Genomic DNA, 49,530 nt, shown 5'->3' on the forward strand with positions numbered 1-49,530 from the left:
GCTCGAGCACCTACGCGGGTCAGCGCTCGGGTTCCGCAACCTCATCCACTACATCGCCAGATCCCTACTCGAAGCCGGCGGATTCAGACCCCAACTACACCGTCAACTGTGAAGAGCCGCATTGGGGGCGGCTCCAGCGGAACCGCACCGCCGCGCCGTAGCCGACCAGGCGGACCCCATCGAGGTGCTGCTCGCGGTGCTGGCCGCCGCCGATTGACCGGTGCGTGCGTGATAGCGGAAGATCGGCCACCGACTACGGTGCACGATCTTCCGCCAACTGACGCCGGTGGAAACCGATCAAACACCAGAAGCAGCACCGCACCGGCGATGAATTGAAGCGGGCGACGGTGGTCTGATCGCCGATCCTGTTGCGGAACTGGGCATTTCGGCGGAACTTGCCGACGATCTCGCGGCCTGGCAGGAGTGGTGGGAGCAGCACTTTCACTACGACCGCGGGTGGGATTCAGCCGCGGCGCGCACCGCCTATCTGCGCGAGGCAACGCCGCTCGCGAACAGGCTCCAGCGGGAGCTGCCGGGCGTCGAGGTCGTCAACGCCGTCACCGGCTGATCCGTGGCGAACGGGCTCAGGCCCGGTTGCTGGTCTTGCGCTTGAGCCAGCCCCAGGCTGCGGTGGCCACGAACAGGACGATGCCGATGATCGCCAGCCAGAGCAGCCCCTTGATCACGAAGCCGAGCACCGCAAGGACGAGCCAGATCAGCAGCAGGATTCCGATGAACGCAAGCATTCGTCAATTCTGCCTCGCCCGATCCGAGGCCGGTCGTGCGGGGCGCAACCCCGTTTCGCCAGTCACCTGTGAAGAGTGCACAGTGACTGCGGCTGAAGTCGACACTTTGCCCATTGAACGGTCCTCTCTCCGGCTCTAACGTGCCAACAACGGCGGAGCCGCTCGGCGCCGCCGTCCGGGCTACCGGCAGCACGTTCGACAGGGAGTGACGAGATGAGCGGTCACGGACACGTCGGGGTCGATGATTACGCGCTTGCCCGGGTACCACGCAGCGCCAGGTACTCGTGGTGGTCGGTGGCGGTGCAACGCTTCGGGCAGGTCTCGGCGCTGAGCCAGTTCCTGCTCGGCTCCACCATCGGATTCGGGATGACGTTCTGGGGAGCATTCTGGGCGTTCACGCTCGGGGCGATCATCCTCGAGCTGGTGTCGATCCTGGTGGGGATCATCGGTGCCAAAGAAGGACTGCAGACGTCGCTGTTGGCCAGGTGGACCGGGTTCGGCTACGGCGGCAGCTCGGTCGTCGGCGTTGCCATCAGCATCAGCCTGATCGGCTGGTTCGGTATCCAATCCGGCGTCTCAGCCGAAGGTTTGCTGTCGTTGATCGGAGTGTTGCCGCTGTGGGCTTGGTCGCTGGTGTTCGGACTGGCGGTCACGCTGGTGGTGATGGGCGGGTTCGGCTCGATGAAATGGGTCGCCTACATCACCGTGCCGGCGTTCCTGATTCTGGTCGGCTGGTCTGTCGGCAAAGAGCTCACCGGACACAACCTCGGTGATCTGGTGCGCTCGGCACCGGCCGGGCCGCAGATCAGCTTGCTCACCGGGACCACCTTGGTGGCAGGGGGTTTCATCGTCGGCGCGGTGATCACCGCCGACATGACGAGGTTCAACCGCAGCAGCGCCGACGTCGTCAAGCAAACCGTCGTCGGATTCACCATCGGTGAATACCTGATCGGGATGTCCGGGGTGCTGCTGGCCCATGCGGTCCGGTCGGACAACATCATCACCATCGTCACCTCGTCGGTCGGCTGGGTAGGCACCCTGGTGATCATCCTGGGGACGCTGAAGATCAACGACTGGAACCTCTACTCGGCCAGCCTCGGCACCGTGAACTTCCTCGGCGTTGTGTTGCGGCGCCGCGTCAATCGTGGGTTGCTGACGCTGATCATCGGCGTCATCGGCAGCGTGTTGGCCGCAGCCGGCATCCTCGACAAGTTCATGGATTTCCTCATCATTCTCGGCGTCGCCTTCCCGCCCATCGTCGGCATCATGGTGGCCGAGTACTTCGTGGTGAAGCTCTGGCGCGGTCAGCTCGACAGCACCAGAGCGGACGGAACGCTGCCGGCCAGCTCGCCGACCTGGGTGCCGGTCACCCTACTGATCTGGCTTGCCGCGGCGTTGATCGGACACTTCGTCCACTGGGGGTTGCCCAGCATCAACTCGCTGGTGGTCGCCTTCGTGCTGTATGTGGTGATCGGAAAGCTCGGCGGTATCAAAGGCTATGGCGTCAGCCGGACCGAAACGGCAGGTGCGGCAACCGGAATCGGCGGCGCATCGAACGCAACTACCAACCCGAAGGTGCAGGCATGAGAATTGGGATCGACGTCGGCGGCACCAACACCGATGCGGTGCTGCTGAACGGCAATACGGTGGTCGCGGCGGTCAAGGCCGCCACCTCGGAGGACGTCACCAGCGGCATCGTCACTGCGCTGGGCCAGCTTCGCCAGCAGCACGATTTCGCGCCGGACCACATCGACGCGGTCATGATCGGCACCACCCACTTCATCAACGCATTGGTGGAGGCTTCCCGGCTGGCACCGACGGCCGCGCTGCGGCTGGGGCTTCCCGCGACTGCGGCGCTGCCGCCGCTGGTGGGCTGGCCGGAGCGGCTGGTGCAGGCCATCAACGGCCGCGGTTTCCTGGCCCACGGCGGGCATGAGTTCGACGGGCGGGAGATCTCGCCGCTTGACCCGGACGAAATCCGGCGCATTGCAGGAGAAATGGCGGCGGCCGGCGTCACCTCGGTAGCGGTGTCTTCGGTGTTCTCCCCGGTCAACTCCGACTTCGAGCGAGCCGCCGCGGAGATCCTCACCGCCGAACTCGGTGACGACGTACCGATCTCGCTGTCACACCAGATCGGCCGGATCGGGCTGTTGGAACGGGAGAACGCGACCATCATCAATGCCGCCCTGCGGCACCTGGCGGAGGGCATCGTGACCGGTCTGTCGGCATCGATTGCCGGCGAGGGCATTGCGGCCCCGCTGTTCCTCTCGCAAAACGACGGCACCCTGATGGACGTTGAGTTCGCCCGCCGCTACCCGGTGGCGACGTTTGCGTCAGGACCGACCAACTCGATGCGGGGAGCGGCCGTGCTCTCCGGCGAAACCACTTGCGCCGTCGTTGATGTCGGTGGCACCACGTCTGACGTCGGAGTGCTCACCGCCGGGTTCCCACGGGAGGCGACGGTGGAGGTCAGCGTTGCCGGGGTGCGGACCAACTTCCGGATGCCGGATGTGCTCAGCGTCGGCATCGGCGGTGGCTCAAGGGTTCGCGGTCACGACGGGCGCGCACCGACCGTCGGGCCGGACTCCGTCGGCTACCGGCTCACCCAACAAGCCAGGGTATTCGGCGGAGACGAGCTGACCGCGACCGACCTCGCGGTGGCGGCCGGCCGCGCCGACATCGGCGATCGCTCGCAGGTGGCCGGCCTCGAGAAGTCTTTCGTCACCGCCGTTCTCGACCGTATCTCCACCGACGTCGCCGATGCGGTCGATCGCATGCGTATGTCGGACGAGCCACTGCCAGTGGTCGCCGTCGGCGGTGGCTCGATCCTGCTGCCCGACGAGTTCCCCGGACTCGGACCGGTGCTGCGGCCGGAGAACTTCTCCGTCGCCAACGCCATCGGCGCCGCGATCGCTCAGGTGGGCGGCGAGGTCGACCGGGTCTTCGCGATCGCACCGGGCCAACGCGACGCGGTGGTGGACGAGGCACGGCAGGACGCGGTTGACCGCGCGGTGGCCGCCGGCGCCGACCCCCGGACCGTCAGCATTGTCGACTTCGACGAAGTGCCGATCCCTTACCTACCAGGCAATGCCACCCGAATCCGCTGCAAGGCAGTCGGCGATCTGCAGATCGATCGCGCCGACACCCGGGCGCTGGCAGGCAACGGACCCGGCGTCGGCGGTGGGGTTGGTCGATGAGTCACAACGAGACGACCGAAGACAAGATCATCGAAGACGAGATCACCGAAGACGAGGTGACCGAAGATGATGTCGAGCTGATCGCCAAGGGCGCAGCAGTTCTCGGCGCCGGCGGAGGCGGCGACCCGTACATCGGGATGTTGATGGCGCAGCAGACCCTGCGTGCCCGCGGCCCGGTCCCGCTGGTGCATCCCAGAGATCTGTCCGACGATGCCGTCGTGTTCCCGGTGGCGATGATGGGTGCGCCGACCGTGATGGTCGAGAAGCTGCCGACCACCGAACAATTCGCCGAAGCGATCACTGCCCTGTCCAGGTATGTCGGCAAGCGGGTGACCCACGTGGCCTGCGCTGAGGCCGGCGGCATCAACTCGACCATTCCCGTCATCGCCGCGGCAGAACTCGGATTGCCTTTGGTGGACGGCGATCTGATGGGCAGGGCGTTCCCGGAGCTGCAGATGGTGCTACCCACCCTCGCCGGCATCGCGGGAACGCCGATGTCCATCGCCGACGAGAAGGGCAACACCGGCATCCTGTCGAGCGTCGACAACCCGTGGTCGGAGCGGATGGCACGGGCACTGACCATCGAGATGGGCTGCTCGGCGATCATCAGCAACTTCGTCATGGACGGCGCCACCTTCCGAGCCGCGTCGGTGCCGGGCACCCTAGGGGTCTGCCGACAGCTCGGACGCGCCATCGTGCAGGCGCGGTCGGCGCACCGCAGCGCGGTGGATGCGGTGGTGGACGTCCTGAACGGCCGGCTGGTCTACACGGGCAAGGTCACCGACGTGGCAAGACGCACCGCGACCGGTTTCGCCCGCGGCACGGCCACTGTTGCACCGCTGACCGGCCAGGGTGACACCCTCACCCTTGAGTTCCAGAACGAGCACCTGCTGGCGGCGCGCCAGCACAGCGGCGGGCAGCACATCGAGGTCAGCACACCGGATCTCATCATCGTGCTCGACGCCGAGACCGGCGATCCCATCACCACCGAGGCACTGCGCTTCGGCCAGCGGGTGAGCGTTCTCGGCGCCCCTTGCGACGAACGCTGGCACACCGAGGCGGGGGTCGCACTGGTCGGTCCGCGGTACTTCGGATACGACTCCGATCCGGTTCGGGCGGTGCGGCAACAGCAGGAGATGGTGGGATGAGCGAGCGCGGTTGGACGCTGGGAACCGAGCAGCTCACCGACCTGGCGCGCGGGGCCGCGCTGCTGGGCACCGGCGGCGGTGGCGATCCCTACATCGGGCGCCTGATGGTTGAGGCGGCCATCGCCGAATACGGCCCCATCACGGTGATTTCCCCTGACGAGCTCGCCGACGACGAGTTCGTGATCTCCACCGCGATGATGGGTGCGCCGAGCGTCATGGTGGAGAAGATTCCCAAGGGCGACGAAGCGGTGCGGGCGCTGCGCGCGTTGGAACGGCACCTTGGCCGCAGCGCCGACGCCACCATCCCCATGGAGTGCGGTGGAATCAACTCGATGATCCCGCTGGTGGTGGCTGCCGTCACCGGGCTTCCGGTGGTGGACGCCGACGGCATGGGGCGGGCGTTTCCTGAGCTGCAGATGGAAACCTTTGGCGTGTACGGGATTCCGGCCTCTCCCATGGTGGTTGCCGGCGACCACGACGAGTGGGTGCTCATCGACTGCGGTGCCGACAACTCCAGAGTGGAGTGGCTGGCTCGCGGGGCCTGCATCCGGATGGGCGGTGCCGCGCTCATCGCCGAGTACCCGATGACAGGGGCCGACGTGAAACGCACCGCCATCCCCGGCACGCTGTCGCTCGGTGTCGAGCTCGGCGCCGCGATCCGCCAGGCCCGTGCGGGCCATCGTGATCCGGTCGCGGCGCTGCGCGAGCGCCTGGGGGGCAGCATCTATCGGCAGTTGCGGGTGCTGCACGAGGGCAAGGTGACCGATGTCGAACGCCGCGTGGTGGACGGCTTCACCCGTGGCACCGTGCGTATCACTGGATTCAACAAGCCCGGCGATGCTGCGAGGGCCGGCGACCTGGTGATCTCCTTCCAGAACGAGAACGTCATCGCACTGCGCGAGGGGCAGCTGCTCGCGGTGGTGCCTGACCTGATCTGTGTGCTGGAAGCCGACTCCGCCGAACCGATCACCTCGGAGACGCTGCGCTACGGGCAGCGGGTGCGGGTGATCGGGATCTCCACTCCCGATCTGATGCGCACACCCGAAGCGCTGGCCGTCTTCGGCCCGCGGTGTTTCGGGCTCGACCGCGATTTCACCCCACTGGAGCAGCTGCACCCGACCGCTGACTGAGCCGGCGACCCGAGGCATCACCTGCCCGGCGCCTGGCCAGTGCGGAGCAGCGGCGGAGGATGATGGGTGAGCGTGAGCACCGTTGGGAGCAGTCGGTTGTATCCGGCAGACCTTGACAGGTTTCTGCGTGGCGCCGCGCTGCTGGGTTCCGGTGGCGGTGGTGAGGCGGCGTTGTTCGGCGCACGGCTGGTCGACCAGCTGCCGAGCGACGGCCTCGAGCTGGTCTCCATGGCCGAGGCCGTTGCCGCCGGGTTGGGCACGGTGGCTGCGGTCGGCATGATCGGCGCGACCTCGGTACTGACCGAGAAACTGCCCAACGGCAACGAGATCGCCGGCTCGGTTGTGGCAGCCGAACGCTGGTGTGGCCGGCGGATCGACGCCGTCATGCCGGTGGAGGCGGCGGGTGTCAATGCGATCCTCCCAGTGTTGACGGCGGCGCAACTCGGACTTCCCCTGGTGGATGCCGACTTCACCGGACGAGCGCTTCCCCGGTTCGATCAGCTGAGCCTGGTGGTGGCGCGGCCACAGCTGCTGCGGTCGGCAACGCTGGCGCAGCCGGGGGGACAGTTGCTGGTGCTCGACAAGTGCTCGCCCGCCGAGCTGGAACGAGCGGTTCGGGCCTATGTCGGGCACTCCGGCGGGTGGGCAGGTGCAACGTTTGGGCCGTTCCCGCTCGGGGAGCTGGCCGGCGCTGCCTGCGAGGGCACCCTGGCCAGGGCACTCGCCCTTGGCGGTTGGCTCACCGCCGAGGCCCTGGAGCGGCTGGACGAGTTGGCTGGAGCTGTCTTGGCCCGCGGCCGGGTGATCGAGGTAGTGCGCAGCCAGGGGCAACAGTTCACCAGGTCCAGCTTTGCCGTCGCCGCTGCCGACGGCGCGCTGCTGCGGATCGAGGCGGAGAACGAGTACGTCGCGGCCATCCGCGACGGTCTACCGGTGGCCACGTCCCCCGAGCTGATCTGTGTGCTGGACCGGCGGACCGCTGAACCCATTGCGGTTGAACGGTTGCGGTTCGGCGACGATGTACAGGTGGTCGCCCTGACTGGTCCGCCGTGGTGGCGGGCCGAGGCCCGCAGGCTGGCGGCGGTCGGCCCTCGGGCGTTCGGTGTCGATCTCGACCCGGTGCTGCTGTCGCAACCCGGCCGCGAGCGGGACGCTGTCGACCCCGTCGCCAGTACAGGCGAGCGCCGGTGACGACCTTGCGGCAGGCGCTGGCCCTGCGTTCGTGGCGAGCGGTGCGCTTGTTGGCCGGTCCGGCCGGTGAGGCGGCAACCGCAGCGCTGCGACGGGTCGAGCTGATCGCCGACGTCCGCGCCCCGGTACCGACCGACTTGCAGGGTGCGTTGTTGGCCGTTGCCGGCGAGATCGACCGCGACGATTGGCATCTCGACGTGCTGATCCGCAGGACGGCCGCCGGTGGCGCTGCCGGGTTGCTCATCGCCGGGACCGGCCCGATCGGCACGGCCGCCACCGTCGTCGCCGACCGGCTCGCGGTGACCATCTTGGGCACCGACGATCCGATCGCCGGTGCCGTTGCGCTGCGGGTGCACCTGGCCCAACCCGAACTGGAACGCGCCCGCTGGGTGACTGCCGTCGCCGATGCCGTCGAGGGTGCAGGCGACACCGTCGACGCGGTGGTGACCGGCGCGGCAGCCGTCCTCGATCGTTCCATCTGGCTGGTTGACTCCGGCGGGAACGTGGTCGTCGGGCCGACGTCCCACCCGCCCGATCCGCCGGAGAGTGCGGAGTTGGCTGCGGTGCTGGCGGCTCCGGAGTCGGCGACGGTCGGCTGGGTGTTGCACGAGGTCGCCACCGACCACCCGCGCGGTGCCTACCTGATGCTCCGCCGACGCGAGCACGACGAGCTTGCACCGGCCCGCGCCGCACTCTCGGTGCTTGCGGTGGCGATCGCGGGACGGCTTGCGGTGCAACGACTGTCCTCCGAACGCGACGCCAGGCAGCGCATGTCGCTGCTGGCGGAGTTGCTGCAGCCCGGCGGGCCGGTTGATCCGCAATTGCCGCGCCGCATGCTGGAGCAGGGCTGGCGCCTGGACGGGTACCACGAGGGCATCCGCATCGACGTCCCGGCCGCGGCCGACCCGGTGGCGCTGCGCCCCGAGGTGCTGCGCGCCTTTGCCGATGCCGGCGTCCCGGCGCAGGTGGTGGAGCAGGGCGCCGGCTGGGCGGCGTGGTGCACCTTCGCCGACTTGCCGGCGCCGAAGCAGCGCGAGGCGCACGCGTCCGCGGTCCGCCGGGTGCAGTGGCTGCTGCGGGCGCGGCTGCCGACCGTGATGGGCGTCGGCAGTCTGCAACCGGGGGCCGAGGGCCTGGTGCGCAGTCTCGGAGAGGCGGGTGATGCCGCCAAGATCGCGGCAACCCGAACCGCAGGCGGCCATCTGGTGCAGGTGGACCGGCTGGGCCTGAGCCAATTGCTGTTGGCGTGGACCCGTACCGAGACCTTCGGTCCGGCCGCGTCGTCGCTGCTGACCCCGCTGCAGGACGAGCCGGCGCTGCTGGCAACGCTGTCGGCCTACCTGGAAGCCCAGTCATCGATTGCCGAAACCGCTGCGATCTTGGGGGTTCACCGCAATACCGTCACCGCCCGGATCTCCAAGGCAGTGGAACTGCTGGGAATCGACCTCGGCGACCCGGACGAACGCCTCGCTGTTCAACTCGCCTGCCGCAGTGTGCTGGCCCAGCGTTGAGGTCGCTCACCCGCACGCTCGGGCGGGCAGCACTGTCCAGGTCCGATTACCGCCAGCGGGCCGGCGTCGAGCCGGGACATGCTGGACGGCATGACGAACCTCCGCGGCCGCTTTCGTGATCTGCACAGCTCCGGCACCTTCCTGATGCCCAACCCCTGGGACGTCGGGTCGGCGAAAATGCTGATCGCGCAGGGCTTTCCCGCGTTGGCGACCACCAGCAGCGGCTTCGCCGGCTCGCTGGGCCGCACCGACCAGCGCGTCACCCGAGACGAGCTGCTCAGGCATGCCGAGGCGATGGCGGGCGCTGCCGGCGAGGCCGGCGTACCGGTGAACGTCGACGCCGAGAACGGGTTCGGCGACGAGCCGGAACAGGTGGCAACCACCGCGCGACTGCTGGCTGCCACCACCGCCGCCGGGTTCTCCATCGAGGACTGGGATCCGGTGGGCCGCAGGATCTATCCGCTGGAGCTGGCGGTGGAAAGGGTGGTGGCCGCCAAGGCGGAGGCCGCCGACCTGGTCTTCACCGCCCGCGCCGAGAATCAGCTGCGCCAGGTCGCCGACCTTGACGACACCATTGCCCGGCTGCAGGCGTACTCGGCTGCCGGCGCCGACGTGCTGTACGCGCCCGGCCTCACCGCGGTGGCGGACATTCAGCGGGTGCTGGCCGCGGTGGACAAACCGCTGAACGTCCTTGTGATCCCGTCGGCGCCTTCCGTCCAGGAGCTGACGGCGTTGGGTGTCCGCCGGATCTCCACCGGGCAGGGCCTTGCGGTCGCCGGCTACGCAGCGCTGCTGCGAGCCGCCGACCAACTGCGCGCCGGCGACTACAGCTACGCGGCTGCCGACCCGAATCCCTTGTCGCTGCTCGACTAATACCTCCGCCCCGCGCCCCGCCCCGCTCCGCACCCCGCCACTCCCCACCTCGACCCGCACCCGCACCCGCACCCGCTCCGCACCCGCACCCGCTCCGCACTCGCGCCCAGGCCGGACGCCCGTGCCGGCCCGCGCGCCGCCGCCGATGCCGGCAAGCCTGTTGAACCAAGCCGTTGAACATTGCCACCCTCAGCAGAGCCCATTACGGTGCTGGCAACGTTGCCAGGGTAGGAGTGCGCCGATGTACTTTCCTCTCACCGTCAAGGATTTCCTTGACCGCGCGGAACAGGTGTATCCGCAGCGGATCGGGGTGATGGACGAGCCCGATCAACCGGCGCCGTCGCTCGGCGAGCTGAGCTACGCCAGGGTCGCAGAGCTGGCGCGTGCGCAGGCGGCCAAGCTGGACCAGCTCGGGGTGCCGGCCGGTGGGCGGGTCGCGGTGATCAGCCACAACTCGGCGCGGTTGCTCGGCAGCTTCTTCGGGGTCAGTGCCTGGGGACGCATCCTGGTACCGATCAACTTCCGGCTCAGCAAGGACGAGATCGACTACATCGTCGAGCATTCCGGTGCCGACGTGGTGTACGTCGATCCGTTGTTGGAGCATCTGCTCGACGGTCTGCCGGCGACCCACAGGTTCGTCCTGGGCGACGACGACAACCTCTACGCGCCCGACGCCGATCCTCGGCCGTGGGCCGACCCCGACGAATCCGCCACCGCAACCATCAACTACACCTCCGGCACCACCGCCCGCCCGAAAGGGGTCCAGCTCACCCACCGCAGCTTGTGGCTGAACGCCGTGGTGTTCGGCGCGCACCTGCAGGTGAGCGACGACGACACCCTGATCCATACCCTGCCAATGTTCCATGTCAACGGCTGGGGAATGCCGTTCACCATGGCTGGTTTCGGCGGAACCCAGGTGGTGCTCCGGCAGGTGGACGGCCCCGAGATCCTTCGGCGGGTGGAACGGCACGGCGTCACATTGGCCTGCGGTGCGCCCGCGGTGATGAACACCGTCATCGCCGCGGCAAGGCAGTGGCATGGGCCGATTCCCGGCAGCGGCCGCACCAGGGTGGTGGTGGCCGGCGCCGCTCCACCGACGGCCACCATCGAGCAGGTGGAATCGGTGCTCGGTTGGCAGTTCAACCAGTTGTACGGCCTCACCGAGACCTCGCCGCTGCTGACCATCAACCGGCCGCGCCGGGAACACGCCGACCTGCCGCCGACGGAGCGGGCCCGCAAACTCGGTCGGCAGGGGGCGCCGGCGCTCGGCGTGCGGTTGGCCGTCGCCGACGACTCCGAGGTGTTGGCCCGCAGCAACCACAACCTGGAGGGCTACTGGAATCAGCCGGATGCCACCGCAGAAGCCCAGCGGGACAACTGGTTCCACACCGGCGACCGCGGGCAGTTGGACGACGAGGGCTACCTGGTGATCTCCGACCGGAAGAAGGACGTGATCATCACCGGCGGCGAGAACGTCTCGTCCATCCAGGTGGAAGATGCCCTGCTGTCGCATCCGCAGATCGCCGAGGCTGCGGTGATCGGCACCCCGGACGAGCGCTGGGGCGAGCTCGTCACCGCGCTGGTGGTACTGGCCGACCCGCCATCAGGCACCGAACCGGACGACACCGAGCCGGACGACGCCGGGCTGGACGAGGCCGCCGTGATCGCGCACTGCCGCGGGTTGCTCGCCGGTTACCAGTGCCCGAAACGGGTGGTGTTCGTCGACGAACTGCCGCGCACGGCGACCGGAAAACTGCAGAAATTCAAACTGCGCCAACAGTTCTGACCATGCACGCCAGCTCAGGAATCCGACCAGATCACGGTGTTGTCGCTGTTCGCCGGATCGCCAAGCGCGACCGTGACGACGCCGCCGGTACGCATCTTGTAGCCCTGCACGAAGGCCACCCGCCGGCCCGGCGGCAGCCACCCGCCAGCGCTGTCGCCGATGCCGGCGGAGGGGTCTTTGAACGGTGTTGCCTTGGCTCCGGTGTTCTCCACCTCGGGCTGCAGCGACACCTGCTGCCCTACCGTCGACAGGTTGGTCACCACCACCGTCACCTTCACCCAGCGGTATCCGGTGTCGCCGGCCGCCGCGCCCACCGGCTGCGCCGGCTCGGCGTTCACCGCCAGCCGCAGACCATCGGCGGCGACGAAGCTTTGGCCGAAGCAGCGCCGCGCCACCTTGTCCTCGGGAACGGCGCTGGGGCGGAAAGCCTCCTGCTTGGGCGGCGCACCGGCGGAGAAGGTCAGCGGCTGAAAGCTGTACCCGGGCGACACCACGACGAACACGTCGTTCCGGTCGACCACCCGGAACCCGAGCCGCAGCTGCTGACGCTTGCCGGGAGCCAGGTTGATCAGGGCGTTGTCCAACTCGGCGTCGGTCAACGCGGTGGCCGGCCGGCCGGCGCTGATCACCGTGACGTCCAGCGCCCCGGAGACTTCATCGTCGCTGCCGTTGGTCAGGTCGGCGGTGATCACCACCGGTTCCCCGCGCCCGGCGTCGCCGGCCGGCTGGCTCGGGGTGTAGGTGACCGGCTTCGAAACCGCCAGCCGCAGACCGTTTTTCCAGGAACCCTCGGTGCCGAAGGCGATTTCGGTGTTCGACTGCGGCAGCACCGTCTCGGTGCCGGGAGTCGCCGGTGCGCTGGTGGCCGTGTTGGCGCCGGACAGTTGTTCCGGTGTGGCAGAACTGCACGGCTTGGTCGGTTGCTTGCCGGTGGTGCCCGGGCCGCCGGGCCCGGCGCCCTGCGGGGTGGATACACCGGAGCTGGCATCGCGCGCCTGCTGCTCGGCTTGGCCGCCCACCGACGTGGTGCACGCGGCAGTCGTCACCGCGGCGACAGCTGCCATCAGCAACGCCGGCAGCCGGAGCCGCCCGCGAGCTGACGAGCTGCGGTTGCCGGACCGGACCTTCCCACGCACGCCGAGAAGGTATCCCACTACCGTGAAACACATGGGCGAGTTGGCAACAGAACTGGCGGCGGCAGTGCGGAGTTGGCCCGTCGGGTCGGCGTCCGTCGCGGTGGTCGGGCCCGGCGGCCCGATCGCGGTGCACGACGACGGTGCCGAGCAGAAGTGGGCGTCTGTCACCAAGCTGGTGTCGGCGTTGGCCGTGTTGGACGCCTGGGCCGACGGGCTGCTCAGCCTCGACACCCCCGGCGGACCGCCGGGCGCGACCGTGCGGCACCTGCTGTCGCACAGCTCGGGTATCGCAATGGATTCCGACGACGTGCTGGCCGCGCCCGGCACCAGACGCATCTACTCCAACCGCGGCATCGAGTTGGCCGTTGAGTTGGCCGGCGAGGCTACAGGACAGTCGGCCACCGAGCTGCTGACCGAGCGGGTGCTGGAGCCGCTGGGCATGTCCGGTGCCAGGCTCGACGGGTCGCCCGCGCACGGAATGCGCAGCGGCATCGGCGATCTCGCCGCGCTGGCCACGGAGTTGTTGAACTCGACGGCGTTGCTGCCCGGCGTGGTCACCGGACTCAGCACTACGGTCTTCCCCGGGCTGCCAGGGGTGCTGCCGGGATTCGGCCGGCAGCAGCACAACGACTGGGGTCTCGGCGCCGAGATCAAGGCGGACAAGGCGCCGCATTGGACGTCGCCGCAGAACTCGCCGAGCACCTTCGGGCATTTCGGCCAGTCGGGCAGCTTCCTGTGGGTCGACCCGGAGGCCGGCCTTGCCTGTGTGTCGTTGTCCGACACCGCTTTCGGGGAGTGGGCCGCCAAGGCGTGGCCGGCGGTGTCCAGCGTTGCGCTCGCTGCGGCCCGGCCCAGCTAGCTCCAGGTGCCGAGCTAGCTCCAGGTCACGTCGGGGGCGCGGAGGTCTTCGTCGCGTGGGGGATTGACGGTGACCGTCACCGGCTTGCCCTTGGCGATCTTGAATCCGGACACCGAGGTGATGGTCCACCCAGGGGCCAGCTCGACACTGCCGATGTCCTCGGGGACGCCGGTGCCGGGGCTGCGGAACGATTCAGCCGTCTTGCCGTCGCTCTTCACCCGGACACCACCCGACTTCTGCACCGCCGTGCTGTTGTTGGTCTGGGTGAGTTCGACGGTGATGAAGTCGGTTCCGGTGTCGCCGGCGGTGGTGCCGACCGGGGTGGTGGGTTTGGTCTGCACCGTCATGCTCAGCCCGCTCAGATGCGTAAAGGTCTTGCCGAACGGCAGCTTCACCTCGTCGTCGCTGGTGGTGTCGCCCTTGGTCGGTGTCGGCTTCTTGGGGCCGGTGCTGGAGAAGAACATGGTGTCGTACTTCTGGGCAGGGGCGACCGCGATCTTCATGTCCGCCAGGTCGTACACCCAGAAGCCGACGCTGACCTTCTGGGACGCACCGGGTTGCACCGAAAGTTCGGCGATACCAATGTCGTTGGCGCTGTCGGTGAAGTCCTCGACCGGACGGTCCTTGCTGTAGGCGACGGCTGGGGCGTAACCGGTGAGCGGCTCCTTGCTCTTGTTGGTGACGGTGATGTCGACCTTGGCCGCAGTGGTGCCCTTGAGGTGCGTCGAGAGGGCATCTGTCGTCACCGCAACGGGTTTGCTCACACTGATGCTCACCCCGTTGGCCCACGACACCGATCCGCCGAACGCCGCCTCGACGGGGCCCTTGCGGCGGATCTCGGTGTCGGTCAGCGCGGTGGACGGGGCCCGCGAGGTGCCGGTGGCGCCGGTGCCCGATGCCGCTGTGCCTGATGTTCCTGCGCCGCCGGGAGTCCCTGCGCCGCCGGGGTTTTCGGTACCGCCGCCGGCGTTCACGCCTTCGGCGGGTTCGGTGGTGGAGTAGCTGCCGACCGTCATGTCGGTGAAGATCACCACAAAGCCCTGGGTGGACGGCGCGAACTGCAGCGCGAGCTGGCGGTCGGTGCCGGCGGCGAAGCCGATCTTGAGGGTGGCCTTGCTGCCGGGCGGGAGGCTGCCGTCGGGGTTGTAGCCGATTTTCGCTGCGGGGTCACGGATTTCGCCGGCCGGTACCCCACCGGCGGTGAGCAGCGTCTGCTGGCGGAAGTCGTAGGTCTGCTTGCTGCCGTTGGTGATCTCGACGCTGGCCAGCAGGTACTTCTTGGCCGGCGCCGCCATCGCCGTCTCGGACGGGGCGAACGCCGCGGGTTTGCCGACCTTGACGCTCAAACCGTTGGCGTAGCGGAAGGTTTGCCCGAACTTGGCGACGGCGGCCTGCTGCGGCGGGGCGTCCGTGCCGACCTGTTTGCCGGTGGTGGCGGTGGCGTCGCTGGCGAAGACGATGTCGTCGAACCCGGTGTTGTAGTACAGGTTCATCGTCATCGAAAGGTTGTCGCGACTCTGGACGCCCCAGACGTGCTTGTAGGTCGCCGATTGGCCGGGCATCAACGGGTAGCGAGGCGTGTTGTACCCGTCGCGCACATCCGAGATCGCCTTCGCGGTGCGGCCACCGTCCGTCAAGCCGTTCGCGATGCCGTAGCCGCCGAGCCATGGCTGTTTCGACCCGTTCTTGATGGTGATCTCGAATTCCAGCTTGAGTGGAGTATCCGGAATCTCCAGGTACTTGGCGTCCCTGCTGCCTTTCGCCGGCGCTTTCCAGTCGGCCGGCTTCGACACCGTCACCTGCAAACCGTTGGCGTAGCTGAAGGTGCCACCGAACGCCAACGGTTCCGGCTCTGCCTGCGGGTCTGCAGCCGACCCGCCGGCAGAGCCGGTCCCGGTGGACGCCGTCGGCTCGGTGGCATCGATGCTCGGCTGCGGTCGCGGTGTCGAGGCCGTGGGTGCCGGGACGCCCGGTTTCGGGACGCTCGGCGCCGGCGGTTGCTGGCCGGTCGCTTCCGGGCCGCTGCCCGTCCCGGAAGCGGGCGACGGGTCGGTCGCCGCGGAGCCGGTGAGCCCGGCTCGCGGGTCGGACGCGGCTGTTCCGGTCACCGCGCCGGCGCAACCGGCCAGCGTGAGCAACGCGGCGGTCAGCGACACCGCCAGACGCACCGCCGAGCTGCGGGTGCCGGGACGGAGAGCGCTCATCGGTCGAGCCTTTCTGCAGGTCGGACAATGATCCGTGCCTTCAGCAGAATAGCCAGCCGGTCGCAGCGACGGACCCCGTTTCGCGGCGGCGGCCGGCTGAACGGTCCGCGCGCGGCAACTCACTGGCGGGCGCACTTATCCTGGCTCTGATATGCCCGAGCAGCCTGCTACCGCCAGTCCCGGACGCAAACGCCGGCACCGTGGCGGAGCCGGCCGGGGCGCCCGACCGCGCCGGCCCCGGCCGGACAGCCCGGCCATTGCGCAGCTGCGGAACCGGCTCCCACAGGTGGGCCTGGTCGACGCCAACCGGCTGGGCCGGGCGCTGGACCGGCTGGCCGGCAGCGAAGCACCCGAGCCTAAGCAGCTGGCGAAGCTGACCGCCGACATCGAGCGTGCGGAGCAGGCGCTGCAGCGGCGGCGCGCTGACGTTCCGGTGATCACCTTCCCGCCCGAGCTGCCGGTGGCCGAGCGCGCCGACGAACTGGCCGAGGTGATCGCCGCGCATCAGGTGGTGGTGGTCGCCGGCGAGACCGGATCGGGCAAATCCACCCAGCTGCCCAAGATCTGCCTGCAACTGGGCCGCGGGGTGCGCGGGATGATCGGGCACACCCAACCTCGCCGGATCGCCGCTAGGGCGCTGGCCGAACGGATCGCCGACGAGACCGGCACCGAGCTGGGTGCCCAGGTCGGCTACGCGGTGCGGTTCGGCGACCACACCTCGCCGCGGACGCTGGTCAAACTGATGACCGACGGCATCCTGCTCGCCGAGATCGCCAAGGACAGGCTGCTCAGCCGCTACGACACGATCATCATCGACGAGGCCCACGAGCGGAGCCTGAACATCGACTTCCTGCTCGGCTACCTGCAACAGCTCTTGCCCCGCCGCCCCGACCTGAAGGTGATCATCACCTCGGCGACCATCGACCCGCAGCGGTTCGCCGCCGCCTTCGCCACCGCCGATCGGCCGGTGCCCGTTGTCGAGGTGTCCGGTCGGATGTACCCGGTCGAAATCCGTTACCGCCCTTACGGTGCCGACGCCTCGGACGACTCCGATGACTCGGACGATTCCGGCGATGCGGATTCGGGCCGGGCGGCACCGGACCCGGCGCAGGCGGCCGAACGGCTGTCCCGTGGTGAGCAGCTCGACCAGTCAGAGGCGATCGTGCAGGCCGTCGACGAGCTGATCGCCGAAGACCCGCACGGCGGTGGCGACATTCTGGTCTTCCTGTCCGGCGAGCGCGAGATCACCGACACCGCAGACGTTCTGCGTGCGCACCTGGACAACCGCCCGGCCCGCGGCGGGCCACCGATCGAGGTGCTGCCGCTGTACGGGCGGCTGTCCGCCGCCGAGCAGCACCGGGTGTTCGCGGCGCACTCGAACCGGCGCATCGTGCTGGCCACCAACGTCGCCGAGACCTCGATCACGGTGCCTGGAGTGCGCTATGTGATCGACCCGGGCACCGCGCGCATCTCACGCTATTCGACCCGCACCAAGGTGCAGCGGCTGCCGATCGAGAAGATCTCGCAGGCCTCGGCCGGCCAGCGTGCCGGCCGCTGCGGCCGGGTCGCCGACGGCATCTGCATTCGGCTGTACAGCGAGCAGGACTTCGACGACAGGCCGCGGTACACCGACCCGGAGATTGCCAGAACCTCACTGGCATCGGTGATTCTGCAGATGGCTGCGCTCGACCTCGGTGACATCGCCTCGTTCCCCTTCGTCGACCCGCCGGACAGCCGCAACGTCGCCGACGGCGTCCGGACCCTGGTGGAACTGGGTGCGCTGTCGACCGAACGGGCGGATCGACCGGCTCGGTTGACGGCGACCGGGCGCACCCTGGCAGCGCTCCCGCTCGATCCGCAGCTGGCCAGGATGATCGTCGAGGCCGACGCCAGAGGCTGCCTCGCCGAGGTGTTGGTGATCGTCGCGGCGCTGTCCATCCAGGACGTGCGTGAGTACCCGCTGGAAGAACGTGACAAGGCCACCGCGGCGCACTCCCGCTTCGTCGATCCGCACTCGGATTTCCTGGCGCTGCTGAACCTGTGGCACTACCTGCGCCGGCAGGCCAAAGCTTTGTCGGGCAACGCTTTCCGGCGCATGTGCCGCGCCGAGTACCTGCACTATCTGCGCATCAGGGAGTGGCAGGACCTGCACGCCCAACTGCGGCAACTGGCCAGGGGTCTCGGCATGGACACCACCGCCAGCGCGGCCGCTGGGGAACAGGAGCGGGCCGCCGGCAAACGGTCCGCCGCCGGCACCGGGGCCGGCCAGCAGGGCAAGAGCAGCGAGGCGGTCGCGGTCAACGCCGACGCCGTGCATACCGCGCTGCTGGCCGGGTTGCTCTCGCACGTCGGCAGCAAGCTGGAGCCCGGGCGCGAGTACCAGGGCACCAGGGGTACCAGGTTTGTGCTCTGGCCAGGGTCGGCGCTGGCCAAGCGCCCACCGGCCTTCGTGATGGCGGCCGAACTGGTCGAGACCTCCCGGCTGTGGGGCAGGATGGCGGCTCGCATCGACCCGGTGTGGGCCGAGCAGGTCGGCGCACATCTGGTGCAGCGCAACTATTCCGAGCCGCGCTGGGACGCCAAGCGGGGCAGCGTGGTGGCCACCGAGAAGGTCACGCTGCTCGGGGTGGTGTTGATACCTGGACGCCGGGTGCAGTTCGACCGAATCGACCGGGCTGCCGCCCGCGAGATCTTCATCCGTTCCGCGCTGGTCGAGGGCGAGCTGCCGGACAGCGACGGCTTTGGCAGCAGGCAACCGTGGTACGCGGCCAATCAGGCAACGCTGCAGCGGGTGATGCAGCGCGAGGACCGGCTGCGCCGGCGCGACCTGCTGGTCGACGACGAAGCGTTGTTCGAGCTGTACGAGCGGCGATTGCCGGCCGACGTGACCTCGGTCCGGCACCTGGAAACCTGGTGGCGCAAGACGTCTCGCCGGCAAGGCGACCTGCTGACCTTCACCGAGGACGAGGTGCTCGCGGCCGGCGCCGACGTTCGGGGCGACTACGCGCAGGCCTACCCCGACCAGCTCACCTCGGGTGGCATCGATCTCGACCTTGACTATGTGTTCGACCCGGCCAGCGCCGACGACGGCGTCACGGTCACCATCCCGCTGGCGGTGCTGGCCAGGGTGCGGCCGGCGGATTTCTCGGCGCACGTGCCTGGGGCAAGGCACGAGCTCGCCGTCGCGCTGTTGCGCACCATGCCGAAGTCGTTGCGCCGTAACTTCGTTCCGGCCCCGGACTTCGCCGCCGCGGCACTGGCACGGCTGGACGGCGCGCAGTCGGGCACCTACGCCGCGTCGACGCAGCCGTCAACGCAGCCATCGACGCTGACGACCAAGCCGGAGGACTCGTTCGTAGAGCAGTTCGCGGCCGCGCTCACCGCGGTATCCGGGATTGCCGTGCACACAACGGATTTCGACACCGACAAGCTGCCAGAGCACCTGCGCATGCGCTTCCGGGTGGTCGACGCCGACGGCGCCGAGGTCGCCACCGGCAAGAACCTGGCCGTCCTGCAGGAGCAACTGCGGGTCAGTACCAGGGACGCGGTTGCCGACGCGGTTTCCGACGCCGGAGCGCGGGTGGAGATCAGCGGCCTCACCACGTTTCCCGCCGACGGAGTCGCCAAAGAACTGGTGCGGGAGGTGGCCGGTCGGCAGGTCCTCGGCTACCCGGCGCTGGTGGACGAGGGCGCTACCGTCGGGGTGCGGGTCTTCACCGAACCGGCCGATCAGCGCAGGGCGATGCGATCCGGCCTGCTCCGGCTGCTGCAGCTCGCCGCGCCCAGCGAGCTCAGCGCCGTCCGCAAGTCCATGACGCCACCGCAGTTGCTCACCCTGGCAACGGCCCCGCAGGGCTCGCCGGCGGCCTACACCGACGACGCCGTCGTCGCTGCGATCGACGCGCTGCTGGACTGGGCGGGCGGAATCGTGTGGAACCACAACGATTTCGAGCGGGTCAGGGACAAGCTACTGCCGCAGCTGGGCAAGGCCACCGTTGACGTCGCCAGGGCGGGGGAGGGCGTCCTTGCGGCCAGGAACGCCGCCGCGGCCGCCGTCGACCGGGCGGCGGCGCGGCTCACCGGTATCGCGGCTGCCGCGGTGATCGACATGCGCCAGCAGCTGACCGAGCTGGTGCCGCAACACTTCCTGACGCAGACCAAGGCCAGACACCTTCCCGACGCGCAGCGCTACCTGCAGGCGCTGGCCACCCGCGCCGACCGGGCCATCGGCAATCCGGAACGGGACAGGGCGCTGCTCAGCCCGATCCTGGAACTGACCGAGCGGTACCAGCAACGGCTTGACCGGTTGCGGCCGGAACGCCGCACCGACGACGACGTCCGCGCCGTCGCCCGGATGCTGCAGGAGTGGCGGATCGCTGAGTTCGCGCAACCGATGCGCACCGCGATGCCGGTGTCGGCCAAGCGCATTCAGGCGGCCATCAGCGCACTGCCGGACTGACCCAGCCGGCGCAACTGCGCACGGCGCGTTCGGTGAACTCGCGCACGTGCGGCAGCGGGTCCGGCCGCCAGACCAACCCGATCTCGCGGTAATCGTCGGAGCCGGCGAGCGGCAGCAGCCGCACCCCCGGCGGGACCGCCGCGACGTCCTCGGCCGGCAGCACCGCGATGCCCAACCCGGCACCCACCAGCGCGGCCACCGTGGTCAGTTCCTGCGACTCCACGGTGATCCGTGGTGTGAAACCAGCTGCAGCGCACAGGTTGTCGAGAATCGACCGCATCCCGAAACCGTGCGGCATGCTCAAGAACGGCTGCTCGCCGACCGTCGCCAGCCGCACCGAGCGCCGACCGTCGAGACCGGCAAGCGGGTGATCGGCCGGTACCGCCAGCCACAGCTGCTGCCGCATCAGCTGCCGCCAGACCAACTCGGTTGTCGGCGGTCGCGGCGACGTCACGGCCACATCGCTGCGACCGCTGCGCAGCTGCTCCACCACCAGATCGGCGGCGCCCTGGCTCAGCTCGATCGGCGCGTCAGGGCCGCCGAGCCCGAGGTCGGTGATCAGCCTCGGCACCAGCCAGGTGCCGAACGAGTGCAGAAATCCCAGCCGCAACGGCACCGGCGGCGCAGCGCGCAGTTCCTGCTCGGCCGCCGCCAGCTCGGCGTCGGCCCTGCGGACGTGGGCGATCAGCCGCGCGCCGGCCGGATTCAGTACCAGGCGGCGTCCCGGTCGGTCGAAGATCCTCTGCCCAAGCCGACTTTCCAGCCGCGACAACATCCTGGAGAGCGTCGGCTGAGCGATGCCCAATTCGGCGGCGGCGACCGTCATGTTCTGCTCCCGCGCCAAGACCAACAGCCAACCGAGGCCGTCACGCAGACCCGACGTCTTCATGCTGCCCAAGCATAACGAGCGTTCGCATCATGCATTTTGCGGCGCAGCGGAACGGGTGCACCATCGGCGCATGCCAGCCGCCGTCCCACCCGACCTGCCTTCGGGTCACCGCGTCGGCTCCGCCGGGTACCGGCGGCTGACGCTGGCCCTGTTCGCCGCCGGAATGGCCAGCTTCGCGCAGATGTACTCGGCGCAGGCGGTATTGCCGCAGCTGGCCGGCGAGTTCGGGATCAGCCCGGCCCGCGCCACGCTCGCCGTCAGCGCCACCACGCTGATGATCGCGGTGGCCATCGTGCCGGCGAGCGTGCTGTCCGAGCGCTACGGGCGGATCCGGGTGATGACGGTGTCTGCGGTGGTCAGCACCGGCCTCGGGCTGCTGATCCCCTTGTCGCCGACGTTCGGTGTGCTGGTTGCCGCCAGGGCGGTGCAGGGCGCCGCGGTCGCCGGGGTGCCGGCCGTGGCCATGGCCTACCTCGCCGAGGAGGTGCATCAGCAGGCCATCGGCGCTGCGATGGGACGCTACATCGCCGGCACGACGGTCGGTGGGCTGTTCGGCCGGTTGGTCGCCGCGCTGGCGCTTGACGTCACGTCGTGGCGGTGGGCGCTGGAGATCGCGGCCATCGGGTCGGCCGTGTTCGCCGCCGCGTTCGTGGTGCTGGCGCCGCCGAGCCTGCGCTTCGTGGCTCATTCGGTGCACCCCGCGACCGTCGGCCGCAACCTGGTCGCACACCTGCGGCAACCCGCGCTGCTGGCGCTGTTCGCCCTCGCGATGCTGCTGATGGGCGGGTTCGTCTCGGTCTACAACCTGCTCGGTTTCCGGTTGCTGGCACCGCCTTTCGCGCTGCCGGCCGCGGTGGTGGGCTTGGTGTTCTGCTTCTATCTGGCCGGCACGGTGAGTTCAGCGGTGGCCGGTCGGCTGGCCGATCGCAGCGGACGCGGACCGGTGTTGCTGGCCGCCGTCGGCGTCACCGCGCTCGGGCTGGCGTTGACCGGGCCCGGCTGGCTGCCGACGGTGCTGGCCGGCGTGCTGATCTTCACCGCCGGCTTTTTCGCCGCGCACGCAGTGGCCAGCGGCTGGGTCGGGCGCATCGCGGTGACCCACCGCGCCGAAGCATCGGCGCTGTATCTGTTCGGCTATTACACCGGCAGCGCCGTGGGCGGCACCGGCGCCGGCGTTGCCTACGCGGCCGGCGGGTGGACCGGGTGCCTGCTGTACGTCGGCGGCCTGCTGGCGGTCAGCGCCCTGCTTGCCGGGTACCTGCTGCTCCGCGCCCGCCGGGGCGCACGCAACGGCCCCGTCTCCGCAGCCGGGAAGAGCGATGCGGAAACGGGGCCGTGATGGAGCGTCGGTGTCGGCCGGACCCGGCAGCTACTGCTGGCCCGCCGGCGGGGTCTGCGGGGCCTGGGCCGGCGGGGTCTGAGCCGGTGGGGTCTGCGGCGCCTGCGGGTTCGGAGCGGGCTGGCCGGCGGCGCCACCCTCCTGAGCGGCTTCGTCCCTGCTGATCTTGTCGACCAGCCCGGTCAGCTTCTCCTCGACCCCATCGACCTTGTCGTGGCCGACCTTGTTGCCGACGGCGTCGCCGGCCTTCTTGATGCCGTCCTTGATCTTGTCGGCATTGTCGCCGACGAAATCCTTGGCCTTGTCGGCGAGACCACCGAAGTCAACCATGAGATACATCCCTTTCGTCCGGTGATCCCTGTCGGGACCACGTGCCCCACAACCTAGACCGCCGGTCGGCCGCGGGCAACGACTCCCAGGTGAATCCGCGATGTGAATCCTGCGAGGTGTCGTCGGGCGAGGGGAGCGCTTGCGATGTGACGGCGGCGCTGTGGGGGCTGGTTGTTTGCGTGTTGCCGGTGCCGTTCGGTTTTGCTGAGCTAAGCAATGAACCCCGCCGACCTTGGGACGACGGGGTTCATTGCACGTGCAGGTTCAGCGTGAGCCGCTCACTGCTGCGGCTGCTGCTGGTCTCCCTGGTTGTTCAGGTTGTCGATGGCCTCGTTGGCCTTCTGCTGCACGCCGTCGACCTTGTCCTGGCCGATCTTGTCACCGACGGCGTCGCCGACCTTGTCGACACCCTGCTTGGCCTGATCGGCGTGGTCGCCGACGAAATCCTTGGCCTTGTCGCCCATTGCTCCGAAATCCACCATGGAAATGCTCCTCGTGGTTGGTGCGGTTGGTTGGTACTTATTGCCGACACCGCGCCGCACACCGTAACCGGTGTGCAACCCGGTGCCGTCCCCGACGGTAGCCATGACGGTTGCGCCCCGCAGCCCCCGAGGACCGATTTCCTACCTTTGGGTGGTGACGGTGGTGCGGCTGATCACGAGGCGGTGACAGCGGCCGCGGCGACACCGCCCGATGCGGTGGTTCGGTTGTCGGCGGCAGCGAGCGCGAGCAACCCGCTGCCACCCGTCGTCAGGTGCAGCCGCACGGCGCGTCCGGCGTGCTCGGCGACCACGTCGACCAGTTCGGCGGCGGTCCCGTCGAGATCGTCTGCGGCAGGCAGCCGGCGGTAGTCGACCGTGCCCTGCTGCACGGTCAGCTCGGGAACCGTGACTTCGGTGACGGGCAGCTGCAGCTGGCTGCCGTCGGCCGGCAGGGCGTCAGGGTCGGTGGCCAACCGGCGGGCCAGCGGCAGCGCCAGCATCGCGGCCGAGCCGACCAGCAGCACGTCGGCGTCGTCGGTCAGCGCTGGATCGGTGGGGCCACCGTCGGCGCGTTCGGCCACCCACGGCGAGCCGGGTGCGCTGGTCAGCGTCAGCGACCGTTCGCCCAGCGCGGAGTCGGCCCGCACGGTGAGCCGGCGCAGCGCCGAGGTGCTGTCGGCCATCAGTGAGTACCAGCTGCCGAACTGGTCGGACAGCAGGTAGCCGTTGGCCCGCAGGCCACGGTCGGAAAACACCAGCCGTGCGGTCTCGGCGACCCCAGGGGCGCCGGCCGGCACGGTGAACAAAGAAGCAGATACGGGACGTGTCACCCGGCAACGGTACGTCCGCGGCGGCGGCTTGCGGCGCCGTTGGTTGGCACTGCGACGGCAATCACCGAGATGGTGGCCGGAGACCACCACATCGGGTGCGACCGCTGTCACAAACTTCGCGCGCCGCGTCGGTGCCGGGGCCGCGCTGCTGCCGGACGCACGCTGCTGCCGGATGCACGGTGCTGTCGGCCGGTGCTGGCAGCATGCCGGCCATGACTGCGATGAGCCCCGGCCCCGACGACGATTCAGCTGCTGCGACCCGGTCCGGGCCAGCGCCGGTGCGCGGCGCTGTGCACCACATCGAGCTCTGGGTACCCGACCTGGCGCGCGCCGTCGACGAGTGGGGCTGGCTGCTGTCCACCTTGGGCTACCGCGTGTTCCAGCAGTGGGACGGCGGTACCAGCTGGCAGCTCGGCGGCGACGCCGGCGTTTATCTGGTGGTCGAGCAGTCGCCGGCCATGCTCCCCGGCACCCACGATCGGCTGCGCCCAGGGCTCAACCATCTGGCGCTGCACGCCGGCAGCCGGGAGCAGTTGGACCAGCTGATGGCCGCGGCCGGCGGGCACGGCTGGAAGCCGCTGTTCGCCGAGAAGTACCCGCATGCCGGCGGCGAGCAGACCTACGCGGGGTACCTGGAGAACAGCGACGGGTTCGAGGTCGAGCTGGTCGCCGCGCCCTGATCTCGGGGTTCGGCCGGGCGCCGCTGTTGCTGGCGCCAGGTCGGTTACGGCGCAGGGTTCTCGGGCAGTTCGGCCCGCACCTCGATGGGCGAGCCGCCCTGGCCGAGGCCGACCCCGACAACGTCGCCGCCGGAAGCACCGACGTCAAGGAGCTGATCGACGGTGGGATCGGTCAACGTCAACAGGGTGCCGCCGCTGTCGCGTCGGTCCCGCTGGCGCTCGAACTGCAGCCGGGCCTGGTGACCGAGTGTTGCCGCGGTGGCGATCGAGCGGGTGGACGCCAACGATGCCCGGCCCACCCCGAGCATGGCGAGCGCGTCGTCCAGCGCGTTCACCAACGCCTCGATGTTGTTCTCGCACATCGCCCTGATCAGCTCGGGACGAGTGGCCGCCACCCTGGTGCCGTCGGCGAAGGAGCCGGCGGCCAGCCGCAGTGCCAGCGGTCCGCCCTGCTCGCCCGCTTGCGCCAGCGTCAGCGCCATCAGGTGCGGCAGGTGCGAAATGCGGGCCACCGCGGCGTCGTGCTCGCGGTCGGTGGTGGGCACCACCCTGGCGCCGGTGTCGATGGCCATCGCCGCCACCTCCGCCCAGGCCAGCGGGTCGGTGTGCTCGGCCAGTGTCGTCACCCAGGTGCGTCCGCGGAACAGCTCGGCGGAGCCGGCGCCGAATCCGGACTCCGCGGTGCCAGCCATCGGGTGCCCGCCGACGTACCGGGCCTGCGGGGTGATGGTCGATACCTGTTGGCTCACCATGGTTTTCACACTGCCGACGTCGGTGAGCAGGCTGTGCGGGGCGTACCTGGCGATGCCGCGGAGCAACTCGGTGAAGGCGGTCAGCTCGGCGGCCAGCACAACGATGGCGTCCCGCTCATCCGCCCAGCGCAGCGCACCGGGCAGATCGTCGGCGACCGCAAATCCGGCGGCGGCGGCCAGCCGGCGGCTGTCCTCGCCCGGCGACCAGCCACCCACCTGCCTGGTCGGCAGCAGCGCGCGGCCCAGCGAACCACCGATCAGTCCCAGCCCGAGAATGCAGACGGCTCGCCGCGGCGCCTCGGCGGCAGGCGGCGGCACCGTCATCGGCGCTGTCATCGACTGGTGCGTTGGTGCCGGGGCGGGGCGCCGATGCGCAGGTCGAGGGCGATGCGGTCGGCCCTGAACTCGGTGCGCGCCCACAGATTCAGCCCGACGGCCTCGTCGACCAGCACCGCGTCGATCTTCCAGTAGGGCCGGTCGGCGGCGATGCCGAGCTCCTCCGACAGCTCCGGGCTGCTGTGCGCCAGTGCCACCTGCGCCGATCGGTACACCAGGTGCACCTTGCGGGCGTCGAACATGTTGAGCACCGACTCGTGCTCACGGATGTCACCGAGTACCGACGACCGGTCGATGCCGGTGCCGGCGGCCCAGATCGCCGACCGGCCCACCGGCTGATCGAACGCGGAGATCTTGATGTTGGCGCGCAGCCCCGGTTCGCCGGCCGGCAACCTCATCGCCTGGCAAGCGGCAGTGGGCAACTGTCCCGACCGCAGCGACGGCACCGTTGTCGACCCGACACCCATCCGGATCAGCTGCTCCCAGGCAGTCGAACGACCCTGCTCGACCGTCAGCACCAGCGGGCGCTGCACGAACGTCCCGGCCCCCTGCACGCGGCGCACCAGCCCGCGGCGCTCCAACTCCAGCAACGCGGCCCTGGCCGCGGACCGCCCCACCCCGAACTGGTCGGCGACCTGGTGCTCCGACGGTGCGCGGGTGCCGTTCGGCTGGCCGGACAGCTCGGTGGCGAGCGCGTCGGCGATCTCCAGGTATCGATTGACTGCCATGGCGTCATCCTTGCGCACTTGACGGTGCTGTTCCTAGCTCTGGCCGGACAGTTCTCGCGGTGGCCCGACGCGGTTGGCCGGCGGAAGATTTCTCCGGTGTGGTTGCCCGTGACTCCGGCGCCGCGCAGGCCGTAAGTTTGTCGGCGTGACCACACCAGCGGGTAGCACCGAAGGATTCGCCGTTGCCGTCGTGCGTGAGGACGGCGCCTGGCAGGTTTCGTTGCTGGCGGACGAACTACTGGATGATCTTGACGGCGTCATCTCGGCGGTGCGTCAGGTCTCGGGTGCCGGTGCCGCCTTCGCGATGCTGGCCGTTGACGACGAGTTCTTCGTGATCGTCAGGCCGGTGCCGGGCGGGGCGTCGCTGTTGCTGTCGGACGCCACCGCCGCGCTCGACTACGACATCGCCGCCGACGTGCTCGACCTGCTGCAGGTGCCGGTGCCGGACGACGACGATCTGGACGAAGACCCTTGGCCGGAGGGCGATCTCGCCGTCCTCGCCGACTTCGGGATCCCCGAGGAGCAGATGCAGCTGGTGTGCAGCGAGGACGATCTGTACCCGGACGAGCAGCTGCAGACCATCGCAGAGGCGGCCGGATTCGAGACCGAGTTCGTGGCCGTGGTGGACCCGGCAGACCGGGACTGACCCTGGGTGGCCGAGTTCCACACCGAGCGCGACCGTGAGTTGATGCGGGCCGCGCTGGACCTGGCGGCCGCTGCCTCCGGCCCCGACGTGCCGATCGGGGCGGTGATCGCCGACGCCGACGGCGTGGTGCTGGCCCGCGGCGTCAACCAGCGGGAGGCCACCGGCGACCCGACCGCGCACGCCGAGATCGTCGCGCTGCGCGCCGCCGCGGAGGTGCGGGGCAGCTGGAACCTTTCCGGGCTGACCATGGCGGTCACGGTCGAGCCCTGCACGATGTGCGCCGGCGCCCTGGTGGCGGCGCGCATCCGGACCGTGGTGTTCGGCTGCTGGGAACCCAAGTCCGGCGCCGCGGGCTCGCTGTGGGACGTGCTGCGCGATCCTCGGCTGAACCACCGCGTCGAGGTGCGGCCGGGAGCCCTGGCCGACGAGGCGGCCGAGCTGCTGCGGGAGTTCTTCGCTGCCCGGCGGCGCACCGGTACGCCGTGACGACACCCGTGCGGGGGAGCTGAGAACCGCACCGACCGGCGTCGCAGGTACCTGGTCGTCGCGGCGTGCCCGCTCGGGTAAACTCTTCGCCGGTAGCGTGTCCGAGCGGCCTAAGGAGCACGCCTCGAAAGCGTGTGAGCGTGCAAGCGTTCCGTGGGTTCAAATCCCACCGCTACCGCCATGTGAAAGCGCCTCGTTACCAGCGGATTTCCGCCGCAGCGAGGCGCTTTTGCGTCCCAGTGTGGCGGACGACGTGCGCTGTGACGCCCCCTCGGCATGGATCGCCGGGCGGCTGGCCCGCATTGCTTCGGCTGGGCCCGCATTGCTTCGGCTGGGCACGCATTGCTCCGGCTGGCCCGCATTGCTCCGGCTGACCAGCGGTCGCCGGACTGCCGGACGGCCCGAGGCGGTCGGGATCTCCCGCCGTACCTTCTGTTCGGAAGCGGGTTGCGCGCGGGGCTAAAGTCGTCCGGGTGAGCACTGATCGAGGCGCCGCGCGGCTGCGCGGGCGTGAGGAGGGTGTCGGCGCGATGCGCGCCGGCAGCTAGCCAGCCGTCCTGGGCCCGGCGCCGGCGTGACCACTCCGCCTGCCGGGCCTGACTGTGCGCTACCCACCCGCCGGTACTCGCCAGCAACCTCGTCAGGAGCGCTGATCGGCGTCGGACGGTCCCCACCGGACTTCCCCACCCCGCCATCACAACCGTTCCGGTACATCACAACCCGTCCAGCACGCTGAAACGGTTGTGATGTGCGGAAAGCGTTGTGCTCGCCGCGATTCCGCACAGACGCGATTCCGCACGGAGAGGTCCCGGCGATCCGGACGAGAAGCGCTACCCACCCGCATTCCGCCCACCCTGGCGCGCCGCTGCGCCGCCCACACAGAATCGAATCCTGACATGCATGCCCTCACTCAGAAGGACGTGCTCGCGTCCTTCGTCAACACCACCCTGCGCGAACGCAAGCAGCTGACCTTTCCCGACGACTTCTCCGAAACCCCTTGGCAAGAAAGGGATTTCTACGGTTGTCGGGACGCGAAGCTGCCATTGGTCGGCTATGTGGTGATACCGCTCGGCGATGATCTGGTCGGCGTGATGGTGCGTCGCTCCGAGCAGCCAACCCGTGGCCGCACCCAGTGCGTCTGGTGCAACGACGTCACCCTGCCCAACGACGTCACCTTCTTCAGTGCCAGACGATCCGGCGCGGCCGGCCGCAACGGCGGCACCGTCGGCACCTTGGTGTGCGACGCCTTCCAGTGCTCGGTCAACGTGCGCGCGGTGCCGCCCGCTTCGCTCCGCGGCCTCGACCCCGAGCGGGCCAGGCAGGACCGGATCGAGCGGCTCCGCGAGAACCTCACCGCGTTCGCGCGCAACATCCGCGACGGCAAGGGCACGTAGGTCAGAGCTGATTGGATCGGATCGGATCCATCGGACGCTGCGGCAGGCCACAAGATTCGGACCACCAGATTCCGACCACCAGATCGGACCACAAGATTCGGCCATTGGATAACGGTTCGATGCTTTCTGGCCCTCAGGGAGTGGACTCTGTGTGGTCGAACGCTGCAAGATCACCTCACTCCGTCCACCGCGGGCGTGCGCAGGTCTGCTGTTCCCGTGAAGTAGCCGCCCGTCAGTACCCAGCTCAGGCCGGTGCGCTGGTGATTCCTGGCGACCCGCAGACCGTTGCCTGGTACAGCGGCAGCCCGGCCGTGTCGGCTGCTGCTGGCACCACCCTGCTGGCCGGCCACGTCAACTACGACTCCACGCGGGGCGCGTTGTATCCGTTGAGCACCATCGCTCCTGGTGCGCTCGTCATCGTCACCGACGGATCGGGCAACGCGTCACGATGGACAACGGTGAGCCTGCAGGTTCGCGACAAGGACGACCTGCCTGGTTTCCCGGTCTCGGGACCCCGCCGCCTCGCCATGGTGACATGTGGCGGCGAGCTCCTCGAGACCGATCGCGGACCGTCGTATGCGTCAAACGTGATCGCGGAGGCCATCCCGCTGACAGCATGACGCCGCGCGGGGCAGCGTCCAATGAAGCGTCCACTGAGGCACGGTGGCCACGGCGGCGCTGAACCTTTCACAGGTTCGCCCGGGTAGTACGAGTATGACCAAGCCGATGGCTACTCCGGCGGCGCCGGATCAGGCAGGCGCACGCGCCACGAAGGCGGCCAGCACCGTGATGACGAACGACCAGAACGCCGGGGCCGACGGTGATCCCGGCACCGACAACGTCTCGCGCACCGGCACCGTCGGGTGTGCCGGTGCGTCGAGCTCACCGCTGCAGGACGCCAGCCCGGCCGACTTCCAGGCGTGGCTCGCACCGCATTGGGCTGCTATGCAGCGGCTGGCCGAACGGATGGGTCCGCCGCGCGACGCCGAAGATGTGCTGCAGGAGGCTGTCACTCGGGCGTGGCAGCGCCGCGCCGATTTCGACCCGGCCCGCGGCGCGCCGCGCTCCTGGTTGCTGGCGATCGTGGCCGACCAGTCGGCGAAGGCGACCAGGCGCACCTGGCGGCTGATCCCGGCCGCCGAGCCGGCCGACGGCAACGACGCCGCCGCCCCGACCGCATCGGCCGACCTTGATCTGCGCAGCGCGGTCGGTGCGCTGCCGGACCGGCAACGCACCGCGATCGCGCTGTTCTACTACCTCGATCTTTCACTCGCCGACGCGGCCGCTGCCATGAGCTGCTCGGTCGGCACCGTCAAGTCGACGCTGTGGGCGGCCCGAGCCGCACTGCGTGACCTCCTGGGAGAGACCTCATGACCAACCGCCACACCCCGGACCAGCCGGACGACCGCGCCGCCGACCTGGCCGCCGGCCTCACCCCGGATCAGCTGTCGATCCATCAGCGGCTGCGCGCCGATGCCGCGGCGGCCGCACCGCGGGCCGACCGCGATCTCGCTGCCTTCATCGGGCGGGCCGCCGCTGATCACCCCGATGCCGCGCCAGGGGCCGCCGCCAATGCTGTCGGCCACCCGGGATCGACACCGCAATCCGTTGCGAGGCAACCGGTGCGCAAGATCTCACCGGCCAACCGCTCGACCGCGACGGCGCGGCGCTGGCTGCCCGTCGCCGCTGCCGCTGCGGTCGCGGCCGCGGTGGTCGCCATCGCGGTACCGCTGTCTCAGCACGCACGGCCGGACAGCGCGAACTCCGGCGGGGCTGTCGCGGCGTCGAGCAGCGGGCGCCCAGCAGCCGGCACCGGGGCCGAGAACCAGGCGCCGACAACGCTTCCGGTGAGCCGGTCCGGGCCCGTCGCGCCGAACGCCGACCTGCAGTGCCCGTCCGCGGTTGACGCGCCGAAGCCCACCGACAAGGCCGTGTTGGTGCCGCACCCGCCCACCGTCGACACCGGAGACCGGATGGTGCCAGCGGGCAGCCCGATGGCCGCCGTCGGCTGCGTCTACCGATTCCCGAACGGCAAAGCCACAGGTGCCGTTGCCGCGACCGTTCCGGTGACGATGGACCTCGCGAAACTCGGTGAGGCACTGTGGTGGATGCCGGTGACCGGCAAGGACGACAAGCCACCGGCCCTTGCCAGCAACGAGGGCGACGGGGTGACGGTCGGTCTCATCGGACTGCGGTACCCGCAGGGCACCGTCTGGGTGTCCGAGGCATCGCGCCCGGCCGGGGAGGTGCTGACCACCAACGGTGTCAACACCTCCCGTAGTGGGCTGCCAGCAACGGTTCTCGAGATGCTGTACTCCAGCACGCCGGACTCGCCGGCAGCACCGGATGCGCCCTACGCCACGCCGATGTCGGGTCTGGCATTGCCGTCGGAGGCAGCCCAGTCGGCCGCTGAACCGGTGCAAGCGAGCGGGTCCGCGGAGGCGTCAGCAACAGCATCGGGACAGCCGGGCACCACTGTCGCGGACGAATCGGCACCGTCACCAACACCGCTGACACCGTGCGATCTGGCTTCCGGTCGATTCGGGACGGACCGCGCCGTGGTTCCGGCCGGCGCCACCGCTGTGGCGCTCTGCGGTCCCGGCGGACCGCGGGCCAGCAGCCGCAATGCCGACGCCATTGCGCGGCTCGCTGCTCCGCTGAACGCCGGCAAGCGAGCGCCGGCGAACCCCGCCGGCCTGGTCTGCGCCGACCGCATTTACGAACCGTTCGAACTTCCGATCACCCTGGTGTTCCAGTACCAGCAGGGCCCAACCGTCAGCGTGTACGTCAAGCCGGGGTGCGGCGCCACCAACGGGATGGTGCAGGCGCCGGTCTCCGCCGGCTACACCGCGCTGGTGAACAAGCTCTTGCCGCAGCCGACGATGAAGCTGCCGGACCTGGTCGGCAAGACCGTCGACCAGGCGCGCCAGCTGGTGTTCCCCGATGACGGAACCGCTGTGCCGACCGTGTGCGACGGTCGGCCGCGCGCGAAGGCCGACGAGCGAGTGCTGGGCGACACTCTGAACTCCGGCGCCGCAAGCGCCGACCTGAAACGGCGCGTCACCGCACAACGCCCGGCGGCCGGGACTGCGATCACCTCCGACCAGCGCTGCGACGTCATCGTGACGGTCAAGTGACCCGATGAACTGGTGTGGCCGGTGCGATGGGTGACCGGCGCGAGCAGCCGGCCGCCGCCGGCACCAGCGAGCCTCACGCCGGCCCGCATGGCAGGGTGGAACGCATGAGCGACGACGCCGAGCAGCCCACCGAAACGTCAGGGGAGCCCGCGCCGCACCGGCCGTCCCAGCCGACAGTGCTGGTGATGATGGGGGTGTCGGGTTCGGGCAAGACCACGGTCGCCAAGACCCTGGTTGACGAACTCGACTGGGAGTTCGAGGAGGGCGACAGCCTGCACCCGGCGGCCAACGTGGAGAAGATGCGGGCCGGGCATCCACTCACCGACGAGGACCGCTGGCCGTGGCTGGAACGGATCGCCGAGTGGATCAAGGGCGAACAGGCCAAGGGCGGCTCCGGCATCATCACCTGCTCGGCGCTGCGCAAGGTGTACCGGGACAAGCTGCGCGGGCCGGGGGTGTGGTTCGTCTTCCTGCACGGCAGCCAGGAGCTGATCGCCGACCGGCTGGCCAAGCGCAAGGGCCACTACATGCCGCCGTCGCTGCTGCAGTCCCAGTTCGACACCCTTGAGATCCCCGACGACGAGGCCGACGTGATCACCGTCGAGCTCGGTGGCACCCCGCAAGAAGAAGCCGACCGCACCCTGAAAGCGTTGCGGGACAAGGGGATTCTCGACTAGCCGGCCGCCCCGCTGGCATCGCCCGACTTCCCCGCGGTGCCCGCCGAGGCACCCGCCGGCGCCGTCGACTTGTCGACGGCCTGCGCCACCGGCACCATGGCGGCCAGCCCGGCACCCAGCACCAAGACGATCCCGATGATGCCCCAGCGATCGTTGCCGAAGACGCCGGAGAACAGCGCGAACAGGCCGGGCGCGAGAAACGACACCGCACGTCCCGTTGTGGTGTACAGGCCGAACATCTGTCCCTCGCGTCCGACCGCCGCGATCCTGGTCAGGTAGGTGCGTGCGGCCGACTGCGCCGGCCCGACGAACAGCACCAGGATCAGCCCGAAGATCCAGAACATCAGCTGACCAGACACCATCAGCAGCACCAGCGCGGTCACCACCAGCCCGATCAGCGAGACCACGATGACGCCCTTCGCGCCGATCTTGTCGTCCAGCCGGCCACCGACAAGGGCACCCACCGCCGACACCACGTTCGCGGCGATGCCGAAGATCAGCACGTCGGCCGTCGAGATGCCGTAGACCGTGTTCGCCAGCACCGCGCCGAGGGTGAAGATCGCAGCCAGTCCGTCCCGGAACAGCGCGCTGGCGAGCAGGAAGTAGACGGCGTTGCGGTCGGTGCGCCACAGCCCGGCCAGGTCTTTGAAGAGCACCCGGTAGCTGGCGAAGAAGCCGACCCGTCTGCCCGCCGCCTGCCGCGGCACCTCCGGCACCTTCAGCAGCACCGGCAGCGCGAAGATCGCGAACCAGGCCGCGGCCAGTACCGCCACCAACCGGACGTTGAGGCCCGCCTCGGCGCTGATGCCGAGGAAACCCTTGGTGGCTGAGCCGTCTTCCCCGGCGATGAAGCCGAAGTAGCTGATCACCAGCAGCACGATGCCGCCGAAATAGCCCATGGCCCAACCGAATCCGGAGACTCGGCCGACCGTCGCCGGCGTCGACACCTGCCGCAGCATCGCGAAGTACGACACCTCGGCGAACGAGGCGAACACCGACGCGGCGCCCAACAGCGCCAGCGCCAACCAGAAGTAGCCGGCGCCGTCGTCCCGCACCAGGAACAGCGCGAACATGATCGCGACCACCAGATAGGTCCAGATGCCGAGGCTGCGCTTGCGGTGCCCACCGGCGTCCGCCCGCTGCCCCGTCACCGGCGCGAGCAGCGCAATGAACAAGCCGGCCAATGCCAGCGACCACGCGTACCAGGTGCCAGGACGAGAGACGTTGCCGCCCACCGCGTCCACGCTGGTGACGTACACCGAGAAGATGAACGTGATGATGACGGCGTTGAACGCGGCCGAGCCCCAATCCCACAGCCCCCAGGCCCACACCTGGGCGCGGGGCGGTGCCTGCGGCTCGGCGGCAACGGGCTGACCTGCGTCGACTCCCATAGCGGATGAGCCTAGAGCGGCGAGGCGTCCAATCGGTGAACGCTCCCCAGGTTCGCCGCCGCCGTCAGGGTGCGGCGGTTCCGGCCCTGTCGTTGCTGCCGTCGGTGCCGTCGGTGCCAGGACGCTCGGTGGTGCCGGGACGCTGGTACGGCTGCTGGTTGTGCTTGCCGCGCTTGCCGTGTCTGTCCCGCCTGCGGTCGATCAGCTCAAGGGCGCCCATGGTGGCGAACCCGATCGGGATCAGCAGCCAGCAGGAGAACAGCCGGTACACAACGATCGCCGCTGCGGCCGGGCCTTGCGCGGCTCCGGCGGAGACCAGCCCGACCAGCAGCGACGCCTCGATGAGGCCGATGCCGCCGGGGCTCACCGGGATCTGCCGGACGATCTGAATACCGAGGTAGAGCAGCGCCAACTTCCACAGATCGATGTCCAGCGCGAACGCCCTGGTGGCGGCGTAGAGGCTGGCGGCGTCGAGTAGCCAGTTGAGCAGCGACTGACCGAGCGCAATGTTCCAGTCCGCCGGTCGCACCGCTCCCGCGGAGTAAAAGGTCTGCAGCGCTTGACGTCCGGCCGCGCCGAGCTTGGGGTGTTTGCGCTCGAGCGCGTCCAGCCTTGGCGTCGGGGCGCTGGGCTGCATGGGGCTTCTGCGCCGCCGACCCAGCAGCTTGATGGCGCCGACGATAAGGGCCAGCACGCCGAGTCCGATCAGCGTGGTGACCAACGGATGCTCGCGACCCAACGCCACCAACTGGGTCCAGCTGGCGATCAGCAGGCCGACCAGATACAGCAGGGTCAGCGCCAGCACCGACAGCACGCCGGACAGCACCATCACCGAGGTGGCCGTCGCGGCGTTGGCGCCGCTGGTGCGGAACTTGCGGTAGGTGTACCCGGCGCTGACCGCGCCGCCGCCTGGCACCGACATGGTGATTGCGGTGGACGAGTAGGTGATGAGGCCGATGCGGCCCAGCGACACCCGCACCCCGAACGCGCGCAGCAGTCGGCCCTGCTGCCGGACCATCATGCCGATGGACGCGCCTTCGAGGGCGAACGCCGCGATCACCCAGCCCCACTGCGCCTGCCGCAACGCATTCCAGAACTCGGCGGGGTTGGGGAACTTGGTGCGCAGCACCGCGACCACCACCACGGCGATCACCACCAACGCCAGCAGTTTGAGCGCGGTCGGCCACAGGTGCCCGCGAACCGGCACCTGCTCGCGCTGGGTCTGCGCACCCGGCGATGCCGCGGTACTCACCTGCTCGACCTCACGGCCCCATTTTGCCTGCTCGTACCGGCCGTCGGTACCGTTCCGGCGCGGCGCTGAAACGTCATGTCAACCACAACCGCGCAACTCGGCTGGTACTTCCGCTCCGGACCAGGCGGGCCCACTCGGGGCAAGCACCCGATCGGAGGCTCAGGCCAGCCCGACCAGCCGGCCGACCGCGGCGGCCACCGCACCGACCAGCACCACCACGATGAACGGTGCCCGCAACATCAGCGCCACCACCGCGGCGGCCAGCGCCAGCAACCGGGCGTCCAGCGCAAGGCGCTGCCCGTCGGCCACCGTGTTCACCACCACCAGCGAGGCGAGCAGACCGACCGTCATGCAGGCGGCGATCCTGGCCACCCGAGGGTGTTCCAGGATCCAAGCCGGCACCGCGAACCCGCTGAGCTTGATCGCGTAGGCGGCACCGCAGGCGCCAAGGATCCACCACCACAGGCTCATCGGGCGGCCTCGTCCACACTCCGGGTTGCGCCGGCGGCCGGTGCCGGGCCGAGCAGACCGAAAAGACCGGCGACGACGGCCGCGATCAAGATCGGCACCCCGCTCGGCACCAGCGGAACGGCGATGGTGGTCACCAGCGCGCAGACCACCGCGATCGCCCACGGCTCCCGCCCGGTCAGCCGAGGCCAGAGCAGGGCGACGAAGGCCGCCACCGCGGCACCGTCCAACCCGAGGGCCTTCGGATCGCCGAACGCGTTGCCGGCCAGCGCACCGACGGCCGTCATCGCATTCCAACCCAGATACACGCCGAGCCCAGCTGTCCAGAAGCCCCGCCGGCGCTCGGCCGGGTCGTGTTGCGCCAGCATGGTCGCGGTCGATTCGTCGATGGTGAGCAAGGCGGCCAGCGGCCGCCGCCAGCCGCGCGGCCGCGCCAGTGCGGACACCTGCATGCCGTACACGCCGTTGCGGATGCCGAGCAGAGTCGCTGCACCGAACGCGGAGGCCGGTGAACCGCCCGCGGCGATCACCCCGACGAACGCGAACTGCGATCCACCGGTGAACATCAGCAGGCTGAGCGCGCAGGTCTGCCACACCGTCAACCCCGCGGTGACGGCCAGCGCGCCGAACGAGATGCCGTAGGCGCCGGTGGCGACGGCGATCGACAGCCCGGCGCGTACCGCCGGGCTGCTGCGGGCCAGCGCCAGCAAAGACATACCGCCCACCCTGCTGCACCGCTGTCGGAGCGGTCAAACCGCGGGTGCCGACGCTCGCTACCCTCGCCGGGTGTTGTCGATCGTGCAGGGTCTTGCGGTGCTGGCGGTGGTGATCGCCGTCGGCTTCCTGCTGGCCCGATTCCGGGTGCTGCCGGAGAACACCCAAGAGATCCTGGCCCGGCTGGTGTTCTTTGTCGCGACGCCGGCGCTGCTGATGCAGACGTTGTCGAAAGCGCCGGTGGGCGAGGTGTTCTCGGCCGCGCTCGGGGTGACGGCCATCGCCACCGCGGTGGGCGGGCTCGGCTACTTCGCGCTGTCCCGCTGGTGGTTCCGCGCCACGGCGGGGGAGTCCACCATCGGCGCGGTGGCCAGCTGTTACGTCAACGCCGGGAACCTCGGCATTCCGTTGACCAGCTATCTGTTCGGCACCGCGACGTACGTCGCCCCGGTGATGATGTACCAGCTGATCGTGCTGGCGCCGATCGCGTTCGTGATGCTTGACCTTGCCGAGACCGGGCAGTCGCCCTCGCTCAAACGCGTTCTGCTGCAACCGGTCCGCAACCCGATCGTGGTCGCTTCGCTGCTGGGGGTTGGGCTGGCACTGTCCGGCTGGCAGCTGCCCGAGGTGGTCGCCCAGCCCATCAACCTGATCGCCGGACTCGCCGTTCCGGGCGCGCTGATCGCCTACGGCATGTCGCTGCACGGCGCGCCCATCCCCGGCAAGCAGGTGGGCAGGGCGGCGCTCGGCGCGATCATGGTGATGAAAATGCTGGTGCTGCCGGCGACGGCATACCTGGTGGCGCGCTTCATCTTCGGCATGCACGGCGAGCCGCTGCTGGCCGCCACCCTGTGCGCCGCGCTGCCGACGGCGCAGAACGTGTTCGTTTACGCGGTGCGTTACCGCACCGCCGTTCCACTCGCCAGGGACGCGGTGCTGGCCACCACCGTCGCCGCTGTCCCTGTGCTGATAGCGATTGTGGCGCTGGTGCACGGGTGAGCGTCGGCGGTGGATGGGCTGCCGGTGGACGTTGCCGGTGGGCGTTGTCGTTGGGCACCCGGTGCCGGGTCGCCGGTGGGCGGGCGGCCTCGGGCCGGCCGGGGCGTCGTCGGGGCACTGCCGGGGCGTGAGGCCAGCCGGGCGTCGGGCCAGCCGGGGAGTGAGCCGAGCCGGGGTCAGGCCAGCCGGGGCGGGAATCCGCCGGTGGCGATCGGGCCCCAGCGCTCCGGCGTGATGCGGAGCAGGCACTTGCCCTGGTCTGTCATCGCCTGCCGGTACTCGTCCCAGTCCGGGTGCTCGCCCGAGATGCTGCGGAAGTACTCCACCAGCGGGTCGAGGGCTTCCGGCAGATCCAGCACCTCGGCCGGCCCGTCCAGCTGCACGTAGGCGCCGCCGAAATCGTCCGACAGCACCAGCACGCTGGCGCGCGGGGTGCGGCGGATGTTGCGGCTCTTGGCCCGTTCCGGGTACGACGAGATCACCACCCGCCCCTGGCCATCGACGCCGGCCGTCACCGGTGAGCTCTGCAGTGAGCCGTCGGCCCGAAAGGTGGTCAGCACAACGTGATGTCGGGGCCGGATGAACTCCAGCAGCTCGGCCTGGTCGGGGGTGCGGGCGGTCGCGATGGTTCGTGCCATTACCCGAGAATGCCATCGAAACGCGGTGCGCGGGTCAGCGTCTGCGGTGCTGGTCCCTATTGCGTGGATGCTCCCTGGCCTGCCGCTCGTTCCCGCGGCGGTAGTTGCCGGTGAGCCGGGCCATCAGCTCCTGGTCGGCCGGCTCGTCACCGCCGTCGGACACCGAGTCGAGAAACTCCGCGGCCTTCCACCCGCGCAGCCTGCCGGCCGGGCGGCCGTGATGCTCGATCGTCACCTCCACCTCGGCGTTGGCGGCGCGGCCGGCACCGTTGCTACCGCCGGCGCCGCTACCGCCGGAGGTGTCGCCACCACCGCGCACCTGGAAGCTGAATCCCGTCGGTCGACCGCCCATGACCGGGCACGGTAGCGCCGGACGTACCGCACCGGAAGCGAATATCTCAGCTCTGCTTCCCGAGGCGCTTCCCGCTGTGTTCCCCGGTGGTTTCCCCACGCCTTTTCAGGTGTCTTTCCCGCTGCTTTTCCCACGGTCGCACCCGAGTCGTAGGCTGCCTGCCGTGTCGACCACCACCGGCCGGTTCGCACCCGGTCAGACCCTGATCTTCGACGCCGACGACACGCTCTGGGAGAACAACGCCTACTTCGAGCGGGCGATCGGCGATTTTCTCGACTGGCTGGCGCACCCGACGCTGGACCGCTCGTCGTTGCGCGGCATCATCGACGACGTCGAGCGCGCCGCCGCCGCTGGCGAGAACGGTTACGGCAGCGCGGCTTTCCTGCGCAACCTGCACGAGGTGTTCCGTCGCCTGCACCAACGTGGGCTCACCGACACCGAGCAGGCCGACGTCGAGCGGATGGCCGGGGCCGTGCTGGAACACCGCGCCGAGCTGTATGCCGGGGTGGCCGACACCCTCGCCGAGCTCGGCACCCGGCACGATCTCAAGCTGATGACCAAGGGCGTCACCGCCGAGCAACAGGCCAAGATCGACGCGTCCGGCCTGGCGCCCAGCTTCAGCTCCATCCACATCGTTCCGGAGAAGCACCCGCAGGCCTACCGTGACGTCATTTCCGCTCAGGCACTGGATGTTTCGTCGAGCTGGATGATCGGCAACTCGCCGAAGTCGGACATCCTGCCGGCGCGTGCGGCCGGGTTGCGTGCGGTGTTCCTGCCCAACGCCGGCACCTGGGTCTTGGAGCACGCCGAGTTGGACGATGCCGACGACGGCGTGCTGACCCTCGGCGGTTTCGCGGAGCTGGCCCGGTTGTTCTAAGCCTGCCGGGCGCTGCCGCGGGTGTACCGGCCTGCTCTGCGGCGAAGGCTGATCACGGGCACCAGGCCCAGAAGGTGTCGGTCTGCCGCAGCACCGCGGTGGTGACGAACCCGGCGGCGCGTTCGCCGGTGAGGCGGTAGGTGATGGTGTCGCCGCTGGCCGCCGCGGTCCCGGTGAAGACGTCGGCCAGCGGCTCCTGGCTGACCTCGCTCGGGTTCTTCATCAGCGTGGTACGGGCCTTGAGGTCGGCTTCGGCGTCTGCGGCGTTGGGATAACGGACGCGGATCTGAGCCTCGGTGGCGGAGCCGATACCGATCGCGGCAGCGGTGATCGGCTTGAGTCCCTTGAACTTCTCGGCCCGCTGACTCCGCTGCGCCGGTGTTGCCTTGTTTCCGGTCGTCGGGCCGACGCAGGCGTCGCTGCTACTGACGACCAGGCTGAGGCTGGGCAGCCCGGCAATAAGCTCCGCCGACGGTGCCGGCTTGGCCTTGTCCCCCGCGGCGGGGATGCTGGCACGCCCCAGCACCAGCAGGTGCTGCTCGGGGAAAAGGGTGACGCCCCTGATCAGCACCGAACCCACTCGGCTCGCTGAGAGTTTGGGGTTGTTGAGGTCGGCGTTGAGTCGGACGGTTCCGGCCGGAGACCCGGCAGGTGCGGCGGCCGGCTTCAGGCCGACGGCGACCAGCTTGTCTTTGACGCCGGCGAGATCGAGGTCATCCCGCATCTTCAGAATGGCGGTGGAGATGCCCTCGGACTTGCCGCGCTGCAACAGTTGCACCTGCCACTGCACGTCGAAGGCGTTGAATCCCAACGGTTCCATCATCAGCGGCGAGACGGTGTCCAGCTCGGTGCTCAGTCCGTTGGCCGAGGTGAACTGGATGTACTTCGCCAGGGCCTTCTTGTCTGCCACGTCTTTACCGGTGACATCGGACAACCCGGCGTCCCGTCGCATGGCGCCAGCATCGGTGAACCAGAACTGGGTCACGTCGCTTGGCACAACGGCCAGCGCTTCGGTGACGGCCGCCGGGGTCTCCGGCGTCTGTGGGGCACCCGCGGTGTCGTTGCTGCAGGCGGTCGCGATCAGCGTGACCGCAGCGAACGCGGCGGCCGGACAGAGCCGACGCCGAGGTCGAGTTCGCTTGCCGATCGGAAATCGCACGCTGTCTCCCATTTTCCGTTTCGAGGTACCGGCCCAGGTTTCGGGTGCCGCGCCAGGTTAGCGAACTCCGGCGTAGGCCGGAGGCAGATCGAGAGTCCGCCGCACCAGCCAGGTCTGGTAGCTCGAGTCGTTGCGCCGGTCGAAGCCGTCGGCGATGGCCAGCGCACTCGCGGCGGCGACGCCGCTCTGCCCGACTCGATCAGGCGAGTCGCGCAGACCCCGAGCGATCCCGGCCTCGGCCGCTTGCCGGTCAAGCGCATCCATTTCCGATACGTCCAGTATCAGCGAGGCTTCGAGCGCACACCCGGCCGCCGCCTCGGGGTCACCGAGGACGGCCAGCACGGCACCGGCTTCGCCGAAGGCGATGGCGTCTGTCGACTTCGATCCGCCGCCCGAGGTGGCGTCCACGATCGCTTGCAGCTGGCGGCGGGCGTCGTCGAACTGGCCGAGGAACAACAGATTCCAGGCGGCGAGGCCGGCGTACTCCAAGGTGAGTTCCGCTTCGCGCACCGCGGGGGACGGCACCTGGTCCATGGTGCGCACCGCGGCGGCGAACTCCCGCTGGTGGAAAAGGAAGCGGGCGGCGGCGTAGGCGTCGTAGGGGTCGGTGAGGTCGGCGCCCTGGTACCACCGCTGCAGCAAATCGGCCGCGGCGTTCAGCCGGCCTCGTTGCATCTCCCAATTGATCCGACCGGCCAGCAGCTCCTGTTGATCCAGGCCGGCGCCGCGCACCATGCGATCCACCTCGGCCAGTGCGGTATCGATCTGCGCCGCGGACAACCGGTCCGTCGTCGGCAGCACGTTCCCGGCTTGGCTGACCGCCGTCATCGTCTGCTCGATGGCGAAGTCGGGAAGGTGCTCGCGGTGGCGCTGGTAGCCGCCGATCAGCTGTGCCAGGTACGGAGCCGCGGTTTCCCAGCGTCCGAGGTTGTACCAGTTCACGAACAGCTCGAGCTGGACGCAGACCACCAGTACCGGATCGCCGGATGCCTCGGCTTCTCGCTGGAACTGTTGCAGCAGAGCGCCTTTGGACTCGCTGGATTCCATCGACTCGAACCGCAGCAGCTGTTCGACAACGTACTGATTCATCGGGGGTGCTCCATCATGACGTCGTATTCGGGTGTTCGGGTCGGTGTCCAGCTGTCGGCCCGCTAGGGCCGGTGCGGCCGGAAGGGCTGGGTGGGCCGGTAGGGCTGGCCGGGCCGGTAGGGCTGGGCGGGCTGGAAGCGGCGGGCGGCGGTGGCCCGGTGGGCCCGGCGGGCGGCTGTGAGCTGCCGCGAGCGGCGCGCTGCTGGTGCAACAGCGCGGTGAGTGCCTCGGTGAGCACATCGGAGGCGCCGCGGTCCAGTCGGCGTCCGGCAGCCAGCTGGGCGGCGACGAAGAGCATCCGAATGCCGTGGGCGACCGGCCCGTCCGTCCCGGCGGCGGGGCCGGTGCCCGAACTGAGCCGCAGCAGTTCTTCCACGGCAGGGTTCTGGAAGTTCACCACCAGTTCCGGCACCGGTGCCGGGTCTTGCATGGTGGTGAAGAGCTCGCCCCAGATGCCGTCGCCGGCGCCCGACGACGAGTTCTCGGCGCCGAGCAGTACAGCGGGCACGTCCGGTGGGAAGAAGGTCGCCACCCGCACCTGCGGGCCAGGTTGGCCAGGCGTCATATCCGCCAACGCGCTGCGCCCCATGGCTTCCAGCCGGCCGACCGCTGCGCCGGCGGCCGCGGGTGGGGCGGAGAACGTGGCACCGAGAGCGTCGGCCTTGAACTCCTGCAGCGGCAGCTCGTACTGCTGCGCCGCCGCTGCCAACAGCGCAACGTCGTTGGCGTAACCGGCGTTGATCAGCAACACACCGCCCTGGGCGGCGGCCAGGCCGGCCACCGAACGGAAGACGTCGACGCTGCTGACGTACACCAGCTCCCCGGCGCGCTCGGCCACCTCGGCGAGCGGCATCGCGCCGTCGTTGGTCTCGAACTCGAAGGTGCGGAACACCACGTCGAGCAGGCCGCTGTGATGTTCGGCGATGGCCTTGATGCCGTTCGTGTGCAGGTCGGCGATCTGCGCGAACTCGGCGGGTCGTTCCGCCGACAGCCGCATCAGCCACTCGGTGATCTGCCGGTCGAGTTCCCGGCGGGCGTCGGCGAGGAGGTCGTTGTCCTGCAAGGCTTCTCGCGACGCCGTCGGGCTCAGCGCGCCGGCCTCCAGCTCGGCCCTGACGAAGAACGCGCTGTCCGGCACCAACTGGGTGTTCGAGTCGGACACCAGCATGCCGTGCAGGTACACCCGGTCGCCGGCCCTGATGTCGGGCCTTGCCCAACCGTCCATCACGAAGCCGACCCCCTCGATGCCAAGAGCCGGCACGCTGAGCGGTATCCGGTTGATCGGGCGGAAACCGAAGTCGCGCTGGCACACCTGACCGGCCGCCACGAAATCCAGCCGCCACGGAGGCGCCGCCCAGGCCACCGGTTCACCGCCGGCAGGACCGCCGGGGGTGAAGACGCGGATCGGCGCCGGCACGTAGCGGGCGTATCCGATCACCGACTCCCGCAGCCGGCGCGGCGTCACCCAGCGGGCGGCGTCCGGGCGGGCCGTCACCGTCACCTCGGTTCCGGGTTCGGCGAGCGGGTGTTCCGCGGGAAAGATCCGGTAGGTGCCGTCCGCGGAGCCGACCCACTGCACCGTGGGCGCATCGGCCGTGCGCGCCGAGCGGGACCGGACCACGATCTCGTCGGCCACCAGGAAACACGACAGCAGGCCGATGCCGAACTGGCCCAGAAAGCTGCCCCTGGTCTGCTCGAGAATGTCGCGCTTGGACGAGGCACCGATGGTGGCGAGCATGGTGCGCATGTCGTCGGCGGTCAGCCCGACGCCGTTGTCGACGATCCGGACGGTGCCGCCGGTGGCGGTCCGCTCGCCGCCGCGGGTGTCAGCACCGGTGTTGGTGCCGGTGCCGGTATTGGTGCCGGTGCCGGCGTTGGGGTTGCCGGGGGCGTCGGCGTAGATGTCGATCCGGCCCTGGTACCGCTGACCGAGGTTGGCCCTTGCGGTCAGCGCATCGACGGCGTTCTGGATCAGCTCCCGGACGAACACCTGTTCGCTGGAATACAGGTGTTTCGACAGGATCTCGACGATCCCGCGCAGATCGACCTGGAACTGCTCGCGGCCCGTCGGCTCCGGCACGGCGCGCTGATCCATCCCCGCTGTTCCCCCTCAAGAACCCGTCTCGACTCAGTCGTGCGCCGCCGCGGCACGCGTTCGCCACGGTGGCGCACGCGTTGCCTGCTGCGGCTGGAGTCTCATCGTAAGGAAGCCGGGTGTGCCGGCGCGTTGTTCCGGTCAGATCGGTGAGGACTCCCCATCGGTGCTGTCGCCGCTGCTTCGGCAGCTGCGCCCCACGCGCATGCGGTAGCGTTGAGCGCTCGCCTTTGTGGCCAGCACTTCGGCAACGCTTTGCTCGCACCGGCATTCAGGAGCGCGATGACCCGACAGGTCGACTCCCACCCGTCCGCTGATTCCAACCAACCCGGTGGGTCTCGCCAACCCACTGAATCGCGCCAGCCCACTGAATCGCGCCAGCCCACTGAATCGCGCCAGCCCGCCGAATCGCGCCAGCCCGCCGAATCGCGCCAGCCCGCCGAGTCGAGCGACACTGCCGGGTCCAGCAACCCGACTGCCGCACCGGCGGTGGACCAGCCCGGGCACGACACCGGCGCCGATCCGGTGATGCGGACCGAGCAAGTTGCGCTCGATGCGATGTACACCCGACTGGAACAGATGCGCCGTGAGGCGCTGCAGCGCCGGGAGGACGCCCGCTTCTCCTCCGACGGCACCCCGGCCGGACGATTCAATCGGGATGCCTTGCAGCACAGGTACTCTCAGGAGTTGGCGGCGCTCAATGCCGCGGAAGACAAGCTGTGTTTCGGCCGGCTCGACCGCGATCCGGCAGCGCTGGCGGCCTTCGGGCCGGGCGCCGGTGGCAGCGCCGGCAGCGGCTCGGCGTCGGCGCCGGAGTCCGCACCGAGCCCGGCCGACGAGGCGGACGCTCAGCGCGTCATCGACGAGCACTCCGCCGAGGCCACCATCCACATCGGCCGGATGGGTCTGACCGACGGCACGGCGGCCCGCCGCCAGATTCTCATCGACTGGCGGGCCCCCGCGTCCGCGCCCTTTTACACCGCGACCGCACTGGAGCCGCAGGGCGTCATCCGGCGCCGGCATCTGCAGACAAGGCGGCGGCAGGTGACCGGCGTCGCCGACGAGTACCTGCAGGGCGACCCGGACGCACAGCCGGCGGGCGGGGGGCACGACGACCTCGGCGCCGCCGGTAACAGCGCGCTGCTGGAAGCGCTCAACGCGCCGCGAACCGGCCGGATGCAAGACATCATCGCCACCATCCAGTCCGAGCAGGACAAGATCATCAGGGCCGACCGGTCCGGGGTGCTGGTGGTGCAGGGCGGTCCGGGCACCGGCAAAACCGTTGTGGCGCTTCACCGTGCCGCCTATCTGCTGTACACCCACCGGGAGCGGCTGGGTGGGCACGGAGTGTTGGTGCTAGGCCCCAACCGCACGTTCTTGGAGTACATCGGGCAGGTGCTGCCCTCGCTCGGTGAGTCCAGCGTGGTGCTGGCCACCATCGGCAGCCTGTACCCGGGCGTCGAGGCCACCGACCCCGACACACCACGGGCCGCAGAGCTCAAGGGCAGGGCGATGATGGCCGGGGTGGTGGAGAACGCCGTGTTGGCTCTGCAGGCGATGCCGCGGCGTACCAAGCTGATCGAGTACGACAGAGGCACCCTTCGGTTGGAACCGTCGCTGCTGGCCAAGGCGCAGCGGCGCGCCTGGGGGTCGCGGTTGCCGCACAACAGGGCGAGGGCGGTGTTCGTCAAAGCGGTACTCGACGGACTCGCGCAGCAGGTGGCGGGTCGCCCCGGCGTCAAGCAGGCGCCGGAGGCGGAGCAGCAACCGCCGGATCTCGACGGCATCAGGACCGACCTCGCCCAGGACCCTGACGTAATGGGCGCGCTCGCCGCCCTCTGGCCCGCGCTCACCCCACAGCGGGTGATCGGTGAGCTGTTCAGCGATCCGCGCCGGCTGGCGTTTGCCGCACCGACGCTGTCGGCGGCCCAACGCGATGCGCTGCTGCGGCCGGCTGGTTCGCCGTGGACGGTTCCGGACGTACCGCTGCTGGACGAGGCGGCCGAGCTGCTCGGGGAACTGGGGGCGGCCGACCGGGCCGCAGCCCAACGCCGGGCCCGGCGTCGTGAGGATCTGCAGTTCGCGCAGGAATCGTTGGACGCCTTGGATTCTGCCGCCGCTGGGCAGGAGGATTCCGGTATCGGGTTCACCGTTGGGATGTTGTCGGCGGAGGACCTCGCGGAGCTGCATGAGGACAATCCGTTCGATCTGTCCACCGCCGACCGCGCGGCTGCCGACCGGGAGTGGACCTATGGGCACGTGATTGTCGATGAGGCGCAAGAACTTTCCGCCATGGCGTGGCGGATGGTGATGCGCCGCGTTCCGGCCAAGTCGATGACGCTGGTGGGCGATATCGCCCAGACTTCGGATCCCGCGGGTGCGACGGCCTGGGGTAAGGCGCTGCGCGGTTTCGTCGGCGATCGGTGGCGGTTGGCCGAGCTGACCGTCAACTACCGGACGCCGGGCGAGATCATGGATGTCGCTGCCAGGGTTCTTGCCAAGATCGTTCCTGAGCTGAGCCCGCCGGAGTCGGTGCGCCGCACCGGTTCCAGGCCATGGGCGCAACGCGTGGATGCTGCCGAGCTTGGTGCCGCTGCCGGTCGCGCCGCCGCTGCCGAGCTGGCCGAGCACGACGAGGGACAGCTGGCCGTGCTGGTCCCCGACGAGCTCGGCGCCGACGTGCTCGCTGCCGTGCAGGCCGCCGTCCCCGGGGCCGGTACCGACGCCGGGCCGCACCATCGGGTCAGCGTGCTCACCGTGCGGCAGGCCAAGGGTCTTGAGTTCGATGCCGTTGTGCTGGTCGAGCCGGCGACCATGGTGCAGCAGTCCAAACGAGGTTGGGGCGATCTGTACGTGGCGCTGACCCGGGCCACGCAACGGCTTGGCATCGTGCACCACCGTGCGCTGCCGCTGCAGCTGGACGACCTGCTGGACCGGCGGTGAACCAGCAGCCGGTACCGGCCGTGGCGGGGCTGTCGGCCGCGGCTGGGCTGTCGGCCGACCAGGTGCGGCTGTCGGCCGACCAGGTGCGGGATCTGCTTGCGCTGCAACCACTCCCGGTGGAGGGCGGGTGGTTCCGGCGCAGCTTTTTCGACGGCACCTCGTCGGCCATCTACTACCTGCTGACGGCCGGTGAAATCTCGGCGCTGCATCGGTTGCAGGCCCCTGAGGTGTACCACTTCTACTCCGGAGCGCCTGCCCGGCTGCTGGTGTTGCATCCGGACGGGTCTGTCGACGAGCCGGTGCTCGGCACCGATCTGCTTGCCGGGCAGCGACCGCAGCTGGTGGTGCCGGCGGGCAGTTGGCAGGGCGCGTCCAGTACCGGCGAGTGGTCGCTGGTGGGTACCACCATGGCGCCGCCGTACACCGACGAGCAGTTCACATTGGCCGACCGCGCCGACCTGACTGCCAGATATCCCGCGGCGGCAGCGCGGATCGCGGAGCTCACCCGATGAGGCGAAAACCGGTGCAGTCACACGCGATCGCATCGATCGGCTTCGATGCCGCGACCAATCAGTTGGAGATCGAATACATCGGCGGCGACGTTTACGTCTACTTCGCCGTCCCCGCGTCGGTGCATCAGACGTTGATGGAATCCGACAGCGTCGGTCGGTTCGTCAACGAGCACATCAAGCCGCACTACGCCTGGCAGGACGGGGAGTAGCCGGCTCGCGCTGTTGGGTCTGGGTTCGGAGTTCGGGTTTTCCGGGTTTCTGGGTTTCTGGGGGTCGGGTGGTCGGCGGGCTGCGGATTTGCCGGCCGTCCGTGGGGGCTGGACGGCCGGACGCGGGCGGGGCTGGCCGGCCGTGTCGAGTGCTTCAGCCGTGTTGGCCGTTGCGCTTTGACCGTTCGCTGTATCAAGTTGCGGTGTCGGGCGTTTGCTGTGTCGGGCGCTTGCTGTGTCGGGCGCTTGCTGTGTCGAGCGTTTGCTGTGTCCAGCGAGCAGGCGCGTCGGGCCCGCGTCCTGGGCGCACCCGGGGGGTGCGGCCCGGCGGCGCGCCAGCGCGGCCGCTGCCGCTGCAGCTGGGCCGGAGTTCTCGGCCGCAGCCGCAGCTGGCGTTAGCAGGTTCTCGGCCGCAACTGCTGCTGGGTAGGTGTTGTCGGGTGCCGCTGCTGACGCGGTGTGGTGCTCAGCCGCCGCTGATGAACTGTTTCGGCGGGTGCGGTTTGAGTTCTTTGGCTGCGTAACGACCGATCTGCCAGGTGCCGTACCCGTCGGTGGCGCCGCCGACCGCACCGCCGACCAGCGGAATCCGTTTGCCGACGAATGTCGCCAGTCGTTTCCCGCCGACCCCAGCGATGAGCTCGGCCGTGATGGTCTGGGCGATCTGCTCGTCGACGGCGGGGTCGTGGCTGGCTGCGGTCGCGATGCCGAGTGGGGTGGCGGGCAGCCGCCGGTCGCCAACCAGTTGCCGCACCGACGATTTGCCCAGCATGCAGGCAAGAACGGCGTTCCGGACATTGGGGTCGTGCAGGTCATATCCACGCAAGTAGGCGATTGCGGCGACGAGGTGGCACTGCACCAGCGCCAATCCGGCGATGTTGGCCGGGATGGTCGCCGCTGCCGTCACCAGGCCGCCGATGTTGGTGGCGAAGCCCTGCGCGCCGGCCATCTTGGTGTGCGAATCGATGAGGTCGCGGATGGCGGCTTCGGTGTCACCATTGTTGGCCGCCAACGCTTTTTCCGCTGACTTCGCGGCGCCCGGCAGCGGGCCGAAGCCGTCGATCGCGCGTTCCAGCACCGCCCGGACGAAGCCGGACGCCTGCGCCGGTGCGACCTTTCGACCGAGCGCGCCGAGCGCCTTGCCCGCGACGTTCGTCAATCTCACTGTTCCTCCCGTGCCTGCCTGCGGTAGTTCGTCGTCGTTCGCTGGCACGGTACCCAGCTGGGAGCCGCTTCTACCATCCGGACCGACACCTTTCTGCTGCGGCGTGGCTCCTGTCACTGCACTAACTCGCGGTCTGGTTCAGACGTGGGACGCCGCCAACATGACTTCGGTCGGCAGCTCTGTATTGAGTACTGGGTCAGTTGCCGGCGGCGAAGACGTCTGCAGGGTCTGCCGTCCGGTTGCTGCCGCGTTCGACCGCCGCCGCTGGGGCGGCAAGTACCCGCCGCGCGAGCTTTTGGGTTCGCGATGGAGACGGTTGTCGCTGCGACAAGGCGGGCACTGCCGGTTTCATCCGATTGGTGGATCGAACATGCGTACTAGAACACGTAGTCTGAGTGTGTCACAAGGGGGTGATGTTGATGCTCAACCGGAAGCCAGTTCAGGTTGGTGCTGCGGGGGTGTCGCATGCGGTGTTCCAACGGTGGCGTACGGCGTTGGGGGTGCTGGAGCCGGGGTCGGGTTTGGTTGCGCATCTGGAATCCCGCCCGCTGACGGCGGCTTTGGTCGCCGCGCGGGGTGGGTCGCCTACGGTGCCCGGGCCCTCGACCGGCGCCACAGGCACCGCTCCATCGCCTCGTGGTAGCGCCGCGAGCGATGTCGATACGGCCGACCCCGGCGCCGCTGCATCCGCGAGTGCCGGCACTGGCGCCCGCCGTGCCGA

Annotated in this window: 43 protein-coding genes and 1 tRNA gene; 25 read left to right on the forward strand and 19 right to left on the reverse strand. The window is 69.6% G+C overall.

Going from position 1 to position 49,530, the window contains the following annotated elements:
- Window positions 1-584 precede the first annotated feature (584 nt).
- A complete protein-coding gene (locus tag HKD39_RS18130) occupies window positions 585-746 on the reverse strand; it encodes a hypothetical protein (protein WP_171201285.1) in 162 nt (53 codons plus the stop codon).
- Between the two features lie 213 nt (window positions 747-959).
- On the opposite strand from HKD39_RS18130, the gene HKD39_RS18135 reads away from it, so the two are divergent.
- The 8 genes from HKD39_RS18135 to HKD39_RS18170 all read left to right on the forward strand — a co-directional run bounded on the left by HKD39_RS18135 (window position 960) and on the right by HKD39_RS18170 (window position 11,582).
- Window positions 960-2,333, forward strand: coding sequence for a purine-cytosine permease family protein (locus HKD39_RS18135; RefSeq protein WP_171201286.1), 1,374 nt, complete (start codon window positions 960-962; stop codon window positions 2,331-2,333).
- On the forward strand, window positions 2,330-3,943 hold the full coding sequence (locus tag HKD39_RS18140; protein WP_171201287.1) for a hydantoinase/oxoprolinase N-terminal domain-containing protein: 1,614 nt from the start codon (window positions 2,330-2,332) through the stop codon (window positions 3,941-3,943). Before HKD39_RS18135 ends, HKD39_RS18140 begins: the two co-directional genes overlap by 4 nt.
- The gene (locus HKD39_RS18145; protein WP_171201288.1) at window positions 3,940-5,091 is read left to right on the forward strand and encodes an S-methyl thiohydantoin desulfurase family protein; all 1,152 of its coding nucleotides are present in this window, start codon (window positions 3,940-3,942) and stop codon (window positions 5,089-5,091) included. Before HKD39_RS18140 ends, HKD39_RS18145 begins: the two co-directional genes overlap by 4 nt.
- Complete coding sequence (locus tag HKD39_RS18150) at window positions 5,088-6,221, forward strand: S-methyl thiohydantoin desulfurase family protein (RefSeq protein ID WP_171201289.1); 1,134 nt, start codon at window positions 5,088-5,090, stop codon at window positions 6,219-6,221. Before HKD39_RS18145 ends, HKD39_RS18150 begins: the two co-directional genes overlap by 4 nt.
- A 66-nt stretch (window positions 6,222-6,287) precedes the next feature.
- Window positions 6,288-7,412, forward strand: coding sequence for an S-methyl thiohydantoin desulfurase domain-containing protein (locus HKD39_RS18155; protein WP_171201290.1), 1,125 nt, complete (start codon window positions 6,288-6,290; stop codon window positions 7,410-7,412).
- The gene (locus tag HKD39_RS18160; RefSeq protein ID WP_171201291.1) at window positions 7,409-8,923 is read left to right on the forward strand and encodes a helix-turn-helix domain-containing protein; all 1,515 of its coding nucleotides are present in this window, start codon (window positions 7,409-7,411) and stop codon (window positions 8,921-8,923) included. The genes HKD39_RS18155 and HKD39_RS18160 overlap by 4 nt, the downstream gene beginning before the upstream one ends.
- Before the next feature lie 90 nt (window positions 8,924-9,013).
- Window positions 9,014-9,796: an isocitrate lyase/PEP mutase family protein gene (locus HKD39_RS18165; RefSeq protein ID WP_171201292.1), complete on the forward strand. Its 783-nt coding sequence runs from the start codon at window positions 9,014-9,016 to the stop codon at window positions 9,794-9,796.
- A gap of 241 nt (window positions 9,797-10,037) precedes the next feature.
- Window positions 10,038-11,582 carry an AMP-binding protein gene (locus HKD39_RS18170; RefSeq protein ID WP_171201293.1) on the forward strand — a complete coding sequence of 515 codons (1,545 nt, stop codon included), beginning with the start codon at window positions 10,038-10,040 and terminating at the stop codon, window positions 11,580-11,582.
- A gap of 14 nt (window positions 11,583-11,596) precedes the next feature.
- On the opposite strand, the gene HKD39_RS18175 is transcribed toward HKD39_RS18170, so the two are convergent.
- Entirely contained in the window at window positions 11,597-12,718 is a 1,122-nt protein-coding gene (locus tag HKD39_RS18175) for a hypothetical protein (protein ID WP_171201294.1), read from the reverse strand.
- Between the two features lie 31 nt (window positions 12,719-12,749).
- On the opposite strand from HKD39_RS18175, the gene HKD39_RS18180 reads away from it, so the two are divergent.
- Window positions 12,750-13,577 (forward strand): serine hydrolase domain-containing protein, encoded by an 828-nt coding sequence (locus HKD39_RS18180; RefSeq protein WP_171201295.1) that lies wholly within the window; start codon window positions 12,750-12,752, stop codon window positions 13,575-13,577.
- Window positions 13,578-13,591: 14 nt separating this feature from the next.
- On the opposite strand, the gene HKD39_RS18185 is transcribed toward HKD39_RS18180, so the two are convergent.
- Entirely contained in the window at window positions 13,592-15,781 is a 2,190-nt protein-coding gene (locus HKD39_RS18185; RefSeq protein WP_171201296.1) for a hypothetical protein, read from the reverse strand.
- A 265-nt stretch (window positions 15,782-16,046) separates the two neighbouring features.
- Between HKD39_RS18185 and hrpA the strand changes: the two genes are divergently transcribed.
- Window positions 16,047-20,240 carry an ATP-dependent RNA helicase HrpA gene (gene hrpA, locus HKD39_RS18190; RefSeq protein WP_425488471.1) on the forward strand — a complete coding sequence of 1,398 codons (4,194 nt, stop codon included), beginning with the start codon at window positions 16,047-16,049 and terminating at the stop codon, window positions 20,238-20,240.
- Here hrpA and HKD39_RS18195 read toward each other — a convergent pair.
- Window positions 20,221-21,129 (reverse strand): LysR family transcriptional regulator, encoded by a 909-nt coding sequence (locus HKD39_RS18195; protein ID WP_171201298.1) that lies wholly within the window; start codon window positions 21,127-21,129, stop codon window positions 20,221-20,223. The two genes, hrpA and HKD39_RS18195, sit on opposite strands and share 20 nt — an antisense overlap.
- 70 nt (window positions 21,130-21,199) lie before the next feature.
- Here HKD39_RS18195 and HKD39_RS18200 point away from each other — a divergent pair, with 70 nt between their 5' ends.
- Complete coding sequence (locus HKD39_RS18200; protein WP_171201299.1) at window positions 21,200-22,468, forward strand: MFS transporter; 1,269 nt, start codon at window positions 21,200-21,202, stop codon at window positions 22,466-22,468.
- Window positions 22,469-22,498: 30 nt separating this feature from the next.
- Here the strand turns inward: HKD39_RS18200 and HKD39_RS18205 are convergent, their stop codons facing one another.
- The 3 genes from HKD39_RS18205 to HKD39_RS18215 form a co-directional block, all read right to left on the reverse strand.
- Window positions 22,499-22,798 (reverse strand): antitoxin, encoded by a 300-nt coding sequence (locus HKD39_RS18205; protein ID WP_171201300.1) that lies wholly within the window; start codon window positions 22,796-22,798, stop codon window positions 22,499-22,501.
- Between the two features lie 278 nt (window positions 22,799-23,076).
- On the reverse strand, window positions 23,077-23,385 hold the full coding sequence (locus HKD39_RS18210; RefSeq protein WP_212754743.1) for an antitoxin: 309 nt from the start codon (window positions 23,383-23,385) through the stop codon (window positions 23,077-23,079).
- Between the two features lie 68 nt (window positions 23,386-23,453).
- Window positions 23,454-24,110 (reverse strand): putative glycolipid-binding domain-containing protein, encoded by a 657-nt coding sequence (locus HKD39_RS18215; protein ID WP_171201301.1) that lies wholly within the window; start codon window positions 24,108-24,110, stop codon window positions 23,454-23,456.
- 212 nt (window positions 24,111-24,322) lie between these two features.
- Between HKD39_RS18215 and HKD39_RS18220 the strand changes: the two genes are divergently transcribed.
- A complete protein-coding gene (locus HKD39_RS18220; RefSeq protein WP_212754744.1) occupies window positions 24,323-24,790 on the forward strand; it encodes a VOC family protein in 468 nt (155 codons plus the stop codon).
- Window positions 24,791-24,834: 44 nt separating this feature from the next.
- On the opposite strand, the gene HKD39_RS18225 is transcribed toward HKD39_RS18220, so the two are convergent.
- Together HKD39_RS18225 and HKD39_RS18230 are read right to left on the reverse strand one after the other, a co-directional pair.
- Window positions 24,835-25,878, reverse strand: coding sequence for a prephenate dehydrogenase (locus HKD39_RS18225; protein WP_212754745.1), 1,044 nt, complete (start codon window positions 25,876-25,878; stop codon window positions 24,835-24,837).
- Window positions 25,875-26,606, reverse strand: a complete 732-nt coding sequence (locus tag HKD39_RS18230; RefSeq protein WP_171201303.1) for a GntR family transcriptional regulator — start codon at window positions 26,604-26,606, stop codon at window positions 25,875-25,877. Before HKD39_RS18230 ends, HKD39_RS18225 begins: the two co-directional genes overlap by 4 nt.
- A 145-nt stretch (window positions 26,607-26,751) precedes the next feature.
- On the opposite strand from HKD39_RS18230, the gene HKD39_RS18235 reads away from it, so the two are divergent.
- The 8 genes from HKD39_RS18235 (at window position 26,752) to HKD39_RS18270 (ending at window position 32,946) form a co-directional block, all read left to right on the forward strand.
- A complete protein-coding gene (locus HKD39_RS18235) occupies window positions 26,752-27,252 on the forward strand; it encodes a tRNA adenosine deaminase-associated protein (protein ID WP_171201304.1) in 501 nt (166 codons plus the stop codon).
- Between the two features lie 6 nt (window positions 27,253-27,258).
- Window positions 27,259-27,738 (forward strand): nucleoside deaminase, encoded by a 480-nt coding sequence (locus tag HKD39_RS18240; RefSeq protein ID WP_343074771.1) that lies wholly within the window; start codon window positions 27,259-27,261, stop codon window positions 27,736-27,738.
- Between the two features lie 91 nt (window positions 27,739-27,829).
- Window positions 27,830-27,919 (forward strand) — tRNA-Ser (locus tag HKD39_RS18245).
- 715 nt (window positions 27,920-28,634) lie between these two features.
- A complete protein-coding gene (locus HKD39_RS18250) occupies window positions 28,635-29,132 on the forward strand; it encodes an FBP domain-containing protein (RefSeq protein ID WP_171201305.1) in 498 nt (165 codons plus the stop codon).
- Window positions 29,133-29,392: 260 nt separating this feature from the next.
- Window positions 29,393-29,752: a class F sortase gene (locus tag HKD39_RS18255; RefSeq protein WP_171201306.1), complete on the forward strand. Its 360-nt coding sequence runs from the start codon at window positions 29,393-29,395 to the stop codon at window positions 29,750-29,752.
- Window positions 29,753-29,858: 106 nt separating this feature from the next.
- The gene (locus tag HKD39_RS18260) at window positions 29,859-30,506 is read left to right on the forward strand and encodes an RNA polymerase sigma factor (protein ID WP_212754746.1); all 648 of its coding nucleotides are present in this window, start codon (window positions 29,859-29,861) and stop codon (window positions 30,504-30,506) included.
- A complete protein-coding gene (locus HKD39_RS18265) occupies window positions 30,503-32,269 on the forward strand; it encodes a hypothetical protein (protein WP_171201307.1) in 1,767 nt (588 codons plus the stop codon). The genes HKD39_RS18260 and HKD39_RS18265 overlap by 4 nt, the downstream gene beginning before the upstream one ends.
- 104 nt (window positions 32,270-32,373) lie before the next feature.
- On the forward strand, window positions 32,374-32,946 hold the full coding sequence (locus HKD39_RS18270; protein WP_171201308.1) for a gluconokinase: 573 nt from the start codon (window positions 32,374-32,376) through the stop codon (window positions 32,944-32,946).
- On the opposite strand, the gene HKD39_RS18275 is transcribed toward HKD39_RS18270, so the two are convergent.
- The 4 genes from HKD39_RS18275 to HKD39_RS18290 form a co-directional block, all read right to left on the reverse strand.
- Complete coding sequence (locus HKD39_RS18275) at window positions 32,943-34,337, reverse strand: MFS transporter (RefSeq protein ID WP_171201309.1); 1,395 nt, start codon at window positions 34,335-34,337, stop codon at window positions 32,943-32,945. The two genes, HKD39_RS18270 and HKD39_RS18275, sit on opposite strands and share 4 nt — an antisense overlap.
- Before the next feature lie 64 nt (window positions 34,338-34,401).
- On the reverse strand, window positions 34,402-35,589 hold the full coding sequence (locus HKD39_RS18280; protein ID WP_171201310.1) for a flippase-like domain-containing protein: 1,188 nt from the start codon (window positions 35,587-35,589) through the stop codon (window positions 34,402-34,404).
- 159 nt (window positions 35,590-35,748) lie between these two features.
- Window positions 35,749-36,060: an AzlD domain-containing protein gene (locus HKD39_RS18285; RefSeq protein WP_171201311.1), complete on the reverse strand. Its 312-nt coding sequence runs from the start codon at window positions 36,058-36,060 to the stop codon at window positions 35,749-35,751.
- A complete protein-coding gene (locus HKD39_RS18290) occupies window positions 36,057-36,773 on the reverse strand; it encodes an AzlC family ABC transporter permease (protein WP_171201312.1) in 717 nt (238 codons plus the stop codon). Before HKD39_RS18290 ends, HKD39_RS18285 begins: the two co-directional genes overlap by 4 nt.
- Before the next feature lie 70 nt (window positions 36,774-36,843).
- Between HKD39_RS18290 and HKD39_RS18295 the strand changes: the two genes are divergently transcribed.
- The gene (locus HKD39_RS18295) at window positions 36,844-37,770 is read left to right on the forward strand and encodes an AEC family transporter (RefSeq protein ID WP_171201313.1); all 927 of its coding nucleotides are present in this window, start codon (window positions 36,844-36,846) and stop codon (window positions 37,768-37,770) included.
- A 176-nt stretch (window positions 37,771-37,946) separates the two neighbouring features.
- On the opposite strand, the gene HKD39_RS18300 is transcribed toward HKD39_RS18295, so the two are convergent.
- Window positions 37,947-38,408 (reverse strand): PPOX class F420-dependent oxidoreductase, encoded by a 462-nt coding sequence (locus HKD39_RS18300; protein ID WP_171201314.1) that lies wholly within the window; start codon window positions 38,406-38,408, stop codon window positions 37,947-37,949.
- Between the two features lie 34 nt (window positions 38,409-38,442).
- On the reverse strand, window positions 38,443-38,649 hold the full coding sequence (locus HKD39_RS18305) for a hypothetical protein (RefSeq protein ID WP_171201326.1): 207 nt from the start codon (window positions 38,647-38,649) through the stop codon (window positions 38,443-38,445).
- A 274-nt stretch (window positions 38,650-38,923) separates the two neighbouring features.
- Between HKD39_RS18305 and HKD39_RS18310 the strand changes: the two genes are divergently transcribed.
- Window positions 38,924-39,637, forward strand: coding sequence for an HAD family hydrolase (locus HKD39_RS18310; protein WP_212754748.1), 714 nt, complete (start codon window positions 38,924-38,926; stop codon window positions 39,635-39,637).
- A 52-nt stretch (window positions 39,638-39,689) separates the two neighbouring features.
- Here the strand turns inward: HKD39_RS18310 and HKD39_RS18315 are convergent, their stop codons facing one another.
- Genes HKD39_RS18315 through HKD39_RS18325 form a run of 3 tightly spaced genes read right to left on the reverse strand, consistent with a single transcriptional unit; the run spans window position 39,690 to window position 43,980 of the window.
- On the reverse strand, window positions 39,690-40,796 hold the full coding sequence (locus tag HKD39_RS18315; RefSeq protein WP_171201316.1) for a hypothetical protein: 1,107 nt from the start codon (window positions 40,794-40,796) through the stop codon (window positions 39,690-39,692).
- 57 nt (window positions 40,797-40,853) lie between these two features.
- Entirely contained in the window at window positions 40,854-41,885 is a 1,032-nt protein-coding gene (locus HKD39_RS18320) for a hypothetical protein (RefSeq protein ID WP_171201317.1), read from the reverse strand.
- A 13-nt stretch (window positions 41,886-41,898) separates the two neighbouring features.
- Window positions 41,899-43,980 carry an HSP90 family protein gene (locus tag HKD39_RS18325; RefSeq protein WP_171201318.1) on the reverse strand — a complete coding sequence of 694 codons (2,082 nt, stop codon included), beginning with the start codon at window positions 43,978-43,980 and terminating at the stop codon, window positions 41,899-41,901.
- 489 nt (window positions 43,981-44,469) lie between these two features.
- Between HKD39_RS18325 and HKD39_RS18330 the strand changes: the two genes are divergently transcribed.
- Genes HKD39_RS18330 through HKD39_RS18340 form a run of 3 tightly spaced genes read left to right on the forward strand, consistent with a single transcriptional unit; the run spans window position 44,470 to window position 47,644 of the window.
- The gene (locus HKD39_RS18330; RefSeq protein WP_212754749.1) at window positions 44,470-46,923 is read left to right on the forward strand and encodes a HelD family protein; all 2,454 of its coding nucleotides are present in this window, start codon (window positions 44,470-44,472) and stop codon (window positions 46,921-46,923) included.
- Entirely contained in the window at window positions 46,920-47,435 is a 516-nt protein-coding gene (locus HKD39_RS18335; RefSeq protein WP_212754750.1) for a cupin domain-containing protein, read from the forward strand. The genes HKD39_RS18330 and HKD39_RS18335 overlap by 4 nt, the downstream gene beginning before the upstream one ends.
- Before the next feature lie 11 nt (window positions 47,436-47,446).
- Window positions 47,447-47,644, forward strand: coding sequence for a KTSC domain-containing protein (locus HKD39_RS18340; RefSeq protein WP_212754751.1), 198 nt, complete (start codon window positions 47,447-47,449; stop codon window positions 47,642-47,644).
- Window positions 47,645-48,110: 466 nt separating this feature from the next.
- On the opposite strand, the gene HKD39_RS18345 is transcribed toward HKD39_RS18340, so the two are convergent.
- Window positions 48,111-48,809: an EcsC family protein gene (locus HKD39_RS18345; RefSeq protein WP_171201321.1), complete on the reverse strand. Its 699-nt coding sequence runs from the start codon at window positions 48,807-48,809 to the stop codon at window positions 48,111-48,113.
- Window positions 48,810-49,530: the final 721 nt, after the last annotated feature.

The organism is Nakamurella aerolata (genome assembly GCF_013002705.1).
Taxonomy (GTDB): domain Bacteria; phylum Actinomycetota; class Actinomycetes; order Mycobacteriales; family Nakamurellaceae; genus Nakamurella; species Nakamurella aerolata.

Bases quoted from the DNA above. Each gene is read 5' to 3' on its own strand.
- HKD39_RS18265 (WP_171201307.1), top strand. From the start codon at position 30,503: ATGACCAACCGCCACACCCCGGACCAGCCGGACGACCGCGCCGCCGAC.
- HKD39_RS18145 (WP_171201288.1), top strand. From the start codon at position 3,940: ATGAGTCACAACGAGACGACCGAAGACAAGATCATCGAAGACGAGATC.
- HKD39_RS18325 (WP_171201318.1), bottom strand. From the start codon at position 43,980: ATGGATCAGCGCGCCGTGCCGGAGCCGACGGGCCGCGAGCAGTTCCAG.
- HKD39_RS18165 (WP_171201292.1), top strand. From the start codon at position 9,014: ATGACGAACCTCCGCGGCCGCTTTCGTGATCTGCACAGCTCCGGCACC.
- HKD39_RS18195 (WP_171201298.1), bottom strand. From the start codon at position 21,129: ATGAAGACGTCGGGTCTGCGTGACGGCCTCGGTTGGCTGTTGGTCTTG.
- HKD39_RS18300 (WP_171201314.1), bottom strand. From the start codon at position 38,408: ATGGCACGAACCATCGCGACCGCCCGCACCCCCGACCAGGCCGAGCTG.
- HKD39_RS18275 (WP_171201309.1), bottom strand. From the start codon at position 34,337: ATGGGAGTCGACGCAGGTCAGCCCGTTGCCGCCGAGCCGCAGGCACCG.
- HKD39_RS18180 (WP_171201295.1), top strand. From the start codon at position 12,750: ATGGGCGAGTTGGCAACAGAACTGGCGGCGGCAGTGCGGAGTTGGCCC.
- HKD39_RS18320 (WP_171201317.1), bottom strand. From the start codon at position 41,885: ATGAATCAGTACGTTGTCGAACAGCTGCTGCGGTTCGAGTCGATGGAA.
- HKD39_RS18140 (WP_171201287.1), top strand. From the start codon at position 2,330: ATGAGAATTGGGATCGACGTCGGCGGCACCAACACCGATGCGGTGCTG.
- HKD39_RS18200 (WP_171201299.1), top strand. From the start codon at position 21,200: ATGCCAGCCGCCGTCCCACCCGACCTGCCTTCGGGTCACCGCGTCGGC.
- HKD39_RS18135 (WP_171201286.1), top strand. From the start codon at position 960: ATGAGCGGTCACGGACACGTCGGGGTCGATGATTACGCGCTTGCCCGG.
- HKD39_RS18205 (WP_171201300.1), bottom strand. From the start codon at position 22,798: ATGGTTGACTTCGGTGGTCTCGCCGACAAGGCCAAGGATTTCGTCGGC.
- HKD39_RS18150 (WP_171201289.1), top strand. From the start codon at position 5,088: ATGAGCGAGCGCGGTTGGACGCTGGGAACCGAGCAGCTCACCGACCTG.
- HKD39_RS18250 (WP_171201305.1), top strand. From the start codon at position 28,635: ATGCATGCCCTCACTCAGAAGGACGTGCTCGCGTCCTTCGTCAACACC.
- HKD39_RS18230 (WP_171201303.1), bottom strand. From the start codon at position 26,606: ATGGCAGTCAATCGATACCTGGAGATCGCCGACGCGCTCGCCACCGAG.
- HKD39_RS18270 (WP_171201308.1), top strand. From the start codon at position 32,374: ATGAGCGACGACGCCGAGCAGCCCACCGAAACGTCAGGGGAGCCCGCG.
- HKD39_RS18260 (WP_212754746.1), top strand. From the start codon at position 29,859: ATGGCTACTCCGGCGGCGCCGGATCAGGCAGGCGCACGCGCCACGAAG.
- HKD39_RS18225 (WP_212754745.1), bottom strand. From the start codon at position 25,878: ATGACAGCGCCGATGACGGTGCCGCCGCCTGCCGCCGAGGCGCCGCGG.
- HKD39_RS18290 (WP_171201312.1), bottom strand. From the start codon at position 36,773: ATGTCTTTGCTGGCGCTGGCCCGCAGCAGCCCGGCGGTACGCGCCGGG.
- HKD39_RS18220 (WP_212754744.1), top strand. From the start codon at position 24,323: ATGACTGCGATGAGCCCCGGCCCCGACGACGATTCAGCTGCTGCGACC.
- HKD39_RS18170 (WP_171201293.1), top strand. From the start codon at position 10,038: ATGTACTTTCCTCTCACCGTCAAGGATTTCCTTGACCGCGCGGAACAG.
- HKD39_RS18285 (WP_171201311.1), bottom strand. From the start codon at position 36,060: ATGAGCCTGTGGTGGTGGATCCTTGGCGCCTGCGGTGCCGCCTACGCG.
- HKD39_RS18185 (WP_171201296.1), bottom strand. From the start codon at position 15,781: ATGAGCGCTCTCCGTCCCGGCACCCGCAGCTCGGCGGTGCGTCTGGCG.
- HKD39_RS18210 (WP_212754743.1), bottom strand. From the start codon at position 23,385: ATGGCTACCGTCGGGGACGGCACCGGGTTGCACACCGGTTACGGTGTG.
- HKD39_RS18130 (WP_171201285.1), bottom strand. From the start codon at position 746: ATGCTTGCGTTCATCGGAATCCTGCTGCTGATCTGGCTCGTCCTTGCG.